Annotated in this window: 46 protein-coding genes (1 of these 46 running past the window's edge); 23 read left to right on the top strand and 23 right to left on the bottom strand. The window is 67.8% G+C overall.

Annotated features, from left to right (window positions below; genetic code table 11):
* Both gltB and ACMZ91_RS09110 read right to left on the bottom strand, forming a co-directional pair.
* Positions 1-3,300: the 5' portion of a glutamate synthase large subunit gene (gene gltB / locus ACMZ91_RS09115; protein ID WP_414577264.1), read on the bottom strand. The gene continues 1,155 nt to the left of window position 1, outside the view; the window shows 3,300 of its 4,455 coding nt (coding positions 1-3,300); it begins with the start codon at positions 3,298-3,300; the stop codon falls past the left edge of the window.
* 175 nt (positions 3,301-3,475) lie between these two features.
* Complete coding sequence (locus ACMZ91_RS09110) at positions 3,476-3,865, bottom strand: I78 family peptidase inhibitor (RefSeq protein ID WP_004133799.1); 390 nt, start codon at positions 3,863-3,865, stop codon at positions 3,476-3,478.
* Positions 3,866-3,976: 111 nt separating this feature from the next.
* Between ACMZ91_RS09110 and ACMZ91_RS09105 the strand changes: the two genes are divergently transcribed.
* Positions 3,977-5,032 carry a DNA topoisomerase IB gene (locus ACMZ91_RS09105; RefSeq protein ID WP_414577267.1) on the top strand — a complete coding sequence of 352 codons (1,056 nt, stop codon included), beginning with the start codon at positions 3,977-3,979 and terminating at the stop codon, positions 5,030-5,032.
* On the opposite strand, the gene ACMZ91_RS09100 is transcribed toward ACMZ91_RS09105, so the two are convergent.
* Positions 5,010-5,318, bottom strand: coding sequence for a putative periplasmic lipoprotein (locus ACMZ91_RS09100; protein WP_197585092.1), 309 nt, complete (start codon positions 5,316-5,318; stop codon positions 5,010-5,012). The genes ACMZ91_RS09105 and ACMZ91_RS09100 overlap by 23 nt on opposite strands.
* Positions 5,319-5,513: 195 nt before the next feature.
* Between ACMZ91_RS09100 and ACMZ91_RS09095 the strand changes: the two genes are divergently transcribed.
* Positions 5,514-6,620 carry an SDR family oxidoreductase gene (locus ACMZ91_RS09095; RefSeq protein ID WP_414577269.1) on the top strand — a complete coding sequence of 369 codons (1,107 nt, stop codon included), beginning with the start codon at positions 5,514-5,516 and terminating at the stop codon, positions 6,618-6,620.
* Between the two features lie 72 nt (positions 6,621-6,692).
* On the opposite strand, the gene ACMZ91_RS09090 is transcribed toward ACMZ91_RS09095, so the two are convergent.
* Entirely contained in the window at positions 6,693-7,760 is a 1,068-nt protein-coding gene (locus ACMZ91_RS09090) for a serine hydrolase domain-containing protein (protein WP_049461573.1), read from the bottom strand.
* A gap of 144 nt (positions 7,761-7,904) precedes the next feature.
* Positions 7,905-8,852, bottom strand: coding sequence for a helix-turn-helix domain-containing protein (locus ACMZ91_RS09085; protein ID WP_279912791.1), 948 nt, complete (start codon positions 8,850-8,852; stop codon positions 7,905-7,907).
* A 127-nt stretch (positions 8,853-8,979) separates the two neighbouring features.
* Here ACMZ91_RS09085 and ACMZ91_RS09080 point away from each other — a divergent pair, with 127 nt between their 5' ends.
* From ACMZ91_RS09080 to ACMZ91_RS09060, 5 genes are all read left to right on the top strand, one after another.
* Positions 8,980-9,372: a hypothetical protein gene (locus ACMZ91_RS09080; protein ID WP_223224697.1), complete on the top strand. Its 393-nt coding sequence runs from the start codon at positions 8,980-8,982 to the stop codon at positions 9,370-9,372.
* Complete coding sequence (locus tag ACMZ91_RS09075; RefSeq protein ID WP_049461559.1) at positions 9,362-10,582, top strand: MFS transporter; 1,221 nt, start codon at positions 9,362-9,364, stop codon at positions 10,580-10,582. The genes ACMZ91_RS09080 and ACMZ91_RS09075 overlap by 11 nt, the downstream gene beginning before the upstream one ends.
* A 17-nt stretch (positions 10,583-10,599) precedes the next feature.
* Positions 10,600-12,855, top strand: a complete 2,256-nt coding sequence (locus ACMZ91_RS09070) for a TonB-dependent receptor (RefSeq protein WP_134951136.1) — start codon at positions 10,600-10,602, stop codon at positions 12,853-12,855.
* A gap of 107 nt (positions 12,856-12,962) precedes the next feature.
* Positions 12,963-13,349, top strand: a complete 387-nt coding sequence (locus ACMZ91_RS09065; protein ID WP_004133922.1) for a BlaI/MecI/CopY family transcriptional regulator — start codon at positions 12,963-12,965, stop codon at positions 13,347-13,349.
* Positions 13,350-13,352: 3 nt separating this feature from the next.
* A complete protein-coding gene (locus ACMZ91_RS09060; protein ID WP_277778866.1) occupies positions 13,353-15,347 on the top strand; it encodes a M56 family metallopeptidase in 1,995 nt (664 codons plus the stop codon).
* Between the two features lie 67 nt (positions 15,348-15,414).
* Here the strand turns inward: ACMZ91_RS09060 and ACMZ91_RS09055 are convergent, their stop codons facing one another.
* The 3 genes from ACMZ91_RS09055 to ACMZ91_RS09045 form a co-directional block, all read right to left on the bottom strand.
* A complete protein-coding gene (locus tag ACMZ91_RS09055) occupies positions 15,415-15,729 on the bottom strand; it encodes an I78 family peptidase inhibitor (protein ID WP_414577272.1) in 315 nt (104 codons plus the stop codon).
* Positions 15,730-15,795: 66 nt separating this feature from the next.
* A complete protein-coding gene (locus tag ACMZ91_RS09050) occupies positions 15,796-16,821 on the bottom strand; it encodes a ribonuclease H-like domain-containing protein (protein WP_414577274.1) in 1,026 nt (341 codons plus the stop codon).
* Positions 16,818-19,307, bottom strand: a complete 2,490-nt coding sequence (locus ACMZ91_RS09045) for a DEAD/DEAH box helicase (RefSeq protein ID WP_414577276.1) — start codon at positions 19,305-19,307, stop codon at positions 16,818-16,820. Before ACMZ91_RS09045 ends, ACMZ91_RS09050 begins: the two co-directional genes overlap by 4 nt.
* Before the next feature lie 212 nt (positions 19,308-19,519).
* On the opposite strand from ACMZ91_RS09045, the gene ACMZ91_RS09040 reads away from it, so the two are divergent.
* Both ACMZ91_RS09040 and ACMZ91_RS09035 read left to right on the top strand, forming a co-directional pair.
* Positions 19,520-20,038: a hypothetical protein gene (locus ACMZ91_RS09040; protein WP_049461565.1), complete on the top strand. Its 519-nt coding sequence runs from the start codon at positions 19,520-19,522 to the stop codon at positions 20,036-20,038.
* A gap of 39 nt (positions 20,039-20,077) precedes the next feature.
* Positions 20,078-20,740 carry a hypothetical protein gene (locus ACMZ91_RS09035; protein ID WP_414577278.1) on the top strand — a complete coding sequence of 221 codons (663 nt, stop codon included), beginning with the start codon at positions 20,078-20,080 and terminating at the stop codon, positions 20,738-20,740.
* A gap of 79 nt (positions 20,741-20,819) precedes the next feature.
* Here ACMZ91_RS09035 and ACMZ91_RS09030 read toward each other — a convergent pair whose 3' ends face one another.
* The 9 genes from ACMZ91_RS09030 to ACMZ91_RS08990 are packed head-to-tail and all read right to left on the bottom strand — an operon-like array spanning position 20,820 to position 33,171.
* Positions 20,820-22,628, bottom strand: coding sequence for a hypothetical protein (locus tag ACMZ91_RS09030; protein WP_049461567.1), 1,809 nt, complete (start codon positions 22,626-22,628; stop codon positions 20,820-20,822).
* Positions 22,625-24,793, bottom strand: a complete 2,169-nt coding sequence (locus ACMZ91_RS09025) for a hypothetical protein (RefSeq protein WP_414577280.1) — start codon at positions 24,791-24,793, stop codon at positions 22,625-22,627. The genes ACMZ91_RS09030 and ACMZ91_RS09025 overlap by 4 nt, the downstream gene beginning before the upstream one ends.
* Positions 24,790-25,911: a BatA domain-containing protein gene (locus tag ACMZ91_RS09020; protein ID WP_277778859.1), complete on the bottom strand. Its 1,122-nt coding sequence runs from the start codon at positions 25,909-25,911 to the stop codon at positions 24,790-24,792. Before ACMZ91_RS09020 ends, ACMZ91_RS09025 begins: the two co-directional genes overlap by 4 nt.
* Positions 25,908-26,804, bottom strand: coding sequence for a DUF58 domain-containing protein (locus ACMZ91_RS09015; RefSeq protein ID WP_277778858.1), 897 nt, complete (start codon positions 26,802-26,804; stop codon positions 25,908-25,910). The genes ACMZ91_RS09020 and ACMZ91_RS09015 overlap by 4 nt, the downstream gene beginning before the upstream one ends.
* A gap of 7 nt (positions 26,805-26,811) precedes the next feature.
* Positions 26,812-27,795 (bottom strand): AAA family ATPase, encoded by a 984-nt coding sequence (locus ACMZ91_RS09010; RefSeq protein ID WP_049461571.1) that lies wholly within the window; start codon positions 27,793-27,795, stop codon positions 26,812-26,814.
* Between the two features lie 16 nt (positions 27,796-27,811).
* Positions 27,812-28,519: a DUF4159 domain-containing protein gene (locus ACMZ91_RS09005; protein ID WP_277778857.1), complete on the bottom strand. Its 708-nt coding sequence runs from the start codon at positions 28,517-28,519 to the stop codon at positions 27,812-27,814.
* A complete protein-coding gene (locus tag ACMZ91_RS09000) occupies positions 28,519-29,853 on the bottom strand; it encodes a TldD/PmbA family protein (RefSeq protein WP_019336350.1) in 1,335 nt (444 codons plus the stop codon). The genes ACMZ91_RS09005 and ACMZ91_RS09000 overlap by 1 nt, the downstream gene beginning before the upstream one ends.
* Before the next feature lie 21 nt (positions 29,854-29,874).
* A complete protein-coding gene (locus ACMZ91_RS08995) occupies positions 29,875-31,509 on the bottom strand; it encodes a TldD/PmbA family protein (protein WP_032128710.1) in 1,635 nt (544 codons plus the stop codon).
* 30 nt (positions 31,510-31,539) lie between these two features.
* The gene (locus tag ACMZ91_RS08990) at positions 31,540-33,171 is read right to left on the bottom strand and encodes a TldD/PmbA family protein (protein WP_277778855.1); all 1,632 of its coding nucleotides are present in this window, start codon (positions 33,169-33,171) and stop codon (positions 31,540-31,542) included.
* Between the two features lie 774 nt (positions 33,172-33,945).
* On the opposite strand from ACMZ91_RS08990, the gene ACMZ91_RS08985 reads away from it, so the two are divergent.
* Entirely contained in the window at positions 33,946-34,560 is a 615-nt protein-coding gene (locus ACMZ91_RS08985) for a DUF938 domain-containing protein (RefSeq protein ID WP_049462868.1), read from the top strand.
* Here the strand turns inward: ACMZ91_RS08985 and ACMZ91_RS08980 are convergent, their stop codons facing one another.
* The 3 genes from ACMZ91_RS08980 to ACMZ91_RS08970 form a co-directional block, all read right to left on the bottom strand.
* Positions 34,561-35,883: a type II toxin-antitoxin system HipA family toxin gene (locus ACMZ91_RS08980; protein WP_049462867.1), complete on the bottom strand. Its 1,323-nt coding sequence runs from the start codon at positions 35,881-35,883 to the stop codon at positions 34,561-34,563. It abuts the gene before it with no gap.
* Between the two features lie 3 nt (positions 35,884-35,886).
* Complete coding sequence (locus ACMZ91_RS08975) at positions 35,887-36,144, bottom strand: helix-turn-helix domain-containing protein (RefSeq protein WP_414577283.1); 258 nt, start codon at positions 36,142-36,144, stop codon at positions 35,887-35,889.
* 157 nt (positions 36,145-36,301) lie between these two features.
* Positions 36,302-39,988: an indolepyruvate ferredoxin oxidoreductase family protein gene (locus tag ACMZ91_RS08970; protein ID WP_414577285.1), complete on the bottom strand. Its 3,687-nt coding sequence runs from the start codon at positions 39,986-39,988 to the stop codon at positions 36,302-36,304.
* Between the two features lie 168 nt (positions 39,989-40,156).
* Here ACMZ91_RS08970 and ACMZ91_RS08965 point away from each other — a divergent pair, with 168 nt between their 5' ends.
* Positions 40,157-40,792 carry a tetratricopeptide repeat protein gene (locus ACMZ91_RS08965; RefSeq protein ID WP_032128715.1) on the top strand — a complete coding sequence of 212 codons (636 nt, stop codon included), beginning with the start codon at positions 40,157-40,159 and terminating at the stop codon, positions 40,790-40,792.
* Between the two features lie 591 nt (positions 40,793-41,383).
* Here ACMZ91_RS08965 and ACMZ91_RS08960 read toward each other — a convergent pair.
* Positions 41,384-42,868 carry an AAA family ATPase gene (locus tag ACMZ91_RS08960; protein WP_414577287.1) on the bottom strand — a complete coding sequence of 495 codons (1,485 nt, stop codon included), beginning with the start codon at positions 42,866-42,868 and terminating at the stop codon, positions 41,384-41,386.
* 123 nt (positions 42,869-42,991) lie between these two features.
* Here ACMZ91_RS08960 and ACMZ91_RS08955 point away from each other — a divergent pair, with 123 nt between their 5' ends.
* The 9 genes from ACMZ91_RS08955 (at position 42,992) to ACMZ91_RS08915 (ending at position 51,964) form a co-directional block, all read left to right on the top strand.
* Entirely contained in the window at positions 42,992-43,621 is a 630-nt protein-coding gene (locus ACMZ91_RS08955; protein WP_010487235.1) for a nucleotide-binding protein, read from the top strand.
* A gap of 49 nt (positions 43,622-43,670) precedes the next feature.
* Positions 43,671-44,147, top strand: coding sequence for a SixA phosphatase family protein (locus ACMZ91_RS08950; RefSeq protein ID WP_005407539.1), 477 nt, complete (start codon positions 43,671-43,673; stop codon positions 44,145-44,147).
* 4 nt (positions 44,148-44,151) lie between these two features.
* Positions 44,152-44,769 (top strand): YceI family protein, encoded by a 618-nt coding sequence (locus tag ACMZ91_RS08945; RefSeq protein ID WP_414577289.1) that lies wholly within the window; start codon positions 44,152-44,154, stop codon positions 44,767-44,769.
* Complete coding sequence (locus tag ACMZ91_RS08940) at positions 44,766-46,817, top strand: phospholipase D family protein (protein ID WP_414577290.1); 2,052 nt, start codon at positions 44,766-44,768, stop codon at positions 46,815-46,817. Before ACMZ91_RS08945 ends, ACMZ91_RS08940 begins: the two co-directional genes overlap by 4 nt.
* A 10-nt stretch (positions 46,818-46,827) precedes the next feature.
* Positions 46,828-47,262 (top strand): hotdog fold thioesterase, encoded by a 435-nt coding sequence (locus ACMZ91_RS08935; protein WP_032128719.1) that lies wholly within the window; start codon positions 46,828-46,830, stop codon positions 47,260-47,262.
* A 120-nt stretch (positions 47,263-47,382) separates the two neighbouring features.
* Positions 47,383-48,174, top strand: a complete 792-nt coding sequence (locus ACMZ91_RS08930) for a lysophospholipid acyltransferase family protein (protein ID WP_032128720.1) — start codon at positions 47,383-47,385, stop codon at positions 48,172-48,174.
* Positions 48,175-48,226: 52 nt separating this feature from the next.
* Positions 48,227-49,216 carry a YheT family hydrolase gene (locus ACMZ91_RS08925; protein ID WP_049462242.1) on the top strand — a complete coding sequence of 330 codons (990 nt, stop codon included), beginning with the start codon at positions 48,227-48,229 and terminating at the stop codon, positions 49,214-49,216.
* Positions 49,217-49,272: 56 nt separating this feature from the next.
* Positions 49,273-51,342, top strand: a complete 2,070-nt coding sequence (locus tag ACMZ91_RS08920; RefSeq protein WP_414577293.1) for a tetratricopeptide repeat protein — start codon at positions 49,273-49,275, stop codon at positions 51,340-51,342.
* A 10-nt stretch (positions 51,343-51,352) separates the two neighbouring features.
* Positions 51,353-51,964: a YbhB/YbcL family Raf kinase inhibitor-like protein gene (locus ACMZ91_RS08915; RefSeq protein WP_049398185.1), complete on the top strand. Its 612-nt coding sequence runs from the start codon at positions 51,353-51,355 to the stop codon at positions 51,962-51,964.
* Between the two features lie 137 nt (positions 51,965-52,101).
* Here ACMZ91_RS08915 and ACMZ91_RS08910 read toward each other — a convergent pair whose 3' ends face one another.
* Both ACMZ91_RS08910 and ACMZ91_RS08905 read right to left on the bottom strand, forming a co-directional pair.
* A complete protein-coding gene (locus ACMZ91_RS08910; RefSeq protein ID WP_414577295.1) occupies positions 52,102-52,929 on the bottom strand; it encodes an META domain-containing protein in 828 nt (275 codons plus the stop codon).
* Between the two features lie 73 nt (positions 52,930-53,002).
* A complete protein-coding gene (locus tag ACMZ91_RS08905; protein WP_012509682.1) occupies positions 53,003-53,797 on the bottom strand; it encodes an undecaprenyl-diphosphate phosphatase in 795 nt (264 codons plus the stop codon).
* A 224-nt stretch (positions 53,798-54,021) separates the two neighbouring features.
* Here ACMZ91_RS08905 and glnA point away from each other — a divergent pair, with 224 nt between their 5' ends.
* From glnA to ACMZ91_RS08890, 3 genes are all read left to right on the top strand, one after another.
* Positions 54,022-55,431, top strand: coding sequence for a type I glutamate--ammonia ligase (gene glnA / locus ACMZ91_RS08900; RefSeq protein WP_004153533.1), 1,410 nt, complete (start codon positions 54,022-54,024; stop codon positions 55,429-55,431).
* Positions 55,432-55,825: 394 nt separating this feature from the next.
* On the top strand, positions 55,826-56,164 hold the full coding sequence (locus ACMZ91_RS08895; protein ID WP_004134334.1) for a P-II family nitrogen regulator: 339 nt from the start codon (positions 55,826-55,828) through the stop codon (positions 56,162-56,164).
* Between the two features lie 21 nt (positions 56,165-56,185).
* Positions 56,186-57,616, top strand: coding sequence for an ammonium transporter (locus ACMZ91_RS08890; protein ID WP_049462231.1), 1,431 nt, complete (start codon positions 56,186-56,188; stop codon positions 57,614-57,616).
* The last annotated feature ends 55 nt before the right edge of the window (positions 57,617-57,671 follow it).

Below are 57,671 nucleotides of genomic sequence, written 5' to 3'. Positions count from 1 at the left end.
GCCGAAGCCGAAGCTGTCCGCGCCCAGCAGCGCGGCCTTGACCACGTCCAGGCCGGTCTTCAGGCCGCCGTCGGTCTGCAGCAGGGTGCGCCCGCGCAGATCGTTGGCCAGCAGCGCCTGGTGCGCTTCGGCCACGCCCAGTTCCCACGGCACGCCGGCATAACGGATCGAGCTGACCGGCGAGGCGCCGGTGCCGCCGTCATGGCCGGAAATGGTGATCAGGTCCGCACCGGCCTTGACCACGCCGGCGGCGATCGTGCCCACACCGGCATGGCTGACCAGCTTCACCGACACCAGCGCGGTCGGGTTGACCTGCTTGAGGTCGTAGATCAGCTGCGCCAGGTCTTCGATCGAATAGATGTCGTGGTGCGGCGGCGGCGAGATCAGGCCGATGCCTGGACGCGCGTAGCGCAGCCGCGCGATCAGCTCGTTGACCTTGTGCCCAGGCAGCTGGCCGCCTTCGCCGGGCTTGGCGCCCTGCGCGACCTTGATCTGCAGCACTTCGGCATTGACCAGGTATTCGGCGGTGACGCCGAAGCGGCCCGAGGCCACCTGCTTGATCTTGCTGCGCTTGGCGGTGCCATAGCGTGCGGGATCTTCGCCGCCTTCGCCGGAATTGCTGCGACCACCGAGGCGGTTCATCGCAATCGCCAGCGCCTCGTGTGCCTCAGGTGACAGTGCACCCAGGCTGATCGCCGCGGTATCGAAGCGCGGGAACAGTTCGCTGGCCGGCGCCACGTCATCGAGTGGTGTCGGCGCAGCGGCCGGCACCAGTTCCAGCAGGTCGCGCAGTGCCGACGGCGGACGCGCGTGCACGGCATCGCAGTACTGCTGCCAGGCACGCGGATCGCCGCTGCGCGCCGCGCGCTGCAGGGTGGTCACCACGTCCGGGTTGTACATGTGGTATTCGCCGCCGTGCACGTACTTCAGCAGGCCGCCGACATCCACGTCCTGCTGCGCATCCCAGGCCTGCGCGCACAGCTCGCGTGCGTCGGCATCCAGGCGCGCGAAACCGGCACCACCGATGCGCGAAGCGGTATCCGGGAAGCACAGGTCCACGACTTCCGGTTCCAGGCCGATGATCTCGAACAGCTGCGCGCCGCGGTAGCTGGCCACGGTACAGATGCCCATCTTCGAGATGATCTTCGACAGGCCCTTGTAGACGCCCTTGCGGTAGCGGCGGCCGATCTGCGACTGCTCACCGCCCTTGCTGAGCTTGAGGATGCCGCGTCGGCCCAGATCGAACAGGGTCTGATAGGCCAGGTACGGATACACCGCGGTAGCGCCGAAGCCGAGCAGGCAGGCCATGTGGTGCGGGTCGCGCGCGGTGCCGGTCTCGACGATGAGATTCACGTCGCAGCGCAGGCCCAGCCGCGAGAGGTGATGGTGGATGGCGCTGGTGGCCAGCAGCGCATGCACCATCGGCCGTCCGGCCACCGGGTAGCGGTCAGACAGCAGCAGCATCACCATGCCGTCGCGCGCGGCCTGTTCGGCCTCGGCACAGATGCGCTCGATGCCGGCACGCAGGCCCTCGTCTTCGCTGTAGGACAGGTCGAGCAGGCGGTTGGCCTGCACGTACTGGTCCATCTTCAGCAGCTGGCGCAGCTTGCGCTGGCTGAGCACCGGCGAATTGAGGATGACGTGGTTCACCGTCTCCGGGCCGGCATGGAAGATGTTGGTCTCCTTGCCGAGCTGGGTGGACAGCGACATCGCGCAGTCTTCGCGCAGCGGGTCGATCGGCGGGTTGGTGACCTGCGCGAAGGCCTGGCGGAAATAGTCGTACAGTGGACGGCTGCGCTGGCTCAGCACCGCCATCGGCGTGTCGTCGCCCATCGAACCGGTGGCTTCCTGTTCGGTCTCGGCCAGCGGCCGCAGCACCTGTTCCACTTCCTCGCTGCTGAGCTGGTAGAGCTTGTGGTAGCTGCGCAGGGTGCCTTCGTCGAAGGGTTCCTCCACCAGCGACGGGTCGATCAGTTCGGTCTGCAGGTAGGTCACGCCCTGCTGCAGCCATTGCTTGTACGGCGCGCGACCGCGGTTGATGCGATCCACCGCATCGGAGTCGAGCAGGTCGCCGCGCTTGAGGTCGATGGCGATCATCTCGCCCGGGCCGAGCTTGCCCTTGCGCACCACGCGCTCGGTCGGCACTTCCCACACACCCGCTTCGGAGGCGACCAGGAAGTGGCGGTCGGCGGTCAGCATCCAGCGCGCCGGGCGCAGGCCGTTGCGGTCGAGGGTACATACGGCGTAGCGGCTGTCGCAGGCGACGATGCCGGCCGGGCCATCCCACGGTTCGCTGTTCAGTCCGTGGAACTCGTAGAAGGCCGCCAGGTCCGGATCCTTGAATTCCAGCGACTGGGTGGCCGGCGGCACCAGGATGCGCAGCGCCTGGATCAGCTCCATGCCACCGGCGACCATCAGCTCCAGCATGTTGTCCAGGCTCTGCGAATCCGAACCGTGCATGGAGATGACCGGATCGAATTCGGCGATGTCGAAGCGCGGGGTCTTCCACACCTTGCTGCGCGCCTGCGCCCAGCGCCGGTTGCCTTCGATGGTGTTGATCTCGCCGTTGTGGGCGAGCATGCGGAACGGGTGCGCCAGCGGCCAGCGCGGCAGCGTGTTGGTGGAGAAGCGCTGGTGGAACACGATGGCGCTGGAGGCCAGTTCGCGGCGCTGCAGGTCCGGGAAGAAACGGCTGAGCTTGTCCGGCAGCACCATGCCCTTGTAGCTGATCGCATCCGGGGTGAGGGTGGTGACGTAGAAGTCGGCGTGTCCGCGCAGCTGCTGTTCGCTGCGGCGACGGGCCAGGAACAGCGCCAGCGCGAAGCCGGCATCGTCCTGGCCGATGCCGGCGTCGACGAACACCTGCTCGATGCGCGGCAGCGTGTCGCGCGCCAGCTGGCCGCAGACGCTGTCATCGGTGGGCACCTCACGCCAGCCGGCGACCTTGCAGCCCACCGCTTCCACCTGCGCCTGCAGCTGCGCGCGGCAGGCCTGCGCCGCGTCGGCGTCGTGCGGCAGGAACACCAGGCCGGCGGCGAAACGCGCAGCGACCGCGATGCCGGCTTCGCTGGCCAGCAGTTTCAGGAACGCATCGGGGCGGCGCAGCAGCAGGCCGCAGCCATCGCCGGTCAGGCCATCGGCGGCGACACCGCCACGGTGGGTCATGCGCGAAAGCGCGGCGATGGCGGTATCAACCAACAGGCGCGATGGTTGATCGTCGAGCTGGGCGACCATGCCAAATCCACAGGCATCGCGCTCGGAGCGCGGGTCGTAAAGCCCTTGGCGGTTGCGGGGGGCCATCTCTACCTCGATGCGGAATGAATTGAACGGGGACACTCAAGCCCGCTCAATCCCTGGAGCGCATCGTGAGGCCACCGGATGCCTCGACTAGATCACAGGTTGCTGCAACGCCGCAATACACGGTTGCAGGTGCAACAGAACGCGCCGGCAACCCAGTGCCGGCGCGGGGCCGGACTCAGCCGCAGCGCGCGCCGCTGACGGCGCCCTTGGCGTCCACTTCGATGTTCAGGCGGTCGCCGAGGAACTCCATCGTGGCCACGTCGTTGGGCTTGAGCACGCGCACCTGGTTGGCGCCGGCATCTTCCTGCGCCTGCTTGCCCAGCGCGTCGGTGTAGGTCTGGCCGACCAGGCTCTGCACCTGGCTGGCATCGCAGGTGCCGACCGGCGGAGCCTCGGTGGCCTTGCCGGCTTCGTCGGCCGGCGCCTTGGCGGCTTCGGCGGCCTGCTGGGCGTGGGCCGTGGCCGAATCCTGTTCATCCAGCGCCGGTGCCTGGCAGGCGGTCAGCGCCAGCACGGCCGGCAGCAACAGGGCGGAGAGCGAACGGGCGCGAATCGGGAACGACATCATGACTCCGGAAGGGGTTGTGAAGACCCGAGCATAGCGGCGAACCGGCCCTCACGTGTTTGTCTTGTGTTATCGACAGGATCGCGGCATGGCGACGGCGACACTACCGACATGCCAACCCCCTCTACTCCCGAACGACAGGCCGCACGCGCGGCCGGCCTGCGCTATGTCGACGATACCCAGCCGGGCATCAGCCGGCGCCGCGCCGGCAAGGGTTTCAGCTACCGCGATGCCGATGGTCACGCGATACGCGACGCCACCACCCTGCAACGCATCCGTGCGCTGGCGATTCCGCCGGCGTATACCGCCGTATGGATCTGCGCCCACGCCAACGGCCACCTGCAGGCCACCGGCCGCGATGCACGCGGACGCAAGCAGTACCGCTACCACGCCGACTGGGCCAAGGAGCGCGACGCCGGCAAGTTCGACCGCATCATCGCCTTTGGCGAGGCCTTGCCCACGCTGCGGCGGCGGTTGTCGCGGGATCTCAAGCGACCTGGGTTTCCGCAGGAAAAGGTGCTGGCCATGGTGGTGGCGCTGTTGGCAGACACCCTGGTGCGGGTCGGCAATGAAACCTATGCACAACAGAACCGTTCGTTCGGACTGACCACGCTGCGCAACCGCCATCTGGAGCTGCTGCGCGGCGGCCGGGTGCGCATGCGCTTCCGCGGCAAGTCCGGGCAGGTGCAGGAGGTGACCGTGGGCGACCGCAGGCTGGGGCTGCTGGTGCGGCGCCTGCAGCAGCTGCCGGGGCAGGCGCTGTTCCAGTACCGCGATGATGACGGTGCGCTGCAGCCGGTGGATTCCGGCGCGGTGAACGACTACCTGCGCGAGGTGATGGGCGAGGACTTCACTGCCAAGGATTTCCGCACCTGGGGTGGCACGGTGGCGGCGGTGCAGGCGTTTGCCGCCACCGAACTGCCGGAACCGGCCAGTCAGCGCGCGCTGGCGCAGGCGCAGCGCGCGGTGGTGTGCGAAGTGGCATCGCTGCTGGGCAACACTCCGGCGGTGTGCCGCAAGGCCTACATCGACCCGTGCGTGTTCGCCGGCTGGGAGCGCGGTGAACTGGCGAAGCTGGCCGGCCTGCGTGGGCCGCGCCAATGGGAACAGGCCACCCTGCGCGTGCTGCGCAGGGCGCGCAGGCTCAGCCGCAGTAGATCGCGGTGATGTTGTTGGTGCGGCCCTTTTCGATGGTCAGGCGGTCGCCGCCTTCGCTGGCCGGCGGTACCCGCGGACCGTCATGGCGCAGCACCCGCACATGCAGGCTGTCGCTGTCCACGCGTGCGCGGGCCACGGTGGCATCCGAAGCGGCCAAGCCCAGTGCGCCGCGCACCATGTCGCTGTGGCACTGCCCGGAAATCACGCCGTCGATCGGCTGCACCTGGGCCATCGGTGTGCTGCTGCAGGCGGCGAGGGCGAAGCAGACGGCGGCGGTGGCGATGGCATGTTTCATGGAGGTGTTCCTTGTGTGGTTGCGTGCAGCGTGCGACGTCGCACGTGGTGGCGGAATGAATACCGTGCACATCGTGGACACGGTGCGCTCACTGCCGCCAACAGCATAGGTGGAGACACTGCAGGAGCGGCGTGCGCCGCCCCCGGTAGTGCCGGCCGCTGGCCGGCAGCCCCCTTCCCTCCCGAGGAGACCTGCATGGCCACCACCAAGAAATCCCCCGTTCGCCGCAAGGCATCGCCGAAGGTGCGCAAAGGCAGCACCGCAACCAAGACCGTCGCCGCCCCCGATCGCCCGCGCGTGGTGAAGACCGCAACCCGCAAGGCGGCTGCCAGCGATCCGCGGGCAGCGCGCGTCGCGGCCCGGCAGCGGCGCCTGCAGGACCAGGAAAAGGCCAAGGATGTGCGCGCGGCGAAGAAGGCGACAAAGAAGACCGCGACCCAGGCAGGCGCACGCCGTCAGCCGGAGGCGATGCCGGCGCAGCAGCTGGCCAAGCCAGGGCATGAACACGAACTGGAGCTGGCGCCGCGTTTCCTTGCACCGGACTACACCGGCAGCGGCAAGCTGCAGGGCATGCGTGCGATCGTCACCGGTGGCGATTCCGGCATTGGCCGTGCGGTGGCGGTGCTGTTCGCACGCGAAGGCGCCGATGTGGCGGTACTGCACCTGGACGAGGCTGAGGACGCGGACATCACCCGCCAGCACGTGGAGCGCGAAGGCGGCCGCTGCGTGGTGATCGCCGGCGACGTGCGCGATCCGCGCTTCTGCAACAAGGCGGTCAAGCAGGTGGCGAAGGCGTTCGGCGGCATCGACATCCTGGTCAACAATGCCGCGTTCCAGCTGCATTGCGAGCGGCTGGAAGACCTGGAAGACGCGCATCTGCAGGAAACCCTGCAGACCAACATCGGCGGTTACATACAGATGGCGCGCGCGGTACTGCCGCATCTGGGCGAGGGTGCCAGCATCATCAACACCGGTTCGGAAACGGGAATCTTCGGCAGCAAGGCGCTGATCGATTACTCGGCCACCAAGGGCGCGATCCATGCGTTCACCAAGGCGCTGGCCAGCCAGCTGCTGCCGCGTGGCATCCGGGTCAACTGTGTGGCGCCGGGACCGGTGTGGACGCCGCTGAACCCGGCCGACAAGCCGGCGGAGGACGTGGCGGAGTTCGGCAAGGACAGCGACATGGGGCGGCCCGCACAGCCTGAAGAACTGTCGCCGGCCTATGTGTTCCTGGCTTCGCCGGTCTGTGCCAGTTACATCAGCGGGGTGATCCTGCCGGTGATGGGCGGGCCGCACGGCTGACGCACCGATTCTGCCGGAAATGGCCGTCGGCGCGGCCGATGCTCCGGTAGTGCCGGCCGCTGGCCGGCAGCCTCAGGGCACGGTCACCGCAGGCGCATAGAGATCGGCAATGCGCGGAATGAACTGCTGTGGATTGGCACCGACCAGATTGGTCAGCGCCACCACCGCCACGCCGCGGTCGGGGTAGACGATGAAGGCCGATCGCGCGCCACCGATGCCGGCCACCTGCAGGTCGGGCGATGCGCGCAGCACCGGCCAGCCGCCCGCCCATGGGCCGGCACGGCCATCGGTGAGGCGCTCTGCGGTCCACATCCTCTTCCGAGCTGCATCCTGAAGCAGGCGCCCGTCGGTCAACGCGACCAGCCAGCGCGCGGTGTCATCGGCGGTGGTGAGGATGCCACCACCGGCCCACAGTGAAGGCGGAATGTCGTAGAACCAGTGCGACAGGCGCGCCGGTGCATCGGCTGCGTCGGTGGCACGCGGGGCCAGGCTGTACATCGTCGCCGCATCCGGAATCAGGTCGTAGCTGTCGCCGAAGGTGGTGCGGGCCATGCGCGCGCTGCTGAACTGGCCGGTGGCGAGGAAACGTTCGTAGGGCATGCCGGATTGCTGCGCGATGATCCGTGCCAGCAGTACGTAGTTGGTCTGGTTGTAGGCGAAGCGCTGCCCGGGTGCGGCTTCGACCGGCCGCGCAGTGACGGCTGTCCACGCCTGCGCTTCGGAGCCACCACCCAACAGCCCGTTCGCATCAAGGATGTCCGGAAGGCCTGAGGTATGCGCAAGCAACTGGCGTACGCGTACGTCTCTCCACGCTGGTGGAAGATCATCCAGGTAACGCGAGGCCGGCGCGTCCAGATCCAGCTGCCCCTGCTGGGCCAGCTGCGCGGCAGCCACGCCGGTGAACGCCTTGGTGGCCGAATTGAGCGGAAAGCGGGTGTCGCGCGAGGCAAGCACACCGTTCTCGACATTGGCCAGGCCGTAGGCCTCGGACAACACGATCTGCCCGTCTTTGATCACCGCGACCTGCAGCCCGGGAATGCGCTGCTCCAGCATGATCTGGCGGATCAGGCGGCGGGTCTGGTCGTTGGCCTGGTCCTGGCTGGCGGAGATGGCGGCGAAGGGCAGGGCAGTGATGAGCATGAGCACGACTCGAAGCATTGGGCGGAACATGCGGGATTCCGGCGGGGCGTCGAGGATCGGATGCAGCGGGTGCGTAAAAGGTTTAAGCAGCACCTGCGCTGCGAGGCAGGTACTGGTTGTGTGCGCGGGACGTGCCTGTTGCGGCTAGCGGATCCGGGAAGGAGACCTTCCGAACTGCCGCTTGAACGCGGCACTGAAGCTGCTGGTATGGGCGTACCCGGCCACGCTGGCCGCCACGTCCACTGACACCCGTCGTTGCAGCAGGGCATCGTGCGCCCGTTGCAGGCGCAGTGCACGCAGCCAGGCGGCGATGCTGCTGCCGTGCAGCTGCTGGAAGGTGCTTTGCAGGTCGACGGCGTTCGTACCCAGCCTGCGCGCCATCTGGTTGATGGTCAGGCCATCGGCCTCGCCGCTCTGCAGCCACTGCTGCAACTGGTCCACGCAACGCCGCAGATGCGCGCTGGGGGCAGGCGCCTCGCGTTCGGCGATCACGGATCGAACCACGCTGGCCGCGACTTCCAGCGCAAAGCTCTCGCGTTGCAGGCTGGCCAGCAGAGGCGGCTCCACCGTTTCCGCCCCGAACAACGCTGCGGCCCGCCGCAGCAGTGGCGCAGGCGGTTGCCACGCCTGGTTGCGTGCGTGGCTCAGTCGCAGGCGGGTGATTCCAGCCGATGCAATGCCATCGAGCTGGCGCGACAACCAGTCCTGGCCGAGGTGCAGGCTGACCTTGGTTTCCTCGCGACCCGCCTGCCAATGGCGCTGGAACGCTTCCTCCTCACGAAGGTGGACCAGCATCGCCGGGCTCCCGGTCCGGCGGCTGTCCATCTGCAGGCGCTGGTTGGCGATGACCACTTCGGCCTGCCCCTGCAGCAGGAAGCTGGCGGTGAGACCCGCAGGCAGGCAGTTCTGGCTGCGGCCGCCGACCATGTCCTGGCTACGGCTGAGGTAGAGCACCAGGCCGCTGTCCATCGACTGCACCTGCTGCCAGCCGGCCAGCACCGGCAGCGCATCGGGAAGGCCCGATTCAAAGTCGACCCGGCCGCCCAGCGCGTGGGCGGCGCTCATCAGTTCGGCGCAGGAATAGACCTGCATGCAAGGCACCTGCGAATGCTGTCGTGCCTAAATTTTCTTTCGTCGCGCCTAAACTTTCAATGGTATTGCAAATTATTCTCATTTGCGGGGGTTCGCTGCCCCTTTCCCCTGTTCAGCAAGAAGGTCGATGGCGATGGGTCTGGTGATCAACGAGGCGGTGGTGCTGCGTGCCGTCTTCCATGGCGCGGTGGATGCGCACCAGATCCGGTACTGGCTGGACCGCGTGCAGGCGCTGATCGATGCCCACCGCCCCTTCTACTTCGTTGCCAGCACCGCGCCCGGTGCCACCTTCTGCGACGATTACCGTGCCCTGCAGGCGGTCTGGTACAAGCAGTACAAGGCCGCCTTCCGGCAGTACTGCCGGGGCCTGGTGCGCATCGCCAGCGATGCCGCCGAGCAGCAACGGCTGGACACTCCGGCGCTGCATGCGGCGTGGGCCGTGCCGTACTTCGTCACCGCCGATGCCGGCGCGGGCATGCGCTGGATTGGCGAGCACCTGGAGCAGGCCGATGCGCACTGAGCGCGCCGCCGCTTCGCCGTTCGGCCTTGGGGTGATCGTCGCGCTGTACATGGCGCATGCCTTGCCCCTGTATTTCTACAGCGTGGCGGTACCGGCCATCCTGCGCAGCCAGGGCGTGGATCTGCGCTGGATCGGCATGTTGTCGCTGCTTTACCTGCCGTGGGCGCTGAAGTTCCTGTGGGCACCACTGGTCGACCGCTGGCATCTGCCGGCCCTCGGTCGCCGCCGCAGCTGGCTGTGGCTGACCCAGCTGTTGCTGCTGGCCGGGATCCTGGTGCTGGCGTTCACCGGCCTGGATCATGGCCTGGTCGTGTTCGTGCTGGTCGGCATGTGGATCTCGACCATTGCCGCCACCCAGGACATCGCCATCGACGGCTATACCGTGGAGGCGCTGGCGCCGGCCGAGCACCGGCTGGGCAGCATGGCGCAGAGCGTGGGCGTGGCCCTGGGCAGCATGATCGGTGGCGCCGGCGTGCTGTGGCTGTATGAAACCCGCGGCTGGAGCGTGGCCCTGCTGAGCCTGGCGGCAATGAGCGCACTGACCCTGCTGGCAGTGCAGCAGATCAACGAAACGCCGGCCAGGCCCGACGCGCCGCGGCCGAGCATCCTGCGTGCGCTGCGTCGCCGCGAACTGCGCTGGGCGCTGCTGCTGATCGTGCTGTACCGGCTGGTGGAAGCGCCGGCCATGGCGATGATCAACCCGCTGCTGGTCGACCAGCAGTTCAGCCTGACCGAGATCGGGTTGCTGATCTCGGTGGGCGGCGCCGGTACCGGCATGCTGGCTGCGGTGGCCGCCGCCTGGCTGCTCAAGCAGCGCCGGGCCGAGCAATTGCTGATGCACGCTGGCTGGTGGCGCACCGTGTTGTATGTACTGCTGGCATTGATGCTTTACAGCGGTGCGATGGCGTCGTCACGGTGGGGGCTGGGCGCGCTGGTGATCGCACTGCTGGCGCTGCGCTATGTGGCGATGACCAGCCTGTATGCCCTGTTCATGCGGGTCAGTTCGCGTGCCCAGGCCGGCACTGACTTCACCTTGCTGGTGTGCTTCGAGCTGCTGGTCAATTTCATCGGCGGTGCATTGTCCGGCTTCCTCGCCAAGGGCCTGGGCTACCCCATCTACTACATCGCGCTGGCGGCAGTTTCGGCGCTCGGGTTGCTGCTGTGCCGGCCGCTGATGCGCCGCTTCGCAGCACCCACGAACTCCCCCTGATACGCAACGAGGACACCATGCGGCATACCGCAGCAACCCTTCCGCTGGCGATGCTGGCGATGGCCATCAGTGGCCAGCTGGCGGCGCAGAATGCGTCCGCTACGTCCGGCACCCGGCAACTGGATGCGGTGAGTGTCACCGCCGTGCGAGGCGCACGCAGCGTGGCCGAGATCGCCGGCACCGTGTATGCCATCGAGCGCGAGCAGATTGCCCAGCAGATCACCGCCGGGCGCAGCGCCGCCGACATCCTCGGCCAGCTGGTGCCGTCGCTGGCGCCGGCCAGCGGAACCACCAGCAACTACGGCATGACCATGCGTGGCCGCAGCGTGCAGGTGATGATCGATGGCGTACCACTGACCGGCGCGCGCGATGGATCGCGCCAGCTCAACAGCATTTCGCCAACCATGATCGAGCGCATCGAGGTGATCTCCGGTGCCACCGCGCTGTATGGCGCCGGTGCCAGTGGCGGCATCATCAACATCATCACCCTTCAGCCCGGTGAGCAGCCGGTGCAGCTGGCCAGCCAGTTCGGCCTGCGCAGTCCCTCGCATCTGTCCAGTGACACGCTGGCCTGGAACGCCGCGCAGACCATGACCGTGCGCGGCGATCAGTTCAGTGGCGCGTTCGGCTTCGCCTATGGCCGGCAGGGCGCATCGCTGGATGCGCATGGCCGCCGTATCGGCCCGGAGATCGCGCAGACTGATCGGCAGGACACCGAGACCCGCGAACTCAATGCGCGCTTCGACTGGACCCCGACGGACAGCCAGCAGTTGAGCGTGGGCGTGCGCTGGTTCGACGATCAGCAGGACAGTGATCATGGCCCCGACTATGGCCCGCGCCTGGCTGCGCTGTTCAACCCTGCATTCACGCCCAGCCACCAGGCGCTGCCCGGCCTGCAGCTGGAGGCGCAGCCACGTACCCGGCACCAGGGAGTGAATGCGCAGTACCGCAACCGCGATGTACTGGGCGGGCAGGAACTGAGCGTGGAAGCCTATTACCGCAACGAGCAGGGACGCTGGTTCCCGTCGGTGTCGACGCTGGTGCACCCGGCACTGCGCGGTGGCTTCGCCTATGTGGCGATGCAGTCCAATACCGATATCGATGTGTGGGGGCTGCGCACAGCGCTGCACAAGGGTTTCGACGTGGCGGGCCGCAGCCTGCAGCTGTCGTACGGCGTGGACCACGAGCGCGAGCAGGACAGTCAGCGCGGGCAGATGTATGACATCAACCGCTTCATCGCCAGCAACGGTCTCGATTACCAGCCCACCGCGCAGTACGCGATGGGGCCGGACGTGCGCGTGGATACCACCGGCCTGTTCCTGCAGGCCGACCATTCGCTGAGTGAGCGCTTCAGCGTGCAGGCCGGCGTGCGCCACCAGATCCTGCGCAACCGCGTAGAAGACTCGCTTCCCTACACCGAAGCGATCACCGCCGATGCCGTTGCCGGGTATCAGCCGCACCTGCTGCGGGGCGGCCGCGTGCGCCACTCGCAGACCCTGTTCAATGCCGGCGTGGTGTACCGGATGGATGCATCGCAACAGCTGTTCGCCAACGTCTCGCAGGGCTTCAGCCTGCCCGACACCCAGCGCATGCTGCGCGATGTACCGGCAAGCTTCGTCATCGACAGCCGCAACGTCGGCCCGATCAAGGTCGACAGCTATGAGCTGGGCTGGCGCCGCAGCGATGCATCGCTGCAGAGCGCGGTGACCGCGTTCTACAACCGCTCGGACAAGACCGTGCAGTTCAACCGCGACTACAGCGTGTCGGTGGCCGACACCGATGAGCGCGTGTGGGGCGTGGAGGCCAACCTGCGCTACACACCGACGGCGCAGCTGGAGCTGGGCGCAAGCCTTGCCAGCACCCGGGGCCAGTACCGCGATGCTGCCGGACGTTGGCGTGAGCTCAATGCGTTCCGCGTTTCACCCTTGAAGGCGGGTGTGCATGGGCAGTGGCGCTTCGCCAATGACAGCCTGCTGCGCTTGCAGGGACAAGTGGTGGGCGGGACCGATCGTGCCTGGCGCGATGCGCCGCTCGCAGCGATCAGTCCCAGCATCCGCGCTACCCCGGCGGCGAAGATCCACGGCTATGCGGTGTTCGACCTGATCGGCGAGCTGCCGCTGGCAGGCGGCCGCTTCAGTGTCGGCATCTACAACCTGGCCGATCGTGACTACCGCACGGTCTATGGCCAGCAGGCCGAGGCGACCTACGGGAAGATGTCCAGCCTGCCCGCGGCAGGGCGCACCTTCTCGATCGGGTATCGGGTGGAGTACTGAGCCGGGCGGCGTCCCCCTACCGTTCGTCGGCCCATGACTTCCGGGGGGTTGACTACAGTTGTCGTCACGCAGAAAGTGGCGACACGTGTAGTCAAGGGAGTGGTGTCATGCGTGGCAAGACGATCGGGGACCAGGAGCTGGCCCTGCTGCAGTACATCGATGAACATGCGCCGGCCAGCGTCGGTGAGGTCGCCAGTGGCTACGGCGAGGCCCGTGGCCTGGCCCGGTCCACCGTGCTGACGATGATGGAGCGGCTGCGGGCGAAGGGGTATCTTCGTCGCCAGCAGCAGGACGGCGTCTACCGCTACCAGGCCACGCGTGGCCCGGAAAGCGTGCTGCAGGGTGCAGTGGCCCAGTTCGTCGACAACACCCTGCAGGGCTCGGTGTCGCCGTTCGTGGCCTACCTGTCGCAGCGCCAGCAGGTCAGCGACAACGAGCTGGCCGAGCTGGAAGCGCTGGTCGCCGAACTCCAATCGCGCCGCCACGAGGGCTGAGCCATGGACACCACGATGCTGATCCCGTTGTTGGAACGGCTGGGCTGGACCAGCCTGCAGACCGTGCTGCTGGTGGCCCTGGTGTACGGCGTGTGCCGCGCGCTGCCGTCGCTGTCGGCGGCCACCCGCTGCCGCCTGTGGTGGCTGGTGTCGCTGCAGGCCGTGCTCGGCCTGTTCTGGAGCCAGCCGCTGCAGCTGGCCTGGTTGCCCGCACCGCAGGCGGTGGCGATGACCGCCACCGACGTTGCCGCAGATCTGGTCTACCCGCTGGCACCGGAAGCCTCGGCACAGCTGCTGGCGGCGATGCCGGTGCCTGCAGCGGACGTGCCGGCAGTTGCGTGGTGGGCCGTTGCACTGGCTGCGCTGTGGGCATCCGGTGTGCTGCTGATGGCCCTGCGCACCTTTGGTGAATGGCGCCGCTGCCGCGCGCTGCTGGCCGCCGCCTATCCCTGCGAGGACGAAGCGCTGGTGCAGGCCCTGCAACTGGCCTCCGATGCGCACGGCGTGCGTCCTGCGCCGCGGTTGTGGATGAGCACGCAGGTGGACGCACCGCAGCTGGTCGGGCCGTTCCGCCCGGTGCTGCTGCTGCCGGCCGGCGACAACGCCCTGCAGGGTGATGCGCTGGACCTGGCACTGACGCATGAACTGCAACACCTGCAGCGGCGTGACCTGCAGTGGGGCCTGCTGCCCGCACTGGCCCAGCACCTGTTCTTCTTCCACCCGCTGCTGCGCCTGTCGGTGCGCGAATACGCACAGGCCCGCGAAGAAGCGGTGGATGCGGCCGTGGTTGGCCAGCATGGCGCGAGCCGTCAGGCCTATGGCCGTCTGCTGTTGCAGCTGGGCGTGGCACCGCAGCCACACCTGGGCGTGGCCAGCGCCGCGCCGAACACCACCAGCCTCAAGCGTCGCCTGCTCTCGCTGCAGCCGCGCCGGGCCTGCCCGCGCATTCTGGCGATGGCACTGACCGCCGTCGTGGTGCTGGTGGGCGTGGCACCGATGCGGCTGGTCGCTGCGCCAGTGCCACCGGCACCGCCCGCGCCGCCGGCCGCACCGAAGGCCGTGGTGCCGCCGCCGCCGAAGGCTCCGAACACGCCGCCCGCAGCGCCTTCGGCCGCGCGCATTCCGGCCGTGCCGGTGGCGCCCGCGCCGCCTGCCGAGCCGGCCGATGTCGAGGCGCTGTCAGGCCCGGACGATGCCGATGTGGCGGTCGACGTGGATGTCGATGTGGATACCGACATGCACAGTGAGCATTCGACTTCCCACACCACCTCCATCACCACCTATGGGCGCCTGGATCTCGGCAAGTCGCCGTTGCAGGCCTATGTGCTGGTCGATGGTGATTCGACCTTCGCCAATGGCGGCATCGACGATGTAACGGTGGCCCGCAGGCAGCTCGGCAAGGGGCCGGCGCTGTGGTTCCGCCAGGGCGACAAGCGCTATGTGGTGCGCGACCCGATGCTGATCCAGACCCTGCAGCGCGCCTACAGCGGCGCCGCAGACCTCGGTCGCCAGCAGAGCGAACTGGGCCGCCAGCAGAGTGCGCTGGGTCGCGAGCAGGGCGAACTCGGCAGGCAGATGGGTGAGATGGGCCGCCTGCAGGGCGAGGAGTCACGCCGCCTTGCGCTGGCCGCCGCTGAGGTAGCGCGCAGCGCGATGGCCGCCCACGACATCAACCGTGAGGCCGCGGCAGAAGCAGCGAAGGCGGCGCGTGGTGCGACCAGCGATATGGCCGTTGCACGTGAGGCTGCACGCGAGGCCGCCGCTGAGGCACGTCGTGCAATGCAGGAAGCCCGCAGCGAGGCCGCGCAATCCGGCCGCACCCGTGACATGCAGCGCCTGGCCAGCCAGCAGTCTGAACTGGCCAGCCGACAGGCGGCACTGGGCAGCCAACAGGCCGCGTTGGGCGAGCGTCAGGCACGCGTGCATGCGCAGGCATCGCAGCAGGCACAGCAGGTGATCGCGCGCGCACTGGCCAGCGGCAAGGCCGAGCGCCTCTGAGCGGTAGTGCCGGCCGCTGGCCGGCAATGTGGGGTGCCGGCCAGCGGCCGGCACTACCCTGAGGTGATCAACCGCAGCTGGCGCGCTCGATGCGGTTCTGCGCATCCACCTGCACGGTCACGCGGTCCTGGCGGAAGTCCATGGTCACCGCCATGCCGGGTTTGACTACCCGTGCACCGCGCGCGCCGCTGTCAGCCACCAGTTTCTTGATCGTGGCTTCGTCGGCGGTCTTGCCGGTGAAGGCTTCCAGCGCCTCCGGCCTGCATTCGTGTGCGGTATCGGCCACGGGCGCTGGCGCGGGATCGTGGGAGGTGCTGCTGCCAGCGTGACTGCAGGCGGCCAACGGCAGGATGGCGAGCAGGACCAGGGGATTGAGGCGCATCGTCGGGCTCCAGGCGTGGATGGTGGCGGCAGTGTCACCGCTGCCACCGTCAGGCCGCGTCAACGCCTACTGCCCGACCAGCGCCAGGGTTTCGCGCTCACGTTGTTCTTCTCGTATCAGCCGCTGCAGCAGCAGGGCCAAGGTCACCACGTCCTGGTGGTTGTGGTCGGCCACCCGGCGCAGGTTCACCGCGTCGCCGCCGCGCAGGAAACGCAGCCATGCGCCGGGCGCTTCAGAACCGGGCAGGTCGTCCTCGCGCACCACGCGCAGCAGCTGGCGCTCGATGGTGGACAGCTTGCAGTTCTCCCACGTGCCGCGATAGCGGCGACGGGTGGGATAGAGCAGGTCGACGTGATCCAGCGCGCTGATCGGGCAGCGCTGGCGGGCCAGCCGGTAGCGCGCCTTCAGCAGCGGCGCATCGTAGCTGCGGCCGTTGTAGCTGCAGAACACGGTGGACGGCTGCAGCCAGCGGGCGAAGGTGGCCAGCATCGCGTCCTCGGCGGCCATCGTCGCCATCAGCAGCTGGCGGATGCGCAGGCCTTCGCCGCGTTGCGGGCACACATGCCAGTCGGCGGCCCCGATCATGAAGGCGCGGGTGCCGGTGCCGCCGGCCAGGCCGGTGGTTTCGGTATCGAAGAACAGCAGGTCGAGCGGGGATACGTGTTCGCCTTCGCGGCGGGCGAAATCCAGCGACAGCGGCTGCGACGGAATCGGCTGTGGCTGCAGCGACTCGATCAGGAACAGGCCCGGTGCGATTTCCTCGCCGGGCAGCTGGCGATCCTGCGCGCTGGCGCGTGCCGGCGCAGCTCCACCCCGCGAACGCAGGCCGAGCAGGCGATGCAGGCTGCCCACTTCCGGCCGACGCAGCGGTGCGGCGGCCATCACGGGCGCGGCAGCGCCGGTCGGCTTGTGGCGGATCTCCTGCTCGACCCAGGCGAACACCGAACGCTCGGCCGGTGGTTGCCGCGCATCGTTGGCGGCCACCGGTGCCGCAGGTGCCGCGGGCGGCGGCTCGGGCGCAGCCGGCGTGACTGCCTTCGGGTCACCGGCCTGCTTCCGCAGCAGGCGCAGCTTGTCCAGGCTCAGGCTCACGGTGCCAGCAGCTCCATCGGATCGCGCGTGGTCACCACCACGTCGGGCACGTGCTGGCAGGCCTCGGCATCGAACAGGTCCAGCACGCGCAGCGCCAGCGCGCGCGGCGAGGTGTCATCCTCTTCCTGCGCGGCCAGCACCGGGCCGACACAGGCCGGGCAGCCGGCCTTGCAGTCGCAGCGCTGCACCAGTTCGCGCGCGCGCTGCACCAGCTCGGCCTGGCGCTGCCACAGCGGTTCGCTGAGGCCGACGCCGCCGGGGAAGTTGTCGTACAGATACACGGTGGGCACGAACTCCTGCAGCAGCTCCACCACACCGGGATCACCCTCGCTGCCGCGCAGCTGGCCGCGGCCGCTCTGGTCGGCAATCGCGAACCAGGAACCATCGCCGTTGCCCACCGACTTCTGCAGGTCGCGCGCATCGGCCATCACCGCCACGGTGGCGACGATGTGCAGCGCATAGGCGGCGCCGAGGAAGCCATCCAGCGCATCCTGCTTGCTGGCGAAGGCGCGCAGCAACAGTGCCTGCGGCAGCTGCCACCACACCGCAGTGGTATGCAGTTCCTGGTCGGGCAGGTTCACCGGGCCGTAGCCGATGTTCTCGTGGGTGTAGTAGCGGATCTTCTTGTAGCCGGCCACGCGGCGCACCACGTGCACCTCGCCATGGTGCGAATCGCCACGTCCGGCCACGCCGCCGTCGAAGCGGTCCAGCACCTTGAGCTTGGTGAAGTCGATGCTGTCGGTGTAGTAATCCACATGCGTGCGGGTGACATAGGCCTTGCGGCCGTCCCAGTCGAGCGTCTCCACCTGGTAGGGCGTGGACTGCACCATGTGGATGGCACCTTCATACAGGGTGAGTGCGGCAGCGGAATAGTCGACCTCGGCGATGATCTGCTGGCGGCCATCGCTGCGATCGACCACCACGAAGTTGCCATCGGCCACCGCACGCAGGCTGACCGCGTTGGCCGGGTAACTGTCGGCGATCCATTCCCAGCGTTCGCCCTCGCGGTGGATCACTTCTGTCTCTGCCAGCGCTTCCAGGAACACTTCCGGGTCGATCGGGCCGAAGCCATCGCCGACCCGGAACGGCAGCTCGAACGCCGCGCAGCGGATGTGGTCGAACAGGATCAACGGCTGGTCCGGCGCAATACGCGCGTGTTCGGGCGAGGCCTCGGCGAAGAAGTCCGGATGCCGCACCACGTACTGGTCCAGCGGCTGCGAACTGGCCACCATCACCCCCAGCGCCGGCTGCTGACGGCGGCCGGCACGGCCGAAGCGCTGCCAGGTGGCGGCCACGCTGCCGGGGTAGCCGTTGAGGATGACCACGTCCAGGCTGCCGATATCCACGCCCAGCTCCAGCGCCGAGGTGCTGACGATGCCGTCGATGTTGCCCGCGCGCATCGCACGCTCGGTCTCGCGGCGTTCGGTGGGCAGGTAGCCACCGCGGTAGGCGCGGATGCGTGGCGGCTTGCGCGGGTCGTGGTCGAAGATGTCCTTCAGGTACTTGGTCAGCACCTCGACCATCAACCGGGTCTGCGCGAACACCAGGGTCTTCAGCCCGGACTTGATCGCGATGCGCGCGATGCGGTTGCTCTGCGAGCGCGCCGAGGCACGCAGGCCCAGGTCCGGGTTGATCACCGGCGGGTTCCACAGCAGCACCTGCTTGGGCCCGCTGGGCGCGCCGGACTCGGTGATGGCGGTGACCGGTGCCTCGATCAGCGCTTCGGCATGGGCCTGCGGGTTGCCGATGGTGGCCGAGCACAGGATGAACTGCGGTTGCACGCCGTAGAACGCGCAGATGCGCTTGAGCCGGCGCAGCACGTTGGTGACGTGGCTGCCGAACACGCCACGATAGGTGTGCACTTCGTCGATGACGATGTAGCGCAGGTTCTCGAAGAACTGCGCCCACTTGGTGTGATGCGGCAGGATCGCCTGGTGCAGCATGTCCGGGTTGGACACCACGATGTCGCCGTGCAGGCGGATGGCCTGGCGCGCGTCGCCGGGAGTGTCGCCATCGAAGGTGAAGGCCTTTACGCCCAGATCGCCGGCGCGGTTGAGTTCCAGCAGCTCGGCCACCTGGTCCTGGGCCAGTGCCTTGGTCGGGAACAGGTACAGCGCCTTGGCCTTGTCCTGCATCGCCGCGCTGACCACCGGCAGGGTGTAGCACAGCGACTTGCCGCTGGCGGTGGGGGTGACGATGGCCACGTGCTCGCGGCGCTGGCTGGCGTTCCAGGCCTCGGCCTGGTGGCTGTAGAGCTGTTCGATGCCACGCGCCTTCAGGGCGGCAGCCAGGGCCGGCGGAACCGAATCGGGAATGGGCGCATAGCGGCCTTCGCGGCCGGGAATGGCAAAGCTGCCGGTGATGCGGTCCTGGTAGCGGCGCTGCAGGCGCGCGCTGAGCAGTGCGCCGTCGCGGGCGGGCAGGCCATCGCGGGTGGCGAGCTTCTGCTCGGCATCGGCGGTGCGCTTGGCGAGTTCGTAAGCCATGGAAAGTGGAGCCGGGACGGATTGCGAGGGGTCACATGGCACCACACTCACGTCTCAGGATGTGAGACACCGCACACCAAGGGCATGAACCGTTCAGTGCTCGCGTCCCGTGGCGTCGCCGCATCTCCCCTGGCTGAACAGCTGCCAGTGCAGCAACGAAATCTGAAGCCGGCATCCGTATCCTTGGGTGCTGGACGCAACCAACAGGGTGGATGGCTGTGGCACGACGTGGAACGCAGGGAGCCGTCCTGGCCAGCATGCTGCTGGCCGGTATCGCGCAGGCGCAGCAGGCCACGCCGGTAGCGGTGCCCAACCCAGCGCCCGAACCTCCTGCAGATGCGCCGGCGGCAACCACCGCGCCGATCTCCACCACCCTGCCGCAGGACAACGTCACCACCCTTGGCGAAGTGCGTGCGCTCAAGCCCGAAGACGAGCCGCTGGATCTGTACCGTTTCAAGAACCCGGTGAAGTTCGGCGACAACCGCTTCAGTCGCGACTGGAGCGAACCGCCGTCGCCGGAGCAGGTCAGCATGGGCGGTGGCTACATCATGATGGGCGTGGTCAAGGGTGTGATGGCGGCGGCCAAGGGGATCAACAAACTCACCGGCGGACCGGCGCAGATCCAAGCCGCCGTGGCGCGGCCACCGCCGGAGCTCAGTGCCGAACAGCAGCAGCGTGCGCTGCGGTTCTCCCAGGAGCAGGATGCCGGCGATGCACCGCCGGTGAAGTAGGCCGGTATATCCTGCCGGCTCCCCACCGCTAGTGCTGCCATGTTCCTGCGTTCGATCTGCCTGCTGGCCGCATTGCTGCCGGCGTCCGCCTTCGCCGATGATGGCGCCTGCCGCAATGGCGCGTTTCCCTCTGAACAGAGCCGGTTCGCTCTGGCGCGGGTGGTCGATGCGCCCCGTCTGTACCTGCTTGGCGACATGGACGGCTGCCCAGCGAAGGGCGAACCGGCCTGCCGACAGCGCAGCTATGTGGTCAATGGCGATACCGTGGTGACCGGGCGTGATCTTGGCCGCTACCGCTGCGCGTTCTTCCCGAACAAGGTGGGTGGCAGTGCTGGCTGGGTGGACCGCAGCAAGCTGCAGGCGTTGCCGGTGGTCGTGCCGTCGCTGCAGGATTGGGCGGGCCACTGGAAGGACGGCGACAACGGCCTGCGCATCACCGTGCAGGGCGGGCAGCTGCATGTGGAGGGTGACGCCTACTGGCCCTCCGCCAACCCCACGCCGGAGCAGCGTCCCTACGGGCCGAACATGGGCCAGGTGGAAGCGCGCGCGGCGCCGCGTGGTGCCGATGTCGAGTTTGTAGAGGACACCTGCAAGGTGCGCGTGCATTCGCTGGGGGAGGTGCTGATCGTGGCCGACAACAGCGAATGCGGTGGCATGAACGTGCGCTTCAACGGCGTGTACCGGCGCGCCGGTTCGCGTTGACCCCGCGGAAAGGCGCCAACCAAGGTTGGCATCTACCAGGGCAATCGGAGGGATCCGACCCCGGGATCAATCCCCGGCTTCAGCGTCGCCGTTCCAGCCACCACAGCAGCGATGCGCACAACACGAACGCCAGCCACCACGGCCAGCGTGGGCCTGCCACGGGTTGCATCACTGACGCGTCTGCCGGCGTGCTGGCAGCCAGTGCACGCGTGGTCGCATCGATCATCGCCTGCCGATGCAGCGTCGGTGCATCCTTCGGATCGAACACATAGCGCCAGACAACGATGTCGCCGTGCTGCAGGCGCTGCCAGCCCGGTTCGCGGGGCCACCAGCCAGCGCAGCGCAGCGCCGACGTCGCGCCATCGACGATCAGGGGTACATCGTCGCCACGCCTGTTGAAGACCTGCAGCGGCGCCTGCACACCGCACAGCGTCTGTCGTTCGCCTGCCCAGCCGATCGGTTGCGGTGACCACAGCGCATCAGCGCTGCCCTGTGCACGTGCCAGCGTGGCCACCACGCCGCTCCACAGTTCGCCGTGGCGGTCGTCGCGCCCGGCCAGTACCCAGCGCCAGCTGTCGGTCAGCGGCAGCAGGCCGATGCGGCCCTTGCCGGCAGCGCGCCAGCCACCGACAGCCTTGCCCGTGCCATCCTGCAGCAGGGCGGTGCTGCCCGGTGCCTGCAGCGCGAGTGCTTCCAGCGCAGGCAGGGGAGCATTGTGCGAGCTGCGGTCAGCCTCTTCGCCGTAGCCGGTCGGCAGCGTACCCGCGGCGAGCGGGCCACGCCGTGCAGCGAGGACCGCGCTGTCGCCGTCGCCGGGAAGTTCGAGGGTGCGGCTGCTTCCATCGCCCTGCACCGGCAGGCCCAGATCGCGGAGGCGCTGGCGCGCGCTGGCCGAAGGTGCGCCCGCACTGCGTACCAGCACGCCCAGTCCCTCGCGCAACGCCTGCCGCACGGCAGCCAGCTGGCCGGCACTCAATGCGGCCAGGCTGCGCTCGTCCAGCAACAGCAGATCGCTGCGCGCGAGTGACGCCGCATCCAGCGCGACCGCGCCATCTCCCACGCTGACACCCGCCCCGGTATCGGCCTGCGCCTGCACGCGGATGCCGGCATCGGCCGCCCAACGCCGCAGGTACTTCAGCTCTGGACCCGGCGCACTGGCGCGCACCAGCAGGCGCAGCGGTGCGGCCGGCAGGGTCTGCTGCGGTACCGGTACGCTGTCCACCACATGGCCGTCGGCATCGAGCAGGCGCAGCTGGAACACGCTGCGGCCCTCGGCGCGGGCGATGCCGCTGAGCTTCACGCGCCCGTCCTCGGCAACGTCCGTGCGATCAACCACGCTGTCGGCGGGGTCAAGCAGCTCTGCTTTCGCTTTGGCCGCGCCACGCGCCTGTGCCTGGACGTCAAAACGAGCACCGGGAGCGACATCGGCCGGTGGTTGCAGTGCGATCCAGCCGCGCGGCTCCGGTGCGGCCTGCCAACGTACATCCGGTGGCAGCAGCGCATCACGGTCACGTGCGGCCAGGCCCGCACCGACCAGTGTCAGTGTGGACGCCGGATGCTGGCGCAGCGCGGTGGCCATGTCGGGAACGCGCTGTGCGCCGGGAACATCGGCAGCTTCGGGCAAAAGCAACAGCGGGCCTTCGCTGGCCGGGAGCGCGCCGGCCTTGCCGGCATCGGTTCCCAGCACGACCAGCCCGCCTGCGGGTTGCTGGCGGGTGGGCGGCACCAGGCAGAAATACAGCAGCGCGGCGACGATGATCTGCAGTGCGATCACGATCCACCGGCGGCCAGGGTGCGCGGTGTTTCCACGCAGCTGGCGCACGCTGGCGATGACCACGATCAGGACGAGTGCCAGCGCAATCCACAGGTTCACAGCGGAGGCGTTCATGGCTGCGCCTCCAGCGCGTCGAGGTAGCGCTGGCCCATCGCATCGGCGGCACTGCGCCGCATCGCCTGCGGCAGCGGACGCTGCAGCGCCCGCCACAACTGTGCGCGCAGGCGCTGGCGACAGTCGCTGCAGTCGGGCTCGATGCGCAGCTGCTCGATGGCCGCAGCCAGATCGAGTGCATCGGGCAGGTAGGCCGCGTTGCGCTGCTGCCAGGTCGCGAGCGCGTCCAGATCCGGCGCGCCGGTGTCGTCGCCGAGACGCTGCCAGGCTTCGACGATGGCCGGATCGGGCGGGGTGCGGGCGGCCAGCGGCAGTTCACGACTGGCCAGCCCGGCACGGTCACCGCCGAGGCGGCGGCCTTCATCGATCGGTGGCAGCTCCGGTCCGACACGGGCCAGATAGATGCGCTCGGCCTGCTGCACCTGCTTGATGAAGCCCAATGCCTTGTAGGCAAACGGAAGCGCCTGCTCCGGGCGGCCCTGGCGCAGCTCGCCTTCGGCCGACCACATCTGGTCAAGCGCCGCCTTCAGCGTGGCACGGGTCTGCGGATCGAGCAGAGTGGCCGCCTCGGCGTGGTCATGGGTGTGTCCGTATTCCGAGAGCACGTCGGTGGCGCTGCCGAACACCGGTGGCGTATCGGCATTGGACGCCTTGCCGCCGTGATCGTGGCCATGCTCATCGTGCGCTCCGGCCTCGGCGCCATGGTCGTGATCGTCGTCGTGATCGTGGTCGTCTGCGGCGGGCGTATCGCTGGTGGGCAGGTCGCTGGTCGGCGGTGGCTTCGGCGCACCTTCGCTTTCCTCACCCAGGAACTGGCCGTAGCGCAGGCGCAGGATGCGCTGGTCGACGCCGATCGCATCGCTGCGCTTCACGAAGTCCTCGGCGGCGAGAGTGCGGCGCTGCCGGATCAGCGCTTCGGCATCAATGATGATCTGCCTCTGGCTGCGGAAGTAGGCCGGCAGGGTCTTCTTGATGCGGCCTTCCAGCTCTGCACCGAGTGCGACTTCGGCGCTGGGCAGGCGCAGGATCACGCTGCTGCTGCGTCCGGTCTGCGGCGTGGGCGCATGGTTGTCGCGCACCTCCAGCTGGGCGATGACATCGTTGCCCGATTGTGCGCCCAGCGCAGCCAGATCAAGGGTGTGGGCGAAACGCCGCGCGGTGGCTTCGCCGCTGCCGGCAAGCGTGACGCTGCGCTTCACGAAGGTGATGTTCTCGCCGCTGCCCTGGGTGGTGGTGATCGACAGCGTTGCCTGCGCCGCGACACCGTAATCGTCGCTGCCCTCGAAGCGCAGCGCCCACTGGCGTTGCCCCGGCGTGCCCAGCACCAGGTTGGCGGCCGGCTCCAGCACGCGCACGCTGGGTGCACGGTCGGCCACCACATCCAGCCGATGCAGGCGGGTCTCTGCCAGTGCCGGTTCGCTCACCACGCGGTACAGCACTGGCGTGCGTGCCACATCCTGCGCCTGCCACTGACCTTCGTGCTCGCTCAGCGGCAACCGGCGACCATCATGGAACTGCAGCCATGCCTTGTCCGGTGCGTGGTCGAAGCGCAACGACCACGACAGCTGGCTGTCGGCGGCGACCTTGGCATCCAGTGCGTTCTGGGTGAGCGTGGACTGGCCGGTATAAGCCGGTGCGTCGATGCGCAGGCGGGTGGACTGCAGGTGCAGTGGGCCCGCGGCAGCCGTACTGCCTGGCGCCGACGTGCGAGCAGGCGCGGAACCGGGATTCGAACGCGGCCAGCCGAGTGCCAGCGCAACGATGGCCAGGCTTGCGATCCAGCACAGCGCCAATGCCCCACGCGGCCAACGCGGACGCAGCTCCGGCATCGCGCGTTCAAGCGTGGCCAGTACATGCACACGCTGGCGCTGCTGCAGCGGATTGAGCGTGGTGGCGTCGGCGAACAGCAGATCGGCGCTGTCTTCGCTCGTACCGCTGCCATCGAGTTGGCGCTGCAGCCACTGGCGGTCCAGCTGGCGGGCACGTGCAGTGGCGAAGGCCGCGCAGGCGAGCAGGCTGACCGTGGCGACCACGCAGGCGATATCGAAACCGGACAGCCGCAGTGCGAGCGCCGTCGCAGCCAGCGCCCACGGCAGGCCCAGCAGCAGGGTGATGGCGGCGCGGCGACGATGCGCACGTTGCCAGGCATGCTGCAGCGTCTTCATGCGATCGCCCTGCGCCGCGCGCTGCTGGCCATCCAGCGTTCCAGTGCGAACAGCAGCACGATTGCCAGCAGAAGCCACGCCGTGGGCTCACGCACCGGCGACGCTGCGGCGGGCAGTGCAATCTGGCGCGGCGCCTGGTCCTGTGCATCGCCCACGCGTGGCGACGGCGGCGGCTGCAGGGCCAGCAGCAGGGAACGCGGCAGCTGTGGATCACGCAGCGCGGTGTTGCTGGCGGCATCCCAATCACCCGGTAGTGACAGCAGGCGGCCAAGGCCGACACGTTGCTGCCACAACAGCGGCACGCCTTCGGCGCTGCGCAGCAGGACCTGGGCTTCCGTGGCGGGCTTGGCGGCGATCAGCACACTGCCGCCGTCGCGCAGCCAGGCCTGCCAGTTCGCCGGCAGTGCGTCGTTGCGGCTCCATACGCCGATCTCGCCGCGTTCGGGCAGGGCATCCGCCACCAGAGGAGCGAGCGGCGCCTGCACGCCCCACGCGCGCTGCAGTGCATTCAACCAGTGCTGGGCAGCGGCCGAAGCATCGCTGTGCACGCGCAGTCGCGGCGACGTTGCGGCACGCGGTTGCGCAGTGACCGGCATCGGCTGCGTGTGCCATTGCACCTCACGCGACAGCTGCAGGCGGGCGCCATCCAGGCCGGGCAGGGGATCGGGAACGTGCACGGTCAATGCGGTGCCAACGGGCAGCTGCGCGTCCAGTTCGCGCAGCAGGCTGGGCAGGGATGCGCTGGTTGCAGGTGGCGCCTGATCAATGGCCGGGAAGCCGGGCGCCAGCCAGTGCCAGTTGCGATCCGCAGAGGTACCGCGCAGTGCAGCGGCATCCAGCCCCGGGGCCACCACCGTCCATGCACTGGGGGCCGGCACGGGGCCGGTCAACGCAGGCCGTGCCAGCAACAAGGCCTGCGCGGCCAGCAACAGCAGGCGCACCAGCAGCAACGGCCAGTCATCGAAGCGGATGCGCTGGCGCGGACGGATCTGTGCACGCAGCCAGCGCAGCGCGGCGAAATCCAGCGGCGTATACGGATGGCGCCGGGCGAGGTGGATCAACAACGGCAACAGCCCTGCGGCGAGCGCGGCCAGGCCCAACGGGAACAGCAGGATCATGCACCGCCCCCACGCCCGAACAGCGCCTGCAGTGGTTGATCCAGCGGCTGGTCGAGCCAGCCGGTGGCACTGGCGATGCCACTGGCCTGCAGGCGCGACTGCAGCGCACTGCGTGCGTCGGCGAAGCGCTGCAGGTAGTCGGCGCGGATCGCCGCACCATCGCCCAGCAGTTCCTCGCCGGTTTCCGGATCGCGGAAGCGGTGGCCGGCATCGAACGGGAAGTCGCGTTCGTCGGCAGTCAGGATCTGCAGCAGGGCCACTTCGCGGCGCGCGCTGGCCAGTTGTTCCAGCAGCGCGATGCAGGCTTCGTCGAAGCCGTCGCCAACTGCCAGCAGCAGGTCACCCGGACGCACGCGCTCCCACAGCGGGCGCAGGCGATCGGCCGCAGGCCAGCCACCGCGCGCCTGCAGCGCATGAAGTTGCAGATGCACGCGGTCACGCTGGCGTGCGCCGTTCGCTGCGGGCACCAGTTGCAGTCCATCGCCGTTGATCGCCAGCAGGCCGAAACGGTCGCCCTGCTGCAGGGCCAGTTCGACCAGGCAGGCGGCAACGCCGCGCATGTGGTCCAAGCGCGTGCGTTCCGGCGCCGCGCGGTCGGCCTGACCGGCCGAAGCGGTGGCATCGAGCAGCAGCCAGACCGTGATCGGGCTTTCGCGTTCGGATTCGCGCACGAAGAAGCGGTCCGAGCGTGCATACAGCTTCCAGTCGATCTGGCGCAGCTCGTCGCCCGGTTCGTAGGCCCGGTACTGGGCGAATTCGAGGCCCGCACCGCGGCTGCGGCTGGCGTGCTGGCCGATGCCGCTTGCGCCGCTCGCCAGGCGCGGCCGCAACCGCAGCAGGCGCAGGCGCGCACGCAGTTCCGGTGGCAACGTCAGCGGGGCATCTGCGTTCACGCGTGGCTCAACCCGGGAACGGCACGGCCTGCAGCAGGGCGGCGACCACGTCGTCGGCACGCTTCTGCTCGGCCTCGGCGGCGAACGACAGCAGCAGGCGATGGCGCATCACCGGTGCGGCCAGTGCCTGCACATCCTCGCGGGTGGCGGCGAAGCGGCCCTGCAGCAGTGCGCGTGCCTTCGCCGCCAGCACCAGCGACTGCCCGGCGCGCGGGCCCGCACCCCACTTCACCCACTGGTTGATCGCCGCGGGTGCGCCTTCGCCTGGGCGGCTGGCGCGCACCAGGCGGGTGATCCAGGCCAGCACATCAGGGCTGACATGCACCTGGCGTACTGCGGCCTGCAGCGCGATCACCGCTTCGGCATCCATCACCTTCGGCACAGCGTCGGTGGCACCGCCGGTGGTCTGTTCCAGGATCTGCCGTTCCTCGTCTTCGCTGGGGTAATCCACCAGCACGTGCAGCAGGAAGCGGTCCAGCTGTGCTTCCGGCAGCGGGTAGGTACCGGCCTGCTCGATCGGGTTCTGCGTCGCCAGCACGAAGAACGGTGCGGGCAATGCGTAGGTGGTGCCGGCGTAGCTGACCGTGCGCTCCTGCATCGCTTCCAGCAGTGCGGCCTGGGTCTTGGGCGGGGTGCGGTTGAGTTCGTCTGCGAGCAGCAGGTGGGTGAAGATCGGGCCCTGCTGGAAGCGGAAGTGGCGATGGCCGGTGCCGTGGTCTTCCTCCAGCAGCTCGGTGCCGAGGATGTCGCTTGGCATCAGGTCGGGGGTGAACTGCACGCGCCGGAACTGCAGCTCCAGCGCCTGCCCGAGCGAGCGCACCAGCAGGGTCTTGCCCAGCCCCGGGGCGCCTTCCAGCAGGCAGTGGCCGCCGGCCAGCAGGCCGATCAGCAGCTGTTCGACCACGGTGTTCTGGCCAACCACCGCGCGTGCGAGCGCAGCGCGCAGATCGTGCAGGCGCGGCAGCAGGGAGTCGAGGTCAGCGGTGGTCATGGGCGTGCAGGTCCTATCAATTGTTCAACGCGTACATCACGATGTTGACGCCGAAGCGGGTGTTGTCTTCGGCCAGGAAGCGCTTGTTGCGCCAGTCGTAGTCCCACTCGCAGCCGTAGTCCTTGTTGCTGTAGAGCAGGCTCAGGCGGCCATCGACCTCGATGCCCTTCAGATAGTCGTGCACCAGGTCATCTCCCCAGCCGTTGAGTTCGAAGCTGGTGGCGGGCGGGCCATCGGGGAAGCGGAAGAAGCTGCGGTACAGCGGGTGGCTGTTGGGCAGCTTCTGCAGTGCCTTGGGACCAAACAGGCGACCCATCTGCGCCTCGAACGAGGTGGCGAACAGGCCATCGATATCATGATTGCAGTCGTCGACGAAGACGAAGCCGCCATTGCGCACGTAGCGCACGAAGTTCTGCCGCTCGGCGGCATTGAACTCCACCAGTGTGTGCCCGGCCAGGTAGCAGAACGGCGCTTCCAGCATGCGCGGGTCGGCCAGCGCCACCACGTGTTCCTGCGGGTCCACGCGCAGCGAGGTGTAGTCGATCAGCGAGGTGATCAGGTTGGACGGCATGCGCGCATCCACATCCCAGTCGCCGGAGTCGTACTGCAGGCGGGTGAACCAGAAGTCGTAGCGCGAACTGCGCGGGCCTGACTGCGCCAAGGCCGGCAACGCCGCCGCCGAAGCGGCAGCGGCCAACCAGCGCAGGCAGGCCCGGCGATCCATCAGACGGCGTCGGACAGCGAGGTGAAGGTGAAATCGCGCAGCTTCATCGGCGGGATCATCATCACGTAGCTGGATTCATCACCGGCCACGCGCACCGGCTTACCCAGCTCTTCGATGTTGTTGAGCATGATCACCGGCGATTCGTTGAAGCGGAAGTTCTTCACCGGGTGCTTGATCTGGCCGTTCTCGATGTAGAAGGTGCCGTCGCGGGTGAGGCCGGTCAGCAGCACGGTCTGCGGATCGACCATGCGGATGTACCAGGTACGGGTGACCAGGATGCCCTTCTGGGTGCCGCGCACCAGCTCGGCGGTGCTCTTGTCGCCACCGCTCATCAGCAGGTTGCCCGGCGTTGCCTTGGCGGTCTTGCCCTGCTTCTGCGCCCAGAAGCGCGAGTAGTCCAGGTTGGCGATCTTGCCGTTCTCGATGATGGCCATGCGCTCGCGTGGCATGCCTTCGCCGTCCCACGGCAGCACCGGTGCGTCCGGATGCCACGGATCGGCAATCATGGTCACGCGCGGGTCGTAGACCTGCTCGCCCAGCTTGTTGCCGCCGCCCTTCTTCGACAGGAAGCTGCGGCCTTCATCGGCCGAGCGTGCGCTGAAGAAGTTCATCATGAAGCTGATCAGGCCCGCGGCCGCGGCCGGTTCCAGGATCACCGTGTACTTGCCCGGCTCCAGCGCCTTGGCTTCGGCCGATTCGGTGGCCTTGCGCATGGCGATGCGGATGTCCTGGTCAGCCTTGAAGTCGGCGGCATCCTTCAGGTTGCGGCCGACCCAGCCCGAACCGCGGCCATCTTCGGTGCGCACGGTGCAGGTGTAATCGAAGTTGGTGGTGCGCTGGTAGGCGAAGTTGCCGTTGCTGTTAGCGGTGGCCTGGAAGCCCTGGCCGTCTTCGAGGAAGCCAGCGGCGATCAGGCCGTGGCCACGGCAAGGAGCGATCGAATCGGCGGCGACCTTGGCGCGGAAGGCCGGATCGATGGCAGCGGTGGATTCGCTGAAGGTCGGGCTGGCGCGGTAGCTCTGCTTGCCGATGGCCGGCATGAACTCCGGGTTCTCCGGCGCCAGCCGGGCCAGATCCTCGGCACGACGCACCACGCGTTCCAGCGCGGCATCGTCGAACTCGTTGATCGAGGCCGTGCCGACGCGCTTGCCGAAGGCGACGGTGACTGCCAGTTCGGTGTTGTCGACGATGCCGCTGGTGGAGACATTGTTCAGCGCGAAACGGATGTTGCCGCTGATCGCGCCGGCCAGCACGGCGGTGCATTCGTCGGCCTTGGACAGGGCGATGACCTTGTCGAGGATGGCCTTGGCCTGGGCTTCGGTGAAGATACTCATGGTGTAAGGGCTCCTGACCGGTCAGCCGAGGCTGCGTGCGGTGTTGATGACGTTGATGCCGTTGAAACGCGCGGTCGACGAACCGTGCGAGACCGCCGAGACCTGGCCCGGCTGGCCCTTGCCGTCGAAGAACGAACCGCCCAGGCGGTAGTCGCGCTCGTCGGCGACGGCGGTGCAGGCATTCCAGAACTCCGGCGTGCGGATCTGGTAGGCCACGTCTTCCAGCATGCGGGTGATCTGGCCGTTCTTGATCTCGTAGAACAGCTGGCCGCCGAACTGCGCGTTGTAGCGCTGCTGGTCGATCGAGAACGAACCATCACCGATGATGTAGATGCCGTTCTCCACGTCCTTGATCAGGTCCGGCACGCTCAGCGGCTTCTTGCCCGGTGCCATCGACACGTTGGCCATGCGCTGGAACTGCACGCTGGACCACGAGTCGGCGTAGCAGCAGCCGTCGGACTCGGTCTTGCCGAGGATGTGGGCCTGGTCGCGGATGGTCTGGTAATCCACCAGCTTGCCGTTGCTGATCAGGTCCCAGCGCTTGCACTTCACGCCTTCATCGTCGTACGCCACCGCACCGAGGCTGCCCGGCTGGGTCTTGTCGGCGAAGATGTTGACCAGCTCGCTGCCGTACTGGAAATGCTGTTCGCGCTTGTCCAGGGTGGCGAAGCTGGTGCCGGCGTAGTTGGCTTCGTAGCCGAGCACGCGGTCCAGCTCCAGCGGGTGGCCGATCGACTCATGGATGGTCAGCCAGGTGTGCGACGGGTCGAGCACCAGATCGTACTTGCCCGGCTTCACCGACGGGGCCTTCAGCTTTTCCTGCGCCTGCTTGGCGGCGGCGATGGCATCTTCCTTCATGTTGTAGGAAGAGCTGTAGTTGACCACGCCATTCGGGCTGACCACCTTGCCGGCAGCCGCGCCGTCCAGATACTCGTAGCCCAGGCCCATCGGCGAGGACAGGCCTTCGCGGGTACGGAACTTGCCGCTGGACTTGTCGATGGCGGTGATCGTCATCGGTGCCCAGATGCGGTGCACGTCCTGGTCGATATAGGAACCATCGGTGGAGGCGAAGTACTTCTGCTCGTTGACCAGGAACAGCATCGAGTTGACGAAGCTGGCACCGGCGCCCATCGCCGCAGCGTTGACGTCCAGCAGCAGGCCGACCTTGTCCTTGATCGGCACTTCCATCGCATTCTTGCGGATAGGCGTGCGCCAGCTCACCTCACCCACGCCCGGCGCCTTGGCCAGCTGTACCGGTGCGGTCTGCACGCCGGCATTGGCCTTGGCGATTGCTGCGGCCTGCTGCGCGGCCTTGGCTACATCGGCCGTACCCAGCGCATTGGTGGCGGCGAAGCCCCAGGCACCGTTGACGATCACGCGGATGCCCACGCCGGTGGACTCGGTGTTCACCACGTTCTGCACCTTGTCCTCGCGGGTGATCACGAACTGGCGCAGGTAGCGGCCAATGCGCACGTCGCAGTAGGTGGCACCGGCCTGGCGGGCAGCGGCCAGCGCCGCATCGGCCAGGCGCTTCTTCAGCCCCAGGTCCAGCGTGCTCTGCAGTTGTTCGGCGGCAATCGCCTTGCCGAAGAAGGAAGGCACGATCAGCCCGCCCGCGGTAAGCCCGGTCAGGGCCAGGAAGTCACGTCTTTGCAAGGCTGCTCTCCATGTCGAAGGATGGGTGGCTCAAGCGCCGAGACTGCGCGCGGTGTTGATGATGTTGATGCCGTTGAAGCGGGTGGTGGACGAACCGTGCGAGACCGCCGAGACCTGGCCGGGCTGGCCCTTGCCGTCGAAGAACGAACCACCCAGGCGGAAGTCACGCTCGTCGCAGATCGCAGTGCAGGCATTCCAGAATTCCGGCGTACGGATCTGGTAGGCCGCATCCTCGACCATGCCGGCGATCTTTCCGTCCTTGATCTGGTAGTACAGTTGGCCGCCGAACTGCGCGTTGTAGCGCTGCTGGTCGATCGAATACGACCCGCGGCCGTGGATGTAGATGCCGTTCTCCACGTCCTTGATCATGTCCTCGACGCTGAGTGGCTTTTTGCCAGGTGCCAGCGAGACATTGGCCATGCGCTGGAACTGCACGCTGGACCAGGAATCGGCGTAACTGCAGCCGTGCGAGGCGTTGCGGCCGAGGATGTGGGCCTCATCGCGGGTGGCCTGGTAATCGACCAGGATGCCGTCGCGCACCAGATCCCAGCGCTGGGTCTTGACGCCTTCGTCGTCGTAGCCGACCGCACCGAGGCTGCCCGGTTGGGTCTTGTCGGCGAAGAAGGTGACGATGTCGCTGCCCCAGCGGAAACCGGCATCGCGCTTGTCCAGCGTGGCGAAGCTGGTGCCGGCGTAGTTGGCTTCGTAGCCGAGCACGCGGTCCAGCTCCAGCGGGTGGCCAACGTTCTCGTGGATGGTCAGGAACAGGTTGGACGGGTCCAGCACCAGGTCGTACTTGCCCGGCTTCACCGACGGCGCCTTCAGCTTCTCGCGCGCGTGGCGGGCGGCGGCGATGGCGTCCTCGACCGGGTCGTAGGAATCGCGGTAGGCGGTGATGCCCCCGGGCAGCTGCACCTTGCCGCGCGCATCGCCATCGAGGAACTCGTAGCCCATGCCCATCGGCGAGGACAGCCCGGCACGGGTGCGGAACCTGCCGCTGGCCTTGTCGATGGCGGTGGCAGTGAACGGCAGCCAGATGCGGTGGATGTCCTGGTCGATGAACGAGCCGTCGCTGGAGGCGAAGTACTTCTGTTCATTGACCAGGAACAGGGTGGAATTGATGTAGTCGGCGCCCGCATTCAGCGCGGCGGCGTTGAGCGCCAGCAGCAGCTCGACCTTGTCCTGGATCGGCACCGCCATCGCGTTCCTGCGCACCGGGGTCTGCCAGTGCACCTCGCCCACCGACGGCGTCGGTGCCAGCTGCACCGGCCGGGTCTGGATGCCGGCGTTGGCGCGGGCGATCGCTGCGGCCTGCTCGACCGCCGCGCGCACGGCAGCCTCGGTCTGCTGGTGGGTAGCGGCAAAGCCCCAGGCGCCGTTGACGATCACCCGCACGCCGATACCGGACGATTCGCGGTTGGTCACATTGCCGACCTGGTGCTCGCGGGTGATGACCGACTGGTTGAGATAGCGGCCGATGCGCACGTCGCAGTAGCTGGCCTTGGCTGTGCGTGCGGCGGCGAGCGCAACGTCCGCCAGGCGTCTGCGCTGGGCGGTATCGACCGGGGCGAGCAGCTGCTCGGCGGCGATGGCACGGGAATGCGGCAGCAGCAGGCCCGCCAGGCCCAGACCGGAAAAAGCCAGGAACTCACGTCGTTGCACAGCGTTTCTCTCTCTCGCTTGCGTGCGGTTGGCAACGGGCCGGACCGATCACGTCAACTCCTCGACTTTCGCCAGCGCGGGGCGTGGGGACAAGTGACTGCAGTCATGGTTGGGTGGGTTTCGGCAGGGCTTGCAGCCCTGCACCTGCTCAATGCAACGGCAACGGCAACGGCCAAAGCCAGAGCGGCATTCCGTGGGTTGGTGGGGCGGTGTCGGACTGCGGGGACGCCGCAAGTACGTCCCTGTAGGCTTGGCAGCCGCATCCATGCGGCTGACACCCCGCAATCCGACACCGCCCCACCTTCGACGGGTTCACTCGGCTGTTGGTAGGTGTCGACCTTGGTCGACACGTCTGTCAGATATCGAAATGCATCCGGGGTCAGAGCCGTTCTCCTGCGGAAAACGGATCTGACCCCAAGAGCCCTTCCGACAGACCGCAGAAAACTGTCGAAGGCGGGGTGGGTCCGGTTGCGGGGGCGTGAGCGCCATGGATGGCGCGACCGAGCCTCCATGGGTGAGGGCGCTTTGCTTGCGAAGCACCGCTTCGCAAGCGCCCGAACGCACAGCCGCCAGCGGCTGGGCCGGACCCCGGAGGGGGATTCACGGCGTCCCCCGCAACCGGACCCACCCCGCCATCCCCCAGGAAGCCCGCTGTTGCAGTTGCTTTGGCTGTTGCTGTTGCTGTTGCTCCGGCTCCTGCGGGTGCAGGGCTGCAAGCCCTGCAGACACCCCCTCGTGCACAATGGGGCCGACCCCGCCTGGACACCGTCCCTGATGTCGAGCAAGCCGTATTCAGAAGCCTGCGAGCGCAACCGCGAACCCATCGCCACCGCACTCGACCCGTGGATGGGCGACCGCCATCGGCTGCTGGAGATCGGCAGTGGCACCGGCCAGCACGCGGCGTTCTTCGCCGAGCGCTGGCCCTGGCTGCGCTGGCAGCCCAGCGATCATCCGGACCATCTGCCCGGCATCGAGGCCTGGCGCGCGGAGGCGGCGTTGCTGAATCTGCTGCCGCCGGTGGCACTGCAGGTGGAACTCCCCCCGGCGCCGGGCCTGTCGTTGCCCGAGGGCAGCACGTTCGATGCCGCATTCAGTGCCAACACGTTGCACATCATGGGCTGGGAGCATGTGCAGGCGCTGTTCGCCGCGCTGCCGTCGGTGCTGCGGCATGGTGCGCTGCTGGCGGTGTACGGCCCGTTCAACTACGGCGGTCGCTACACCAGCGACAGCAACGCGCAGTTCGATGCCTGGCTGAAGGCGCGTGATCCACGCAGCGGCATCCGCGATGTGGAAGCGGTGCAGGCGCTGGCGGCGGACAACGGCTTCACCCGCCTGGGTGATGTGGCGATGCCGGCCAACAACCGGTTGCTGCTGTGGCGGCTGGGGTGATCAGGCGTCCGGCGACATGCTGGAAAGGCGTGCCGCCGCAGCGCGCAGCCCGTTGAAAATGGGTTCGGACACGTTTACGGGGAAATCACTTGGGAGCTGACGCGCGACCTGCTCGATGGCGGGTTCGACGGCTGCGATCAGCGCTTCGATCCACGGCTCCGCACCATCAGCGACACCACAGGCGCGTGCGGTTTCGTTCCAATGGCGTCGTCGCACAAGGTGCAGCTTCCGGTGGCGATTCTTGCCCTGGACGGACATGGCGAGCTGTGCATTCCGCGGGTCGAGCTGGTTTGGCCCCCTACCCAGGATGGGATGCACCGACAATACGTCGTAGACGGGTGTCAGGCGGAAGCGTCCACCGGCTTCGAGGTAAACACTGAAGTTCTTGGCATGTCCATCGGTTGCAGCCAACATCCAGAAAAGAATCTGCGTCTTGAAGAAGGTCGCCCGATCCTCGAAATGCTCGGATTGTCGAAGCAGATCCATGATGGTCACGATGCCTGGGCCGCCATCGGATTCATACTTCCTGGCAGCGGGCAGACCGAAGACCTGGCACATGTCTTCCTGCGGCAGCCGCAGCCACCACCGGCGATCCGCAGAAAGGCGGCGGTCGAATCGCTCCACAATAAGCGCGCGTTCGTCCTTGAAGCGTCCCATCTGCGTATTCGCAACGGGGATTCCAAAGGCGGAAAGCAGTTGCATGCACAGCCATTCGTTCTCGACGGATTGGTGCATGTCCGCCCGCATGTTGCCCACAATGCCAAGCGGCAGCTTGAAGATATGGGTGGATGGGGTACTGCCGGTGGGAATGCACCACTGGCCAGCATGCAGCAGAAGTCCCGTCTTCTCCTGCGCACCGGCGATGGATATGCGGAACGCATCATCACTGGTGGGTGCGCCAGGTAGATTCCCTGCCGTCACCTGACGCAGGATCGCAGCGACGCCTGATTCGTCCAACGCTTCGCACGTAATCTGCTGGATGTCCCCCGGTGTATGCGAAAGCGGCAGCAGTTGCACTGCGCCGACGCAATCCCGGCCAATGGCTTCGAGAAGATCGAATGTGTCGCTGCTGCGCGTGGAGAACCTGTCGCGGATCCGGTTGCGGATGACGGCGTTGTCGGGAAGAAGGTTGTCGAAGTAGTTGTTGACGACATCGCCCCGATGGCTCTCACCCTCCGGGAGCAGGGGCAGTGAGAGTGACAACGGCCGGGACTGGGCGGAGCTGATCCACGAGTCGACGTACGAAAGCCGGGAAGAGCCGCTCCGGACATCATCCCAGAGCGCGACCTCGACACCATTCATCCAGACCCGCAGCGTACCCATGGCTCACCACTCCAACGTTGACGTTGTCTCCGGGCGGCTTCGCTGCTGCAATCTGACTTCCAGACCCAGCACTGCCCAGACCCGCATCAGCCGTTCGAAGCTTGCCGATGCCGGGTCGCGCTCCAATGCGCCTACTGCCTGGCGGCTTATGCCGAGCTGGGCCGCCAACTGCGCCTGGCTCAGGCCCGCCTGGCGCCTGAACGCACGCATCAGCGGTGCCAGTTGTTGAGGTGTCCTCACCGTGTGCAGCGGCCTGTCCATATCGGCAGTCCCCTAGAAAGTGACCGTACGCGAGCGTGTACGCAAAGGATAGGTTGCATTACGACAAGCAACCTATCTCTTTCCTTCGCTGGAGGCAACCTATCGATTGCTATCTCAATATGCAATCAATAGGTTGCTTTCGTGCCGTCAGCGGTGCTCAAGCCACCTGCACGATGTGCAGCGCCTTTGGGTTCCGCCACTGCGCCAGCAGGGCGGCTTCGCGCGCCTTGGCCTGCTCGAAATGCGCTTCCTTGACGTGGCCGAAGCCGCGGATGTGCTCGGGCACGCTGGCGATTTCCACCGCCAGCGCCAGGCGGTCGTCATTCAGGCCGTCCAGCAGCAGCTGCACGGTGGCCTCGTAATCGCCGATCAGCTTGCGCTCCATGCGGCGTTCCTCGGTGCGGCCGAACACATCAAGCCGGCCGCCGCGAAGGAACTTCAGCTTGGCCAGCAGGCCGAAGGCCTTGAACATCCACGGGCCGTATTCCTTCTTCAGCAACCGGCCCTGCTCGTCCTTCCTGGCGAACAGCGGCGGTGCCAGGTGGAAGCGCAGCTGGTAATCGCCCTCGAACTGCTGCTGCAGGCGGCGCTGGAAGTCGCCACTGGTATACAGGCGGGCCACTTCGTACTCGTCCTTGTAGGCCATCAGCTTGAACAGGTAACGGGCTACGGTCTCGGTCAGCGCGGTGGAACCGCCGATGCGGTCGGCTTCGGCGGCGCGCACGCGCTCGACCAGGCTGCGGTAGCGGTTGGCGTAGGCAGCGTCCTGGTACTCGACCAGGAACGCGGCGCGGCGCTCGATCATTTCATCCAGCGAGCGCGACAGGCGTGCATCGTCCAGCGGCAGGAATGCCACGTCGCCACCGTGCGAGGGCAGGCCACGCAGTTCGCGTTCGTCGCCGGTGTTGCGCGGTGCGGCGGTGGCGCCCCATTCGTTGCCCTCCCACTCGCCCGGCGGCAGCGGGTGCAGCGGGCCCGGGGTGGATTCGGTATCGGTGTGGCGGTTGCGCACCAGGCCGGCGGCCTGCTGCACGGCCTGCGGGTCGACCACGGCCAGGCGGCCCCAGGCGAAGGCCTGCTGGTTCATCGCCACGGCCGCACCGTTGAGTTCGATGGCGCGCATCAGCGACTCGAACGACAGCGGCACCAGGCCCTGCTGCCACGCATAGCCGAGGATGAACAGGTTGGCGGCGATCGCATCGCCCAGCAGCGCGGTGGCCAGCTGGGTGGCATCCAGCAGCAACGGCTCCTGGCCGCCCAGCGCCACGCGCACACCGGCCACGATGTCGGCGGCGGGGAACTGCATGTCCGGGCGGGTGGTGAAGGTACCGGGCATCGCTTCGTAGGTGTTCAGCACCACCTGCGAACGGCCGGCACGCACCTTCGACAGGGCCCAGTAGTCGTTGACCACCACCATGTCGCAGCCCACCACCAGGTCAGCCTCACCGGCGGCGATGCGCACGGCGTGGATGTCTTCGGGACGACGGGCGATGCGGATGTGCGTGGTCACCGCGCCGCCCTTCTGTGCCAGGCCGGTCTGGTCGAGCACGGTCGCACCCTTGCCTTCCAGGTGGCCGGCCATGCCCAGCAGCGCGCCGATGGTCACCACGCCGGTACCGCCGACGCCGGTGATCAGGATGTTCCAGGGCTGTTCGAGGGTGCCGCGGATGGCCGGTGCCGGCAGGTTGTCCAGCAGGGTGGAAGCATCGCGCTTGCTGCCCTTGCGCGGCTGGCCACCGTGCACGGTGACGAAGCTCGGGCAGAAACCGTTCACGCAGGAATAGTCCTTGTTGCAGTTGGACTGATCGATCTCGCGCTTGCGCCCGAACTCGGTTTCCTTCGGTAGCACCGACACGCAGAAGCTCTTCTTGCCGCAGTCACCGCAGCCTTCGCAGACCAGCGAATTGATCAGCACGCGCTTCTGCGGATCTTCCAGCTTGCCGCGCTTGCGGCGGCGGCGCTTCTCGGTGGCGCAGGTCTGTTCGTAGATCAGGATCGAAACACCCTTCACCTCGCGCAGGCGCTTCTGCACCTCATCCAGCTCGCTGCGGTCGTGGAACTCGACGTCGCTGGGGAAGTGCTCGCGCTGGCCGGTCCACTTGCCGATGTTGTCCGACAGCACCACGATGGTGTGGATGCCTTCGGCGCGCATCTGCTTTGCGATGTCGGGCACGCTCAGCGGGCCGTCCACCGGCTGGCCGCCGGTCATCGCCACCGCGTCGTTGTAGAGGATCTTGTAGGTGATGTTGACGCCGGCGGCGACCGCCTGGCGGATCGCCAGCGAGCCGCTGTGGAAATAGGTGCCGTCGCCCAGATTCTGGAATACGTGCGGGGTGTCGGTGAACGGCGCCTGCCCGGCCCAGGTCACGCCTTCGCCGCCCATGTGGGTGAAGGTGTCGGTGCTGCGGTCCATCCAGGTCACCATGTAGTGGCAACCGATGCCGGCCAGCGCCCGCGAGCCTTCCGGCACCTGGGTAGAGGTGTTGTGCGGGCAGCCCGAGCAGTAGTGCGGTACGCGCGGGAAGCTGGCGCGCGGCAACGCAAGCTCGGCTTCCTTCTCCTGCATCCACTGCAGGCGCTGCTCGATCGATTCGTTGTTGAAGAACTTCTGGATGCGGCGACCGATCACGCCGGCGATGGTGGCCGGCGTCAGCTCACCGGTGGACGGCAGGATCCATTCGCCGCTTTCATCGTACTTGCCGACGATGGACGGGCGCTGGCCCCAGCTGGCCGGCCAGTTGAAGAACTGTTCCTTCATCTGGCGCTCGATGAAGGCACGCTTCTCCTCCACCACGATGATGTCTTCCAGGCCCTGCGCGAAGCGCGCGATGCCCTGCGGTTCCAGCGGCCAGGTCATGCCGACCTTGTACACGCGGATGCCGATGTCGGCGCAGGCCGTTTCATCCAGGCCCAGGTATTCCAGCGCCTGCAGCACGTCCAGGTAGCTCTTGCCGGTGGTGACGATGCCCAGCCGCGCGCGCGGCGCATCCATCACCACCTTGTCGATGCCGTTGGCGCGGGCAAACGCCTGCGCCGCCTTCACCGCATAGCGGTGCAGGCGCATTTCCTGATCCAGCGGCGGGTCCGGCCAGCGGATGTTGAGGCCACCCGACGGCATCTCGAAGTCTTCCGGCAGCACGATGCGGCGCGCCATCGGATCGACCTGCACCGACGCCGACGATTCCACCGTCTCGGCGATCGTCTTGAAGCCGACCCAGCGGCCGGTATAGCGGCTCATCGCCCAGCCCAGCAGGCCCATGTCGAGGATGTCCTGCACGCCGGCCGGGTTCAGCACCGGCATCATCGCGCTGACGAACTCGTCCTCGCTGCCGTGCGGCAGCGTCGAACTGCGGCAGGCATGGTCATCGGCGGCCAGTGCCAGCACGCCACCGTAGCGCGAGGTGCCGGCGGCATTGGCGTGCTTGAACACGTCGCCGCAGCGGTCCACGCCCGGGCCCTTGCCGTACCACATGCCGAACACGCCCTGCACGTTGGCGCCGGGGAACAGGTTGGTCTGCTGCGTGCCCCACACCATGGTGGCGCCCAGGTCCTCGTTCAGGCCCGGGGTGAACTTCACCTTGGCTGCTTCAAGGTGCTTGCGCGCGCGCCATAGCTCCAGGTCGAAGCCACCCAGCGGGCTGCCACGGTAGCCGCTGACAAAGCCGGCGCTGTCGATGCCTTCGGCGGCGTCGCGCAGCCGCTGCATCAGCGGCAGCCGCACCAGCGCCTGCACGCCACTCAGATAGATCCGCCCCTCGCTGCGGGTGTACTTGTGGTCGAGCGTGTAATCACGGTCGAGCAGGTCGGCGGACGAGGGCGAAGTGAGTTGCGCGGTACTGGTCATGGCTGGCCCGGTAGGATCGGCTGGCACCGGCCGCGTGCAGGCACGCGGCGGGAAAGGCGCGAATTGTAGCAGCGGGGCCGCGAGGCCCCGGCACTCGCGCCCGCGGCGGTGCTGGGGTTAGGATCGGGGAGAGAGAGGGAGGCTGCAGTTGCGGCCTGGGGAGAAGGGATGTCAGTTCCAGGAAAGATCCTGGCCAGCGTGCTGCTGGCCTCGGGAGTGGCCACTGCGTGGGCCGCGCCGGCCGTGCCGGCACCACAGGAGTTCTACTTCGACAACGACCTGGCGGCCACGCCGATGGTGGCGGTGCAGGGCGAGGGCGATGAGCTGGTGGCCCAGCTGGTCAAGCTGCGTGAGCGCGGCCGCCGCGCGGTGGAAGCGACGGTGCAGCTGGCATCGGTGGCCGGCGCGCAGGGCCGTGGCGAGCTGGCCGAGCAGCTGTATGGCGAGGCGATGAAAGAGGCGCCGGCACAGAGCAGCAGCGGTCGCAGCGTGCGCTGGAACTACGGTTGGGACCTGCTGCGCCAGGGCAAGCCGGAGGCGGCGCTGGAACAGTGGCTGGTATCGGCCAGCAACGCCCGTACGAAGCCCACCTGGGTGCCACCGACCTATGCGTTGGCATTGTGGCGGATGGGGCAGAAGCAGGAGGCGGTGCAGTGGTATGCGGCTGCGGTACGCACCGAGCCGACGCAGTGGAGTACCACGGCCAACTATGGGCAGCTGCTGCCGCAGTGGCGTGAGGATGAGCGCGCGTCGCTGGCCGAGGTGCAGCAGGCCTGGGCGGCCGCACCACCTGCCTGGCCCTGAGGGAAGGGGTTCGGCCGGGTTGCACCCGGCACCCGCAGAGGCAACAGCTGAAGCAACAGCAACAGCCGAAGCAACAGCGGGCTTCCTGCGGGATGGCGGGGCACTGTGGGTTTGCGGGGCCGCCGTAAACCCGTCCTGGGGGCTTGGTCGCCGCATCCATGCGGCTCACACCCCGCAAACCCACAGTGCCCCGCCTTCGACAGATTCCGGCAGCTGTTGGTAGGTGTCGACCTTGGTCGACACGGTAGATCCACGCCATGCGTGGATGAATCTGTAACGGAATCGACTATTCGATATCTGATCGAAATGCAGCTGAATGTGGGCTCGGCTCTACAAAGAGCGGCCGGCCAAGCGCTTTTGCCTTTGCTTCTGCTCTTCTTTTTTCTTTTCCGTGGCGGACGCACTCGGAAATTGTCAGAGGCCGGGCGGGATGGGTTCGCGGGGGTGTCCGCGGCATGGATGCCGCGGCCAAGCCCCCATGGACGGGTTGACGGCGTCCCCCGCGAATCCATCCCGCCCGGCCAAGCGCGGCTTTTGATGTTCACAGTCAACCAGCCGCCACGAGGGGCTGCGCCGTTCGCTGGAAACCCCTCAGTCGTCCGCGGAAACCGTCCGCCCCGACGCCCACGCACGCAGTGCTTCTACCTGCTCTGCCATCAGCACCGACAGCGGTCGGGTGGCGCGGATCTCGGTCATCAGCAGCTCGGTGTCCAGCGGCCGGCCCTCGGCATGCGCCGCATACAGGCCAGCCACGATCGCCTGCTCGATCTCGGCGCCGGAAAAACCATTGGCGGCCGCCGCCAGCGCGGGCAGTGCGAAGTCGTCGGCGTTGAGCTGGCGCCGGCCCAGGTGCAGCCGCAGCAGTTCCACGCGCACGTCGGGCGAGGGCAGATCGACGAAGAAGATCTCGTCGAAGCGGCCCTTGCGCAGCAGCTCGGCAGGCAGCTCGTGCACCTGGTTGGCAGTGGCCACGATGAACACCGGTGCCTTGCGCTCGGCCATCCAGGTCAGCAGATGGCCCAGCACGCGGCGTGACACGCCACCGTCCTCGCCACCGCTGGCCAGGCCCTTCTCGATTTCATCCATCCACAGCACGCAGGGCGCCAGCTGCTCGGCCGAGGCCAAGGCCTGGCGCAGGTTGGCCTCTGTCTCGCCGTGGTACTTGTTGTACAGCGCGCCCACGTCCAGGCGCAGCAGCGGTACGCCGAAACCGGCGGCGGTGGCCTTGGCCAGCATCGACTTGCCGCAACCCTGCACGCCCAGCAGCAGCATGCCGCGCGGTGGGTCGAGCCCTGCCGGTGCCGAGCCAGCGATGAACGCCACACGCCGCTGGTTGATCCAGCGCTTGAGCCGGTTGGCGCCGGCCACGTCGCCGAACCGCGCGCTGTCATGCTCGAAGAACAGGTGGCCGCTGCGGTTGAGCAGCTCGAACTTCAGCCGCGCCAGCTGTGGCAGGTCGTCGTCGCGCAGTGCGCCATCGGCGTAGATCAGCTGGCGCGCGATGCGCCGGGCATCGACCAGGCTCAAGCCCTGCAGGTTCTTCAGGATTTTCTTCACCGCCTCGCTGTCGACTTCAACCCGGCGGCCGCCATGCTCGCGCGCATAGGCGTCGGCCTCCTCGCGCAGCATCTTCAGCAGGGCATTGGCATCGGGCAGGCGCGGGTTGAAGCGCACGGCCAGTGCTTCCAGCTCGGCCGGCAGTTCCACCTTGGCACCGATCAGCACCAGCACATGCGGCTCGCTGTGGCGGCGCTGGATCAGGTCGCGCAGGGCGCGCTGGTGGCTGGCATAGCCCAGGTAGGGGTGGAAATCGAGCAGCAGGTAGACCCCGCGCTGCCCGGCCTGGCGGATCATCTGCAGGGCCGCGCTGGCGTCGGGTGGCCCGGCCGGCGGATCTTCGCTGTCCAGGTCGATGCGGCGCAGGCCCTCGGTGATCGACCACCGGTGCAGCGCCCGCCAGACGTGCATCAGCGTCTGCCGGAACAGGTCGACGATGCGACCCTCGTCCTGGGTCTCGATCACGATCAGGGGGGTGTTGGCGCGGATCAGTGCGCTCAGGTCCTGCAGCTCGCTCATGCCGGTTCGATCCTTCGGGGGCGCCACGATAGCAAAGGCGATGGCCGCAGGTTCAGCGCGGTGCTACCTCCCGTCACCACCGCCGGTGTACGCTCGGGGCACGTACCCGGAAGCGAGGCTGGCATGAAGACGATCCTGGTGGCCGGTTCCAAGGGCGGGGTGGGCAAGACCACCGTCGCCACCCACCTGGCCGCGTACGCGGCATTGCAGGGCAAGGCCACGGTGATTGCCGATGCCGACCCGCAGGGTTCCAGCACCCGCTGGGCACAACGCCGTGCCGGGCTGGAAAGCGCGGTGCTCCCCATCGACGTGTACCGGAAGAAGCAGTGGGCGCAGAAGCTGCCCGACGGCACCGACACCGTCATCATCGATGCGCCGGCCGGTGCCCTGGCTGACGATATTCCCCATTTCCTCGACGCTGCCGACGCGGTGGTGGTACCGGTGCTGCCCTCGGCGCTCGACATCGAAGCGATCGTCGGCTTCCTCAACAGCCTGGCCCAGAACCCGCGCGTGCACAGCCGCAAGCTGCCGGTGGGGCTGGTGCTCAACCGTACCAAACCATGGACCCAGACCTCGCAGCAGGCGCTGCAGATGCTGGGTGAATGGCCGTACCCGGTGGTCGCGCAGCTGCGCGACAGCCAGAGCTATGTGGTCATGACCGGCCTGGGCCGCAGCCTGTTCGACTACCGCTCGGCCCAGGTGCGCGAGCACCAGGCCGACTGGGAGCCGCTGCTGTCCTGGCTGAAGCTTTGATGCCTGCGTCACTCTTTCTGCTGCATCCTCTTCTTCATGGAAACCCGCGATGCGTGAACTGATCCTGCTGCGCCATGCCCATGCCGAACCGGCTACCCCCGGCCAGGCCGACCTCGACCGGCCGTTGTCGCCGGTGGGGCTCGCCGAAGCCGAAGCCGCCGGCAAGTGGCTGAAGGAGAACAACCTGCTGCCGGACTGCGTGCTGTGCTCACCGGCGCGGCGTACCCGCGAAACCCTGGAAGCCGTGCTCGGCACCATCGGTTACGTGGAAAAGCGCCTGGAAGACCGCATCTACGAAGCCACCCCCGGCACCCTGGCGGCATTGGTGGACGACCGCCGTGATCTCGACCGGGTGCTGATCGTCGGCCACAACCCGGGCCTGGAGCGGCTGGTGGCGTTGATGACCGAGGGCACCAGCAGCGACTACCGCGGCATGCCGCCGGCCGGCATCGCCGTGCTCGGCTTCCCGCGCGAGGCCTCGATCGAGCCAGGCGTGGCCAGCCTGAACGCATTCTGGTGGCCGTGATCCGATGAGCCTGGCGCGGCGCAGCCGCTATCTGCTGCCCGCGCTGCTGGCACTCGGCCCGGCCTGGGCGGCCGTGCCCACGCCGACCACCCTGCCACCGGTGGTCGCCGAAGCGCACCGGGTAATGCGCCTGGATACCCAGCGTTCGCAGATCGGCTTCGAGGTGCGCACCCGTTTCGGGCAGCGTATCGAAGGCCTGTTCCCGCACTTCGAAGGGCGCATCGAGATCCTCTCCGACGGCCGCCACCAGGTGCACCTGAAGATGTTCACGCGCTCGGTCGAGATCCCCGGCAAGGCGCGCTATACCGGATGGATGCGCGGCGAGGAGTTCTTCGATGCCGGCCGCCATCCGGTGGTCGAGTTCGACTCGCTGCCGTACTGGCCGGAGACCGTGGAAGACGGGGGCGACATCAACGGGCGGCTGACCCTGCGCGGGATCAGCCACCCCGAGACACTGAAGGTCGAGAAAGCGGATTGCGCCCGACCCGGCTATGATTGCGACGTCGTCAGCCGCGGTACCGTGCAGCGAGGCCGGTATGGAATGGACAGCTGGCAGCTTGCCTTGAGTGACCGAGTGACCTTCGTATTGCGAGCGCGCCTGAGCGAGGCGCCGAAACCGTGAACCTCCTGCTGCGTGTACTGGCGCTGGCAACCGTGTTGCTGGGCAGCGGTTGTGCATCGCTGTCCAATGCCGAGCGCGACCGCGCCGAAGCGATCGCCGTGCAGGCGCGCTCGATCCAGGTCGACTGCCAGCGCGCCGACCGCTGCGCACAGGATTCGCCGCTGCGGGCGTTGGCCGGCCGGGCGTTCACCGAATCCACCCCGGAGCAGCCGCGCCACTACGCCACCCTGCTGGACGAGGGGGAGGGCGCCCTGGTGGCGCGCCTGAACCTGCTGCGCAGTGCCACCCGCAGCATCGACCTGCAGACCTACATCTTCGACAAGGACGACAGCGCGCGGCTGGTCATCGACGAACTGCTGGCCGCGTCGCGGCGCGGGGTGAAGGTGCGGGTGCTGATCGACCAGCTCTCGGCGATCTCCGACCTGCAGATCCTCGGCGCATTGTCCGGCGCCCACCAGAACTTCCAGCTGCGGGTCTACAACCCGACCTTCGGCAAGGCCCGGCTGAACTACTTCGATTACGCCGGCAGCGTGCTGTGCTGCTTCCGTCGCTTCAACCAGCGCATGCACAACAAGCTGCTGGTGATCGACGATGCGATCGGCGTGGTCGGCGGCCGCAACTACCAGGACGACTATTACGACTGGGATCGCGAGTACAACTTCCGCGATCGCGACGTCATGATCGCCGGCCCGGAAGCGCGGGCGATGGCGGCCAACTTCGATGCGTTCTGGCGCGCCAAGCGCAGCGTGCCGGCCGAGCGCCTGAATGACGTGGGCCGCACCCTGCTGCGCGAAGGCGTGCCGGTGCTGCCGCCCGCCACGTTCCGCCGCCCGGAGCGGGTGCAGCGGGTCAGCGCTGAAGCCAATGACATGGAGTTCATCACCCGTTCCTTCGTGGATACCGCGCTGCCGGTGGCCTCGGTGCGCTACGTCGCCGACCTGCCGCGCAAGCACCGCCGCGAGAAGGCCGATGCCCCGCTGGCCGGCCAGCATGTGACCGAGCCGCAGCTGGACGCACTCATTGCCGGTGCGCAGAAGGAAGTGATCCTGCAGACGCCGTACCTGGTGCTGTCCAAGCCGGCGCAGAAGCTGTTCCGCGAGCTGCGCAAGCGCCCGCAGCCGCCGCGCGTGGTGGTGTCCAGCAACAGCCTGGCGGCCACCGACAACCCGATCGTGTATGCGCTGTCGTACAAGTACAAGCGGCGCAACATGCGCGAACTGGGCTTCAACATCTTCGAATACAAGCCGTTCCCGCTGGATGCACCGGTCGACTACCGCAATCTGCTGCCCGACCCGATCGCCGCGCCCGGAGGCGACGACGACGGTGGGCGCAATCCGCTGATCGGCGGCAGCGCCGCTGGCAGCAATGCCGGTGGTGGCAGCGGCGGGGATCTGGCCGTGCCCCGCAAGCAGGTGGCGGTGCATCATCCGCGTACCGGCAGTGCCTACCAGAACGCGCGCGAACGTCGCCGCGCCGCCGGCAGCGAGGTGGAAACGCGCCTGCTGCGCACCGAGACGCGTCCGTCGTTCCTGGGCAGCAAGGCGGTCAACAAGCCGTTGCCGGTCACCCGCAAGGGCGCCCGCATGGGCCTGCACGCCAAGTCGCTGGTGGTCGATCGCCGCATCGGCGTGGTCGGCACCCACAACTTCGATCCGCGCAGCGAGAACTACAACACCGAAGGCGCGGTGATCATCGACGATCCGGTGTTTGCCGAGCAGCTGGCCGAGAGCATCCTGCGCGATACCCATCCGCAGAACTCGTGGACAGTGGCGCCGCGGGCCAAGCCGCCAGTGCTGTCGGGCCTGAACTACAGCGTCGGCAAAGCCTCCGAAGCGCTGCCGATCCTCGACTTCTGGCCGTGGCGCTACGCCACCGACTACGAGTTCAAGCCCGGTCCGGACTGCCCGCAGCCGCTGCCACGGCAGGACCCGGCGTTCCACAACTGCTACGTCGCCGTCGGCGACTTCCCCGAAGTCAACGTCGGCCCGAAGTGGCTGCTGGTGCGCATGCTGACTGCATTCGGCGCCGGCCTCGTTCCCATCCTCTGAAGGTGCCCGCATGACCCAGGTGTTCCGCGAAGCCGTTTCCATCGAGCAGCTCAACGCGCTCAGCCGCAACACGGCGATCGAATCCCTCGGCATCGTCTTCAGTGCCGCCGGCGAGGATTGGCTGCAGGCCACCATGCCGGTGGATGAGCGCACCCGGCAGCCGTACGGCATCCTGCACGGCGGCGCCTCGGTGGTGCTGGCCGAGACCCTGGGCAGCAGCGCCGGCAACCTGTGCGTGGATACCGGCAAGCAGATCTGCGTGGGCCTGGAAATCAACGCCAACCACGTGCGCGCCGTGCGCTCGGGCACGGTCACCGGCACCGCCCGCGCGCTGCACGTCGGCCGCAGCACCCAGCTGTGGGAGATCCGCATCGAAGACGAGCAGGGCCGGCTGGTGTGCATCTCTCGGCTGACCCTGGCGGTGGTGGCCGCCGGCCACGGTTGAGCCCCCGGCGGGCGTGTTGACGGCGGCAGAACCCAGCGTTCCCCGCCGATTGCCCCGGTCAATGGCGGTTATGGCCTAAATCGGCTGGCAGCTGCTGCGGCGCTCCGGTATCGTGCGCGGATGACTTCCCCCACTCCGGCCCCCCGTGGCGGCGTGGCGCGTGTGTGCCGTTACCTGTACCGCGTACCGCTGCTGTTGGTCCACATCACCGTGTTCCTGCCGCTGATCCTGATCGGCATGCTCCCGCCGTGGGGCGAGCTGCGCGTGGGCGAGGATACCTTCGGGGCGAAGGTGGTGAACTGGTGGCAGGGCGGCCTGATGTGGATCTTTGGCTTCCGCCTGTCGCGGGTGGGCCAGCCCTTGCCCGGTGCCGTGCTGTTCGTCGCCAACCACGTCAGCTGGGTCGACATCTCCATCCTGCACAGCCAGCGCATGATGGGCTTCGTCGCCAAGCGCGAAATCGCCAGCTGGCCGCTGGTCGGTTGGCTCGCCGCGCGCGGGCAGACCATCTTCCACCAGCGCGGCAATACCGAATCGCTCGGTGGCGTGATGCAGGTGATGGCCGATCGCCTGCGTGCCGGCAAGGCAGTAGGCGTGTTCCCGGAAGGGCGCACCCGCGGTGGCCATGAAGTGGGGCCGTTCCATGCCCGCATCTTCCAGGCCGCGGTCGAAACCGGTGTTCCGGTGCAGCCTGTGGCGCTGGTCTATGGGTTCAAGGGTGACGCACAGACCATCGTGGCATTCGGCCCGGGCGAGAGTTTCGCCGCCAATTTCCTGCGCCTGCTGGGTGAGCCGGCGCGGCATACCGAAGTGCATTTCCTGGAGCCGATCGGTACCCAGGACCTGGAAGGCCGTCGACGCATCGCGGAAACCTCGCGCGCGCGCATCGTGGCGGCCATGAGCACCGGCTGAGGGCACGGTGGCCCTGGTCCCGCCACCCGTCCTGGACGCCGGTACACCGACGTTGCATGCGACTGACTACCAGCCGCCGCGCTGGCTGCGCAATCCGCACCTGCAGTCGATGCTCAGCTCCAGCCGCATGCGCCTGCAGCGCGGCCTGCTGCTGCTGGCGGCCACCGGTGCGGTCAGCGAAGAGCTGATCCTCGATGGTGGTGATGGCGTGCGCCTGCAGGGCTGGCACAGCCATGTCGAAGGCCGCGAGCCCAAGGGCATCGCGCTGCTGCTGCATGGCTGGGAAGGCAGTGCCGAATCCAGCTACATGCGCATGGCCGCCGCGCGCATGATCGAGCAGGGCTTCGACGTGGTGCGGCTGAACTTCCGCGACCACGGCAACACCCATCACCTGAACCCCGGCATCTTCCACTCCAATCTCATCGATGAAGTGGTGCACGCCGCGGGCGATATCGCCCAGCGCTGGCCGCAGCTGCCGCTGGTGGCCGCCGGTTATTCGCTGGGTGGCAACTTCGTGCTGCGCCTGGCCCTGCGCGCGCCGGCGGCCGGCGTGCCGCTGCTGCGCGTCGCCTCGGTGTGCCCGGTGCTGGACCCGGCGCTGACGATGGAGAGCATCGAGAACGGCCCGGCGATGTACGACTGGTACTTCCGCCGCAAGTGGGCCGGCTCGCTGCGCCGCAAGCGCGATCTGTTCCCCGAGCTGAGCGACTGCGACGACCGCGTGCTGAAGCTGGACATCCGCGCGCTGACCGCCTGGCTGGTCGAGCGCCACACCAGCTTCGGTTCGCTGCAGGCCTATTTCGACGGCTACTCGATCGCCGGCGACCGCCTGTCGTCCCTGCAGGTACCGGCCGACATCCTGATGGCGCAGGATGACCCGGTGATTCCGTACGCGACCTTCAGCAACTGGCAGCTGCCGGGCCAGGCGCGCCTGGAAACCGCCTGCTGGGGCGGCCACTGCGGGTTCATCGAAAACTGGCGCGGCGACGGCTTCTCCGAGCGCTGGGTGGCGCAGCGCCTGCAGCGGGTGCTGGCGGGCTGAACCGGCACCGGTGCGTGGACCGCTACAATGCGGGTTTGCACTTGAACCGGACCGCCATGCAAGACCAGATCATCCAAGCGTTGCGCCAGAACCAGGCCGACCAGGCCGTGCAGCTGGCCCAGGCGTGGACCCGTGATGAACCCGGCCAGGCCGAAGCCCACCGCTGGCTGGCGCTTGCGCTGCAGCAGCAGGGCAAGGCCGAGGATGCGATGGAGGCGCTGCAGCAGGCGTTGCAGCTGGCCCCCGATGATGCCCAGCTGCACCTGCAGCACGCTGGCCTGCTGCTCGCCCTGCGCCAGTATCAGCGCGCTGACGAAGCGCTGGCACGTACCACCGGGCTTGACCCGAATTCCTTCGCCGCCTATCTGATGCAGGCGCACCTGGCGATCGGCCGCAACGACTTCGATGAAGCCCAGCGCCTGTCCACGCTGGCCTCGCGCGTAGAGCCGGACCACCCGGAACTGCTGACCATCGACGGCATGATCGCGCTGCGCCGCGACGACCCGGATCGTGCGCTGACGCTGCTGTCGGCGGCCAACCAGGCGCAGCCCAACGACACCCGCGTGCTGTACGCACTGGGCTTCGCCTACCTGGGCAAGGACATGCTTGCCTTCGCCGAGCAGGCGTTCCGCCGCGTGCTGGAACTGAACCCGGCCATCAGCTCGCTGCATGGCCTGGTAGTGCAGTTGGCGCTGCGCCAGGGCAACCTGGAGGCGGCTGCCGAAGCGATGCAGATCGCGCTTCAGCAGGAAGGCATGGATACGCCGTCGATGCGTCGCCTGGCCGGTGAACTGTCGCTGCGCGGCGGCCAGCCGCTGCAGGCGCTGGACCATCTGCTGCCGTTGCTGGAATCGATCCCCGACGACCGCCAGGTGCTGCAGCTGCTGCTGATGTCCTGGCAGCGCCTGGGCCGCGAAGACGAGGCCCGCGCGCGCCTGGACGCGGCCCTGGAACAGCATCCGCAGCTGCACGACCTGTGGCTGGCACGCCTGGCCGTGGAAGAAGTCGGCAGCCCGACCGCCGCGGCGACCGTGGAGCGCTGGATGGACGCGATGCCGGGTCATCTGCCGGCACTGGAAGCACGCCTGCGCCTGCATGACATGGTGGGCGAACACGAACAGGCCGAAGCCATCGCCGAACGTATCGTCAGCCTCGAACCGGGCCGCGTCAGTGGCGAAACACGCCTGGTCGAAGGCCTGCTGCAGCGTGATCCGGTTGCCGCGATCGCGCGCGTGCAGGCGCTGATCGACAGGGCGCCGGACGGCCATCGCGCCGACCTGCGTACCTGGCTGGGTGAAATCCAGGACCGCGCTGGCCAGCCGGAACAGGCGCTGCAGACGTGGATGGCGCTGCAGGCCGACCAGGCACCGCAGCGCCTGCCGCTTCCGCCGCAGGCCAAGGCGCCGCCGAGCTGGCCGGAGAAGGGCGAGATCGACAGTGATGCCAGCTCCGCGCCGATCTTCCTGTGGGGTGCGCCGGGTTCGGGTGTGGAGCGGGTTGCGACCGGCCTGGCGGCCGCCAGCCCGGTGCTGCGCAGCGACCGCTACACCAGCAATCCGCCGGATGATGCATTCCAGAACTACCACACGCTGCAGGACCTCGCCTCCGGCGTGCTGACCCCGGAGCGGCTGGTGCAGCGCTGGCGCGAGCAGCTGCCGGCGCGTGGCCTGCAGGGCGATGCCGTCATCGACTGGCTGCTGTGGTGGGACAACGCCCTGCTGTGGGCGCTGCGCCCGCAGCTGCCGCAGGGACGACTGGTGCTCGTGCTGCGTGACCCGCGCGACATGCTGCTGGACTGGGTGGCCTACGGCGCTGCCGCTCCGCTGGCGATGACCTCGCTGGCTGAAGCCAGCGAATGGCTGGCGCGCGGGCTGGCGCAGGTTGCCACCCTGCATGAGGAAGAACTGTATCCGCACGTGCTGCTGCGCATCGACCAGATCGGCAATGATCCGCACGCGATGGCCGAGCTGCTGGGACGCCTGTTCGAGCGGCAGATGCCGCCGGCCGCACAGCTGGGCGCACCGCGCTTCCCGCCGGGCCACTGGCGCAACTACCGCGACGTGATGAGCGCCGCCTTTGCCAAGCTCACCCCGATTGCGGTGCGCCTGGGTTACCCGGAAGAGTAAGGAGAAGCCGATGCAACTGAGCAGCCACAGCCTGACCAACGGCGCGCCGATCGACCGCGAGTTCGCCGCCGGCGATGCCACCGGCTTCGCGCCGGACCGCAATCCGCACCTGGCCTGGAACGGCGCACCGGAAGGCACGCGTTCGTTCCTGCTGGTGTGCGTGGACCCGGATGTGCCGACCGTTGCGGAAACGGTCGGCCGCAGCGACATGACCGTGCCGCGCGACCAGCCGCGCTGCGACTTCGTGCACTGGGTGATGGCCGATATTCCGGCCTCGGTGCAGGAGATCGCCGCCGGCAGCTGCAGCGATGGCTTCGTGGTGAAGGGCAAGACCGCACCGGCTGGCCCGGCGGGCAGCCGCCAGGGCCTGAACGACTTCACCGGCTGGTTTGCGGGCAACCCGGACATGGCCGGCGATTACCTGGGCTATGACGGCCCGTATCCGCCGTTCAACGACGAACGCGTGCACCGCTATTTCTTCCGCGTGTTCGCGCTGGATGTGGCCTCGCTGGAGCTTCCGGCGCGCTTCACCGCCGCCGACGCATATCGCGCCATGCACGGCCACGTGCTGGCCGAAGCGGCACTGCATGGCACCTATACGTTGAACCCGGCGCTGGGCTGAGCGGCACGATGGGGAGAGCCGGCCGCTGGCCGGCTTTGCTTCTGTAGCGTCGAGCCACCATGAAAAGGGGCAGCCGGCCAGCGGCCGGCTCTACCCACCACGAAGAAGGGCGACCTCGCGGGCGCCCTTCTGTCGTCTTACTTCTTCTCGATGGCCGACTCGACCACCATGTCCAGCACGTACGCCTGCGACGGCGCATCGGCCGGCGGGTTCTTCACTTCGTAGCGCTTCACGCGCACCACGTTGCGCACGCCGTCCTCGTGGGTGTAGCCCTCGATGTTGCCGTAGAAGTTCTCGAACTTGCCCGGCTCACCCTGCTTCAGGCCCTTGTCGTCGAACTTCACTTCACGCACCTGCAGGCACTGGTAGTCCGGGATCAGCGGGTGCGAGCACTTCTCGGTCTTGGCGGCCACTTCCAGGAATACGGTTTCGCCGGCGCCGCCGTAGCGGGTTTCAGCGGTCGGTTCCGGGTTGAACACCAGCACGTCGCCCTTCGCGTTGGTCAGGGTCAGCTTGCCATCGGCATCCTGCTCGGCCTTCAGCTCGCCCTGCAGGCGGCTCGACACGGCCTCGTCCAGCGCCATCAGCGCCTTGTCGGTGCAGGCCATCATGGTCGAGGCCATCGCACTGAACGTCAGCTTGCCGTCGGCCAGGGTGTAGCCGCCACCCATGTGGTTGCAGGCGTTGCTGACCGACAGGCGGCCATCAGCGAAGTCCAGGGTGACCGGCTTGTCTTCGCGGGCGAACAGCGCGTCGATGCGCTTGCCGTCGGCGGCAGTGGCCTGCTGCAGCAGCCAGTGCTGGCTCTGCAGGCGCTGCGCGTCCAGGTGCGCCAGCGTCTGCTGGTCTGCTGCCTTGGCCGCGGCCGGGGCCACGTCGTCGCCGCCGGTGCCGGCCGGGGCCGGGGTCTGGCTGCAGGCGGCCAGCAGGGCCAGCGGGAGGAGCAGGGTGAGCTTGCGGTTCATGGTGATTCTCCTTGGGGAACCGTGGGGGAAACGGGGTGGGGCCGGCAACGGGGTTACCGTGCCCCGGCGCTGTTCAGCTGCCGGACGGCAACCACAGCAGCAGCGCGGCGCCCAGCGCGATGCGGTAAAGCGCGAACGCGGTGAATTTGTGCGATTTGATGTAGCCCATCAGCCACTTCACTACGACGAAGCCGGTGACGGCCGCGGCAAGGAAGGCCACGCCCACCTCGGTCCAGTTCTCGCTGCCCAGCTGTCCGGCCTTGGCCATTTCCAGGAAGGTGTAGGCGCTGGCGGCGAACATGGTGGGAATGCCAACCAGGAACACGAACTCGGCGGCGGCCGCGCGGCGGCTCAGGCCCAGCAGCATGGCCAGGAAGATCGCCGAGGCCGAACGCGAGGTGCCGGGGAACACGCCGGCCACCACCTGCGCCAGGCCGACGCCGATCGCCACGGTCCAGGTCACCTGGTCGCGGTCGGGCAGGCGCGCGGTGTAGGCCTCCACCAGCAGCATCCAGATGCCACCGATGATCAGTGCCCAGGCCACCGGGCTGACCGTCTCGGGCAGCGACCAGCCGGCTTTGCGCACCACCAGGCCGACCACGGCGGTGACCAGGAAGGCCGCGCCCAGCTTGAAAACGTACTCGCGGTTCTCGCGCTGCCCGAAACCGGTGGCCAACTGCAGCAGGCGCTGGCGGAACACCAGTACCACCGCCACGATCGCGCCGGCCTGGATGACGATGTTGAAGAAGTCCGAACGGGCACCCAGCCAGTGCTGGGCGATGAGCAGGTGGCCGGTGCTGGAGATCGGCAGGAACTCGGTCAAGCCTTCGAGGATGCCCAGCAGCAGGGCGGAGAGCAGGTCGGACATGGACGGTGCGGGCACGCGCGGCAGGAAGGAAGAAGGTCGAGAGGATAGACGATCACTGCCGCACCAAACGGGTGCGTCCGCTGTCGGCTGCACCCATTTGGTGCGCACGGTTCTGCACCGCTGCGGGGCGGCCTTTTTGAAATCAATGACTTGCAGCCTGCGAAAAGTTGGCACGGTCGTTGCTGTACCTCAGCAGGCATTCATCCCCATCCGAGGTCGTACCGATGTCCGTGGAAAACGTTGAGAAGCTGATCAAGGACAACCAGATCGAGTTCGTCGACCTGCGCTTTGTCGACATGCGTGGTGTCGAGCAGCACGTGACCTTCCCGGTCAGCATCGTCGAGCCGTCGCTGTTCGAAGAAGGCAAGATGTTCGATGGCAGCTCGATCGCCGGCTGGAAGGGCATCGCCGAATCGGACATGGTGCTGCTGCCGGATACCGCCAGCGCCTACGTCGACCCGTTCTACGCCGATCCGACCATCGTGATCAGCTGCGACATCCTCGATCCGGCCACCATGCAGCCGTATGGCCGTTGCCCGCGCGGCATCGCCAAGCGCGCCGAGGCCTACCTGAAGTCCTCCGGCATCGCCGAAACCGCGTTCTTCGGCCCGGAGCCGGAATTCTTCATCTTCGATTCGGTCCGCTTCGCCAATGAAATGGGCCACACCTTCTTCCAGGTCGACTCGGAAGAAGCGGCGTGGAACAGCGGCGCCAAGTACGACGGCGCCAACAGCGGCTACCGTCCGGGCGTGAAGGGCGGTTACTTCCCGGTGCCGCCGACCGACACCCTGCACGACCTGCGCGCCGAGATGTGCAAGACCCTGGAACAGGTCGGCATCGAAGTGGAAGTGCAGCACCACGAAGTGGCCACCGCCGGCCAGTGCGAAATCGGCACCAAGTTCAGCACCCTGGTGCAGAAGGCCGACGAACTGCTGCGCATGAAGTACGTGATCAAGAACGTCGCGCACCGCAACGGCAAGACCGTCACCTTCATGCCCAAGCCGATCGTCGGCGACAACGGCAGCGGCATGCACGTGCACCAGTCGCTGTCCAAGGGCGGCACCAACCTGTTCTCCGGTGACGGCTACGGCGGCCTGAGCCAGCTGGCGCTGTGGTACATCGGCGGCATCTTCAAGCACGCCAAGGCCATCAACGCCTTCGCCAACTCGGGCACCAACAGCTACAAGCGCCTGGTGCCGGGCTACGAAGCACCGGTGATGCTGGCCTACTCGGCCCGCAACCGTTCGGCTTCGTGCCGCATTCCGTGGGTGTCCAACCCGAAGGCACGCCGCATCGAAATGCGCTTCCCGGATCCGATCCAGTCCGGCTACCTCACCTTCACCGCGCTGATGATGGCCGGCCTGGACGGCATCAAGAACCAGATCGACCCGGGCGCACCGAGCGACAAGGACCTGTACGACCTGCCGCCGGAAGAAGAGAAGCTGATCCCGCAGGTCTGCTCCTCGCTGGACCAGGCGCTGGAAGCGCTGGACAAGGACCGCGAGTTCCTGAAGGCCGGCGGCGTGATGAGCGATGACTTCATCGACGGCTACATCGCGCTGAAGATGCAGGAAGTGACCAAGTTCCGCGCGGCCACCCACCCGCTGGAATACCAGCTGTACTACGCCAGCTGACCGGTGGCGATGGCGGTGGGCTTCCCCCTCCCACCCGCCGCCATCGCTTCCGTCTTCGCGGCTGGGGAGCCGCAGGGCGGGCCCCGGTCCGCCGTGGTAGAGCGGACCCCGACCCGCCGTGGCAGAGTGGGCCGCTGGCCCGCCGTGGTAGAGCGGGCCGCTGGCCCGCTGCAGTAGAGCGGACTGTTAGTCCGCTGAAACAGGGGCAAGAGAGACCGGATACGCGACCAGGGCCGCCCTCCCTCCCGCGTCGGTCGTGCAAGGAGAGAGGCACGGCCGTCCCGGCCCTGTACGTGTCCGGTGCAACAGCCACGGCCATCATCCTGATGGCCGCTGGTTGCCTGATGCCAACGCGCGCTGGCGCGCTGGCCCCATCCACCCTCGGGACATGCGCATGAAACTGATCTCCGCCATCATCCGGCCGTTCAAGCTCGACGAGGTCCGCGAGGCCCTCTCCGACGCAGGCGTGTCGGGCATCACCGTGACCGAAGTGAAAGGCTTCGGCCGCCAGAAGGGCCACACCGAGCTGTATCGCGGCGCCGAGTACGTCGTCGACTTCCTGCCCAAGATCAAGATCGAAACCGTGGTCACCGACGAGCGTGCCGACGCGGTGATCGAAGCGATCCAGTCGTCGGCAGGCACCGGCAAGATCGGTGACGGCAAGATCTTCGTCACCGCCGTCGAACAGGTCATCCGCATCCGCACCGGCGAAATCGGTGCCGACGCGCTGTAACCCCTTTCCGGAGACTCCCCCATGAAGATGCGCCTTCTCACCGGGTGGCAAGCCCGGTTCCACTTCGTGTGCCTGTTGATGCTGCTCAGCGCGCTGGCCGCCGGTGCGTGGCCGGGCAGTGCCCACGCTCAGGCCCAGATCTCGCCGCTGCCGAGCGAAAGCGTGGCGGTCGAACCACTGCAGGACCCGGTCGCTCCGGCCGCCGCACCGGCCGCGGCTGAAGCCGCCGCGACCTACGACCATGGCGACGTGGCCTGGATGCTGACGTCCACCCTGCTGGTGCTGCTGATGGTGGTGCCGGGCCTGGCCTTGTTCTATGGCGGCCTCGTGCGCTCGAAGAACGTGCTGTCGGTGCTCAGCCAGATCCTGGTGGTGTTCTCGCTGGTGCTGCTGCTGTGGGTGGCCTATGGCTACAGCGCGGTGTTCAGCACGGGCAACCCGTTCTTCGGCTCGTTCACCGAATTCGCCTTCCTCAAGGGCTTCACTCCGGAGTCGGTCGGCAACACCCCGATCAAGGGCCTGCCGGACTACCTGTTCGTCGCCTTCCAGTCGACGTTTGCTGGCATCACCACCGCGCTGATCGTCGGCGCGTTCGCCGAGCGCATCAAGTTCCGTGCGGTGCTGCTGTTCTCGGCGCTGTGGTTCACCCTCAGCTACATCCCGATGGCGCACATCGTCTGGGGTGGCGGCTACCTGGGTGAGATGGGCGCGATCGATTTCGCCGGTGGCACCGTGGTCCACATCAATGCGGGCGTTGCCGGCCTAGTGGCTGCCTGGTTTGTCGGCAAGCGCCTGGGCTACGGCCAGACCGCGCTGAAGCCGCACAACGTACCGTTCACCTACATCGGCGCGATGCTGCTGTGGGTGGGCTGGTTCGGCTTCAATGCCGGTTCCGCCGCCGCCGCCGATACCGTGGCCTCGCTGGCCTTCCTCAATACCGTGCTGGCCACCGCCGCAGCGGTGCTCGGCTGGACGCTGGTGGAAGCGATCAGCAAGGGCAAGCCGTCGGCACTGGGCGCGGCCTCGGGCGCAGTGGCCGGCCTGGTCGGCATCACCCCGGCCTGCGGCACCGTCGGCCCGCTCGGCGCGATCATCATCGGTTTCGTCGCCGGCGTGGTCTGCGTGTGGGGTGTGACTGGTTTGAAGCGCCTGCTGAAGGTGGACGACACCGCCGACGTGTTCGGTGTGCATGGTGTCGGCGGCATCGTCGGCGCGATTCTCACCGGTGTGTTCAGCGCGCAGTCGCTGGGCGGCACCAAGGCCGATCTGGATATCGCCCATCAGGTCTGGGTGCAGGTGGTCAGCGTCGGCTTGACCGTGGTCTGGTCGGCGGTAGTGACCACGCTGATCCTGCTGGTGGTGCGCAGCGTGGTCGGCCTGCGCGTGACCGAGGAAGCAGAGCGCACCGGCCTGGATGTGACCTCGCACGGCGAGTCCGCGTACGAGGCCTGAAGTAGCGGCCGAGCTGCTGCATTGATGTTGTGGGTGCCGACCGTTGGTCGGCACT

Origin of the sequence: Stenotrophomonas sp. FR024 (genome assembly GCF_047500745.2) — a bacterium.
Taxonomy (GTDB): Bacteria; Pseudomonadota; Gammaproteobacteria; order Xanthomonadales; family Xanthomonadaceae; genus Stenotrophomonas; species Stenotrophomonas maltophilia_A.
The sequence above is the reverse complement of the archived record's forward strand: the minus strand, read 5'-3'. Positions and strand labels throughout refer to the sequence as shown.

Bases quoted from the DNA above. Each gene is read 5' to 3' on its own strand.
- ACMZ91_RS08890 (WP_049462231.1), top strand. From the start codon at position 56,186: ATGAAGATGCGCCTTCTCACCGGGTGGCAAGCCCGGTTCCACTTCGTG.
- ACMZ91_RS08985 (WP_049462868.1), top strand. From the start codon at position 33,946: ATGTCGAGCAAGCCGTATTCAGAAGCCTGCGAGCGCAACCGCGAACCC.
- ACMZ91_RS08945 (WP_414577289.1), top strand. From the start codon at position 44,152: ATGAGCCTGGCGCGGCGCAGCCGCTATCTGCTGCCCGCGCTGCTGGCA.
- ACMZ91_RS09110 (WP_004133799.1), bottom strand. From the start codon at position 3,865: ATGTCGTTCCCGATTCGCGCCCGTTCGCTCTCCGCCCTGTTGCTGCCG.
- ACMZ91_RS09035 (WP_414577278.1), top strand. From the start codon at position 20,078: ATGTTCCTGCGTTCGATCTGCCTGCTGGCCGCATTGCTGCCGGCGTCC.
- ACMZ91_RS09040 (WP_049461565.1), top strand. From the start codon at position 19,520: ATGGCTGTGGCACGACGTGGAACGCAGGGAGCCGTCCTGGCCAGCATG.
- ACMZ91_RS09085 (WP_279912791.1), bottom strand. From the start codon at position 8,852: ATGCAGGTCTATTCCTGCGCCGAACTGATGAGCGCCGCCCACGCGCTG.
- ACMZ91_RS09080 (WP_223224697.1), top strand. From the start codon at position 8,980: ATGGCGATGGGTCTGGTGATCAACGAGGCGGTGGTGCTGCGTGCCGTC.
- ACMZ91_RS08915 (WP_049398185.1), top strand. From the start codon at position 51,353: ATGCAACTGAGCAGCCACAGCCTGACCAACGGCGCGCCGATCGACCGC.
- ACMZ91_RS09065 (WP_004133922.1), top strand. From the start codon at position 12,963: ATGCGTGGCAAGACGATCGGGGACCAGGAGCTGGCCCTGCTGCAGTAC.
- ACMZ91_RS09025 (WP_414577280.1), bottom strand. From the start codon at position 24,793: ATGAAGACGCTGCAGCATGCCTGGCAACGTGCGCATCGTCGCCGCGCC.
- ACMZ91_RS08970 (WP_414577285.1), bottom strand. From the start codon at position 39,988: ATGACCAGTACCGCGCAACTCACTTCGCCCTCGTCCGCCGACCTGCTC.
- ACMZ91_RS09010 (WP_049461571.1), bottom strand. From the start codon at position 27,795: ATGACCACCGCTGACCTCGACTCCCTGCTGCCGCGCCTGCACGATCTG.
- ACMZ91_RS08950 (WP_005407539.1), top strand. From the start codon at position 43,671: ATGCGTGAACTGATCCTGCTGCGCCATGCCCATGCCGAACCGGCTACC.
- ACMZ91_RS08955 (WP_010487235.1), top strand. From the start codon at position 42,992: ATGAAGACGATCCTGGTGGCCGGTTCCAAGGGCGGGGTGGGCAAGACC.
- ACMZ91_RS09105 (WP_414577267.1), top strand. From the start codon at position 3,977: ATGCCAACCCCCTCTACTCCCGAACGACAGGCCGCACGCGCGGCCGGC.
- ACMZ91_RS08975 (WP_414577283.1), bottom strand. From the start codon at position 36,144: ATGGACAGGCCGCTGCACACGGTGAGGACACCTCAACAACTGGCACCG.
- ACMZ91_RS09075 (WP_049461559.1), top strand. From the start codon at position 9,362: ATGCGCACTGAGCGCGCCGCCGCTTCGCCGTTCGGCCTTGGGGTGATC.
- ACMZ91_RS08910 (WP_414577295.1), bottom strand. From the start codon at position 52,929: ATGAACCGCAAGCTCACCCTGCTCCTCCCGCTGGCCCTGCTGGCCGCC.
- ACMZ91_RS09100 (WP_197585092.1), bottom strand. From the start codon at position 5,318: ATGAAACATGCCATCGCCACCGCCGCCGTCTGCTTCGCCCTCGCCGCC.
- ACMZ91_RS08960 (WP_414577287.1), bottom strand. From the start codon at position 42,868: ATGAGCGAGCTGCAGGACCTGAGCGCACTGATCCGCGCCAACACCCCC.
- ACMZ91_RS09030 (WP_049461567.1), bottom strand. From the start codon at position 22,628: ATGAACGCCTCCGCTGTGAACCTGTGGATTGCGCTGGCACTCGTCCTG.
- ACMZ91_RS09000 (WP_019336350.1), bottom strand. From the start codon at position 29,853: ATGAGTATCTTCACCGAAGCCCAGGCCAAGGCCATCCTCGACAAGGTC.
- ACMZ91_RS08930 (WP_032128720.1), top strand. From the start codon at position 47,383: ATGACTTCCCCCACTCCGGCCCCCCGTGGCGGCGTGGCGCGTGTGTGC.
- ACMZ91_RS09095 (WP_414577269.1), top strand. From the start codon at position 5,514: ATGGCCACCACCAAGAAATCCCCCGTTCGCCGCAAGGCATCGCCGAAG.
- ACMZ91_RS08965 (WP_032128715.1), top strand. From the start codon at position 40,157: ATGTCAGTTCCAGGAAAGATCCTGGCCAGCGTGCTGCTGGCCTCGGGA.
- ACMZ91_RS09090 (WP_049461573.1), bottom strand. From the start codon at position 7,760: ATGCTCATCACTGCCCTGCCCTTCGCCGCCATCTCCGCCAGCCAGGAC.
- ACMZ91_RS08905 (WP_012509682.1), bottom strand. From the start codon at position 53,797: ATGTCCGACCTGCTCTCCGCCCTGCTGCTGGGCATCCTCGAAGGCTTG.
- ACMZ91_RS08935 (WP_032128719.1), top strand. From the start codon at position 46,828: ATGACCCAGGTGTTCCGCGAAGCCGTTTCCATCGAGCAGCTCAACGCG.
- ACMZ91_RS08895 (WP_004134334.1), top strand. From the start codon at position 55,826: ATGAAACTGATCTCCGCCATCATCCGGCCGTTCAAGCTCGACGAGGTC.
- ACMZ91_RS09070 (WP_134951136.1), top strand. From the start codon at position 10,600: ATGCGGCATACCGCAGCAACCCTTCCGCTGGCGATGCTGGCGATGGCC.
- ACMZ91_RS09020 (WP_277778859.1), bottom strand. From the start codon at position 25,911: ATGATCCTGCTGTTCCCGTTGGGCCTGGCCGCGCTCGCCGCAGGGCTG.
- ACMZ91_RS08920 (WP_414577293.1), top strand. From the start codon at position 49,273: ATGCAAGACCAGATCATCCAAGCGTTGCGCCAGAACCAGGCCGACCAG.
- ACMZ91_RS09060 (WP_277778866.1), top strand. From the start codon at position 13,353: ATGGACACCACGATGCTGATCCCGTTGTTGGAACGGCTGGGCTGGACC.
- ACMZ91_RS08980 (WP_049462867.1), bottom strand. From the start codon at position 35,883: ATGGGTACGCTGCGGGTCTGGATGAATGGTGTCGAGGTCGCGCTCTGG.
- ACMZ91_RS09045 (WP_414577276.1), bottom strand. From the start codon at position 19,307: ATGGCTTACGAACTCGCCAAGCGCACCGCCGATGCCGAGCAGAAGCTC.
- ACMZ91_RS09005 (WP_277778857.1), bottom strand. From the start codon at position 28,519: ATGGATCGCCGGGCCTGCCTGCGCTGGTTGGCCGCTGCCGCTTCGGCG.
- ACMZ91_RS09055 (WP_414577272.1), bottom strand. From the start codon at position 15,729: ATGCGCCTCAATCCCCTGGTCCTGCTCGCCATCCTGCCGTTGGCCGCC.
- glnA (WP_004153533.1), top strand. From the start codon at position 54,022: ATGTCCGTGGAAAACGTTGAGAAGCTGATCAAGGACAACCAGATCGAG.